The sequence below is a fragment of the Bradyrhizobium sp. LMTR 3 genome (assembly GCF_001693485.1).
GTDB lineage: Bacteria > Pseudomonadota > Alphaproteobacteria > Rhizobiales > Xanthobacteraceae > Bradyrhizobium.
The window spans coordinates 281637-337795 of sequence record NZ_MAXC01000049.1 but is presented as its reverse complement, the minus strand read 5'-3'; the positions used below and the strand labels follow the sequence as shown (position 1 = coordinate 337795).

General features: G+C 59.9%; 57 protein-coding genes and 2 pseudogenes (2 of these 59 cut by a window edge). 26 read left to right on the top strand and 33 right to left on the bottom strand.

The genetic code is table 11. The features are described 5' to 3' along the window. Positions 1–886: the 5' portion of a helix-turn-helix transcriptional regulator gene (locus tag LMTR3_RS39900; RefSeq protein ID WP_065748528.1), read on the bottom strand. It extends 761 nt beyond the left edge of the window; 886 of the gene's 1647 nt are visible here — the first part of the coding sequence; it begins with the start codon at positions 884–886; its stop codon lies beyond the left edge, outside the window. A gap of 622 nt (positions 887–1508) precedes the next feature. Here LMTR3_RS39900 and opgC point away from each other — a divergent pair. Then, positions 1509–1688 (top strand): annotated as a pseudogene (gene opgC, locus LMTR3_RS38055) (OpgC domain-containing protein); the annotation flags it as partial. A gap of 62 nt (positions 1689–1750) precedes the next feature. Here opgC and LMTR3_RS39510 read toward each other — a convergent pair. The 4 genes and pseudogenes from LMTR3_RS39510 to LMTR3_RS29895 form a co-directional block, all read right to left on the bottom strand. Further along, positions 1751–2059 (bottom strand): PRC-barrel domain-containing protein, encoded by a 309-nt coding sequence (locus LMTR3_RS39510; RefSeq protein ID WP_245320045.1) that lies wholly within the window; start codon positions 2057–2059, stop codon positions 1751–1753. Between the two features lie 122 nt (positions 2060–2181). Next, positions 2182–2343, bottom strand: a pseudogene (locus tag LMTR3_RS40400) (PepSY domain-containing protein); the annotation flags it as partial. Positions 2344–2459: 116 nt separating this feature from the next. Then, a complete protein-coding gene (locus tag LMTR3_RS29900) occupies positions 2460–2837 on the bottom strand; it encodes a BA14K family protein (protein WP_065748527.1) in 378 nt (125 codons plus the stop codon). Positions 2838–3071: 234 nt separating this feature from the next. Then, entirely contained in the window at positions 3072–3611 is a 540-nt protein-coding gene (locus LMTR3_RS29895; protein ID WP_084029888.1) for a PRC-barrel domain-containing protein, read from the bottom strand. A 117-nt stretch (positions 3612–3728) separates the two neighbouring features. On the opposite strand from LMTR3_RS29895, the gene LMTR3_RS29890 reads away from it, so the two are divergent. Continuing rightward, entirely contained in the window at positions 3729–3989 is a 261-nt protein-coding gene (locus tag LMTR3_RS29890) for a hypothetical protein (RefSeq protein ID WP_065748525.1), read from the top strand. Positions 3990–4331: 342 nt separating this feature from the next. Next, positions 4332–4706: a hypothetical protein gene (locus tag LMTR3_RS29885; protein WP_065748524.1), complete on the top strand. Its 375-nt coding sequence runs from the start codon at positions 4332–4334 to the stop codon at positions 4704–4706. Positions 4707–5431: 725 nt separating this feature from the next. Here LMTR3_RS29885 and LMTR3_RS29880 read toward each other — a convergent pair. Both LMTR3_RS29880 and LMTR3_RS29875 read right to left on the bottom strand, forming a co-directional pair. Beyond that, positions 5432–6082: a response regulator transcription factor gene (locus LMTR3_RS29880; protein ID WP_084029909.1), complete on the bottom strand. Its 651-nt coding sequence runs from the start codon at positions 6080–6082 to the stop codon at positions 5432–5434. A gap of 2 nt (positions 6083–6084) precedes the next feature. Beyond that, positions 6085–8121 (bottom strand): ATP-binding protein, encoded by a 2037-nt coding sequence (locus tag LMTR3_RS29875; protein ID WP_245320044.1) that lies wholly within the window; start codon positions 8119–8121, stop codon positions 6085–6087. A gap of 211 nt (positions 8122–8332) precedes the next feature. Here LMTR3_RS29875 and LMTR3_RS29870 point away from each other — a divergent pair, with 211 nt between their 5' ends. Continuing rightward, on the top strand, positions 8333–9208 hold the full coding sequence (locus tag LMTR3_RS29870; RefSeq protein ID WP_245320043.1) for a Crp/Fnr family transcriptional regulator: 876 nt from the start codon (positions 8333–8335) through the stop codon (positions 9206–9208). A 67-nt stretch (positions 9209–9275) separates the two neighbouring features. Next, a complete protein-coding gene (locus tag LMTR3_RS29865) occupies positions 9276–9653 on the top strand; it encodes a hypothetical protein (RefSeq protein WP_065748521.1) in 378 nt (125 codons plus the stop codon). 1147 nt (positions 9654–10800) lie between these two features. On the opposite strand, the gene LMTR3_RS29860 is transcribed toward LMTR3_RS29865, so the two are convergent. The 7 genes from LMTR3_RS29860 to LMTR3_RS39895 form a co-directional block, all read right to left on the bottom strand. Further along, positions 10801–11238 carry a hypothetical protein gene (locus LMTR3_RS29860; protein WP_084029887.1) on the bottom strand — a complete coding sequence of 146 codons (438 nt, stop codon included), beginning with the start codon at positions 11236–11238 and terminating at the stop codon, positions 10801–10803. Between the two features lie 15 nt (positions 11239–11253). Next, positions 11254–12189, bottom strand: a complete 936-nt coding sequence (locus LMTR3_RS29855) for a DUF2950 domain-containing protein (RefSeq protein WP_065748520.1) — start codon at positions 12187–12189, stop codon at positions 11254–11256. Then, the gene (locus LMTR3_RS29850; RefSeq protein WP_065748643.1) at positions 12186–13844 is read right to left on the bottom strand and encodes a DUF3300 domain-containing protein; all 1659 of its coding nucleotides are present in this window, start codon (positions 13842–13844) and stop codon (positions 12186–12188) included. The genes LMTR3_RS29855 and LMTR3_RS29850 overlap by 4 nt, the downstream gene beginning before the upstream one ends. Before the next feature lie 223 nt (positions 13845–14067). Further along, positions 14068–14352: a hypothetical protein gene (locus tag LMTR3_RS29840; protein WP_065748518.1), complete on the bottom strand. Its 285-nt coding sequence runs from the start codon at positions 14350–14352 to the stop codon at positions 14068–14070. After that, entirely contained in the window at positions 14349–15149 is an 801-nt protein-coding gene (locus tag LMTR3_RS29835; RefSeq protein WP_084029886.1) for a DUF2092 domain-containing protein, read from the bottom strand. The genes LMTR3_RS29840 and LMTR3_RS29835 overlap by 4 nt, the downstream gene beginning before the upstream one ends. Before the next feature lie 82 nt (positions 15150–15231). Continuing rightward, positions 15232–15648 (bottom strand): hypothetical protein, encoded by a 417-nt coding sequence (locus LMTR3_RS29830; protein WP_065748642.1) that lies wholly within the window; start codon positions 15646–15648, stop codon positions 15232–15234. 41 nt (positions 15649–15689) lie between these two features. Continuing rightward, complete coding sequence (locus LMTR3_RS39895) at positions 15690–15812, bottom strand: hypothetical protein (protein ID WP_283809332.1); 123 nt, start codon at positions 15810–15812, stop codon at positions 15690–15692. 161 nt (positions 15813–15973) lie between these two features. Between LMTR3_RS39895 and LMTR3_RS29825 the strand changes: the two genes are divergently transcribed. Both LMTR3_RS29825 and ppk2 read left to right on the top strand, forming a co-directional pair. Beyond that, positions 15974–16426, top strand: a complete 453-nt coding sequence (locus LMTR3_RS29825; RefSeq protein WP_065748516.1) for a hypothetical protein — start codon at positions 15974–15976, stop codon at positions 16424–16426. Between the two features lie 40 nt (positions 16427–16466). Beyond that, positions 16467–17267, top strand: a complete 801-nt coding sequence (gene ppk2, locus LMTR3_RS29820; RefSeq protein WP_065748515.1) for a polyphosphate kinase 2 — start codon at positions 16467–16469, stop codon at positions 17265–17267. Between the two features lie 43 nt (positions 17268–17310). Here the strand turns inward: ppk2 and LMTR3_RS29815 are convergent, their stop codons facing one another. Together LMTR3_RS29815 and LMTR3_RS29810 are read right to left on the bottom strand one after the other, a co-directional pair. Beyond that, positions 17311–17751, bottom strand: coding sequence for a hypothetical protein (locus LMTR3_RS29815; RefSeq protein WP_065748514.1), 441 nt, complete (start codon positions 17749–17751; stop codon positions 17311–17313). 175 nt (positions 17752–17926) lie between these two features. Continuing rightward, the gene (locus LMTR3_RS29810) at positions 17927–19600 is read right to left on the bottom strand and encodes a SulP family inorganic anion transporter (RefSeq protein ID WP_065748513.1); all 1674 of its coding nucleotides are present in this window, start codon (positions 19598–19600) and stop codon (positions 17927–17929) included. A 132-nt stretch (positions 19601–19732) separates the two neighbouring features. On the opposite strand from LMTR3_RS29810, the gene LMTR3_RS29805 reads away from it, so the two are divergent. Then, a complete protein-coding gene (locus LMTR3_RS29805; RefSeq protein WP_065748641.1) occupies positions 19733–20608 on the top strand; it encodes an alpha/beta hydrolase family protein in 876 nt (291 codons plus the stop codon). 30 nt (positions 20609–20638) lie between these two features. Beyond that, positions 20639–21190 (top strand): invasion associated locus B family protein, encoded by a 552-nt coding sequence (locus LMTR3_RS29800; protein WP_245320042.1) that lies wholly within the window; start codon positions 20639–20641, stop codon positions 21188–21190. Between the two features lie 21 nt (positions 21191–21211). Here the strand turns inward: LMTR3_RS29800 and LMTR3_RS29795 are convergent, their stop codons facing one another. From LMTR3_RS29795 to LMTR3_RS29785, 3 genes are all read right to left on the bottom strand, one after another. After that, on the bottom strand, positions 21212–21646 hold the full coding sequence (locus LMTR3_RS29795; protein WP_349643827.1) for a response regulator transcription factor: 435 nt from the start codon (positions 21644–21646) through the stop codon (positions 21212–21214). Positions 21647–21828: 182 nt separating this feature from the next. Then, a complete protein-coding gene (locus LMTR3_RS29790; RefSeq protein WP_065748511.1) occupies positions 21829–22440 on the bottom strand; it encodes a response regulator transcription factor in 612 nt (203 codons plus the stop codon). A 9-nt stretch (positions 22441–22449) separates the two neighbouring features. Beyond that, a complete protein-coding gene (locus LMTR3_RS29785; protein ID WP_176722022.1) occupies positions 22450–24261 on the bottom strand; it encodes a sensor histidine kinase in 1812 nt (603 codons plus the stop codon). Positions 24262–24545: 284 nt separating this feature from the next. Here LMTR3_RS29785 and LMTR3_RS29775 point away from each other — a divergent pair, with 284 nt between their 5' ends. Further along, positions 24546–25229: a helix-turn-helix domain-containing protein gene (locus tag LMTR3_RS29775; protein ID WP_065748508.1), complete on the top strand. Its 684-nt coding sequence runs from the start codon at positions 24546–24548 to the stop codon at positions 25227–25229. Here the strand turns inward: LMTR3_RS29775 and LMTR3_RS29770 are convergent. After that, a complete protein-coding gene (locus LMTR3_RS29770) occupies positions 25207–25671 on the bottom strand; it encodes a potassium channel family protein (protein ID WP_065748507.1) in 465 nt (154 codons plus the stop codon). The two genes, LMTR3_RS29775 and LMTR3_RS29770, sit on opposite strands and share 23 nt — an antisense overlap. Continuing rightward, on the bottom strand, positions 25671–26795 hold the full coding sequence (locus LMTR3_RS29765) for an AI-2E family transporter (RefSeq protein ID WP_245320041.1): 1125 nt from the start codon (positions 26793–26795) through the stop codon (positions 25671–25673). The genes LMTR3_RS29770 and LMTR3_RS29765 overlap by 1 nt, the downstream gene beginning before the upstream one ends. A gap of 323 nt (positions 26796–27118) precedes the next feature. Here LMTR3_RS29765 and cax point away from each other — a divergent pair, with 323 nt between their 5' ends. From cax to LMTR3_RS29745, 4 genes are all read left to right on the top strand, one after another. After that, the gene (gene cax / locus LMTR3_RS29760; RefSeq protein WP_065748506.1) at positions 27119–28222 is read left to right on the top strand and encodes a calcium/proton exchanger; all 1104 of its coding nucleotides are present in this window, start codon (positions 27119–27121) and stop codon (positions 28220–28222) included. A gap of 163 nt (positions 28223–28385) precedes the next feature. Further along, the gene (locus tag LMTR3_RS29755) at positions 28386–29033 is read left to right on the top strand and encodes a CoA transferase subunit A (protein ID WP_065748505.1); all 648 of its coding nucleotides are present in this window, start codon (positions 28386–28388) and stop codon (positions 29031–29033) included. 6 nt (positions 29034–29039) lie between these two features. Beyond that, positions 29040–29690 carry a 3-oxoacid CoA-transferase subunit B gene (locus LMTR3_RS29750; RefSeq protein ID WP_065748504.1) on the top strand — a complete coding sequence of 217 codons (651 nt, stop codon included), beginning with the start codon at positions 29040–29042 and terminating at the stop codon, positions 29688–29690. 22 nt (positions 29691–29712) lie between these two features. Beyond that, on the top strand, positions 29713–30171 hold the full coding sequence (locus LMTR3_RS29745; RefSeq protein WP_065748503.1) for a MaoC family dehydratase: 459 nt from the start codon (positions 29713–29715) through the stop codon (positions 30169–30171). 8 nt (positions 30172–30179) lie between these two features. On the opposite strand, the gene fabI is transcribed toward LMTR3_RS29745, so the two are convergent. The 3 genes from fabI to LMTR3_RS29730 are packed head-to-tail and all read right to left on the bottom strand — an operon-like array spanning position 30180 to position 33156. Further along, complete coding sequence (gene fabI, locus LMTR3_RS29740) at positions 30180–30971, bottom strand: enoyl-ACP reductase FabI (RefSeq protein WP_065748502.1); 792 nt, start codon at positions 30969–30971, stop codon at positions 30180–30182. Then, on the bottom strand, positions 30968–32182 hold the full coding sequence (locus tag LMTR3_RS29735; protein ID WP_065748501.1) for an acetate/propionate family kinase: 1215 nt from the start codon (positions 32180–32182) through the stop codon (positions 30968–30970). The genes fabI and LMTR3_RS29735 overlap by 4 nt, the downstream gene beginning before the upstream one ends. Positions 32183–32187: 5 nt before the next feature. Continuing rightward, a complete protein-coding gene (locus LMTR3_RS29730; RefSeq protein ID WP_065748500.1) occupies positions 32188–33156 on the bottom strand; it encodes a phosphate acetyltransferase in 969 nt (322 codons plus the stop codon). A gap of 359 nt (positions 33157–33515) precedes the next feature. On the opposite strand from LMTR3_RS29730, the gene pflB reads away from it, so the two are divergent. From pflB to LMTR3_RS29710, 4 genes are read left to right on the top strand one after another with little or no spacing between them, the layout of a single operon-like run. Further along, entirely contained in the window at positions 33516–35783 is a 2268-nt protein-coding gene (gene pflB, locus LMTR3_RS29725; RefSeq protein ID WP_065748499.1) for a formate C-acetyltransferase, read from the top strand. Positions 35784–35796: 13 nt separating this feature from the next. Then, the gene (gene pflA, locus LMTR3_RS29720) at positions 35797–36624 is read left to right on the top strand and encodes a pyruvate formate-lyase-activating protein (protein WP_065748498.1); all 828 of its coding nucleotides are present in this window, start codon (positions 35797–35799) and stop codon (positions 36622–36624) included. A 27-nt stretch (positions 36625–36651) separates the two neighbouring features. Continuing rightward, positions 36652–38253: an aspartate:alanine exchanger family transporter gene (locus tag LMTR3_RS29715; RefSeq protein WP_065748497.1), complete on the top strand. Its 1602-nt coding sequence runs from the start codon at positions 36652–36654 to the stop codon at positions 38251–38253. Between the two features lie 31 nt (positions 38254–38284). Then, positions 38285–39151, top strand: a complete 867-nt coding sequence (locus LMTR3_RS29710) for a formate/nitrite transporter family protein (protein WP_065748496.1) — start codon at positions 38285–38287, stop codon at positions 39149–39151. A gap of 34 nt (positions 39152–39185) precedes the next feature. Here the strand turns inward: LMTR3_RS29710 and LMTR3_RS29705 are convergent, their stop codons facing one another. Further along, the gene (locus tag LMTR3_RS29705) at positions 39186–41396 is read right to left on the bottom strand and encodes a DUF3141 domain-containing protein (protein ID WP_065748495.1); all 2211 of its coding nucleotides are present in this window, start codon (positions 41394–41396) and stop codon (positions 39186–39188) included. Between the two features lie 221 nt (positions 41397–41617). On the opposite strand from LMTR3_RS29705, the gene LMTR3_RS29700 reads away from it, so the two are divergent. After that, complete coding sequence (locus tag LMTR3_RS29700; protein WP_065748494.1) at positions 41618–42139, top strand: GNAT family N-acetyltransferase; 522 nt, start codon at positions 41618–41620, stop codon at positions 42137–42139. A 50-nt stretch (positions 42140–42189) separates the two neighbouring features. Here LMTR3_RS29700 and LMTR3_RS29695 read toward each other — a convergent pair whose 3' ends face one another. Both LMTR3_RS29695 and LMTR3_RS29690 read right to left on the bottom strand, forming a co-directional pair. Further along, positions 42190–42465 carry a hypothetical protein gene (locus tag LMTR3_RS29695; RefSeq protein ID WP_065748493.1) on the bottom strand — a complete coding sequence of 92 codons (276 nt, stop codon included), beginning with the start codon at positions 42463–42465 and terminating at the stop codon, positions 42190–42192. A gap of 53 nt (positions 42466–42518) precedes the next feature. Next, on the bottom strand, positions 42519–43031 hold the full coding sequence (locus tag LMTR3_RS29690) for a DUF1269 domain-containing protein (protein ID WP_065748492.1): 513 nt from the start codon (positions 43029–43031) through the stop codon (positions 42519–42521). A gap of 227 nt (positions 43032–43258) precedes the next feature. Between LMTR3_RS29690 and LMTR3_RS36900 the strand changes: the two genes are divergently transcribed. After that, positions 43259–43618, top strand: coding sequence for a hypothetical protein (locus LMTR3_RS36900; RefSeq protein WP_084029883.1), 360 nt, complete (start codon positions 43259–43261; stop codon positions 43616–43618). A gap of 287 nt (positions 43619–43905) precedes the next feature. Here the strand turns inward: LMTR3_RS36900 and LMTR3_RS29675 are convergent, their stop codons facing one another. The 5 genes from LMTR3_RS29675 to LMTR3_RS29660 form a co-directional block, all read right to left on the bottom strand. After that, positions 43906–44886 (bottom strand): CobW family GTP-binding protein, encoded by a 981-nt coding sequence (locus LMTR3_RS29675; RefSeq protein ID WP_065748489.1) that lies wholly within the window; start codon positions 44884–44886, stop codon positions 43906–43908. Between the two features lie 11 nt (positions 44887–44897). Next, positions 44898–46121, bottom strand: a complete 1224-nt coding sequence (locus LMTR3_RS29670; protein WP_065748488.1) for a CobW family GTP-binding protein — start codon at positions 46119–46121, stop codon at positions 44898–44900. Positions 46122–46259: 138 nt separating this feature from the next. After that, positions 46260–47048, bottom strand: a complete 789-nt coding sequence (locus tag LMTR3_RS40110) for a PepSY domain-containing protein (protein ID WP_349643826.1) — start codon at positions 47046–47048, stop codon at positions 46260–46262. Beyond that, a complete protein-coding gene (locus LMTR3_RS40105) occupies positions 47049–47687 on the bottom strand; it encodes a hypothetical protein (protein WP_349643825.1) in 639 nt (212 codons plus the stop codon). A 13-nt stretch (positions 47688–47700) separates the two neighbouring features. Further along, positions 47701–49806, bottom strand: coding sequence for a TonB-dependent receptor (locus tag LMTR3_RS29660; protein WP_245320039.1), 2106 nt, complete (start codon positions 49804–49806; stop codon positions 47701–47703). Positions 49807–50304: 498 nt separating this feature from the next. On the opposite strand from LMTR3_RS29660, the gene LMTR3_RS29655 reads away from it, so the two are divergent. The 3 genes from LMTR3_RS29655 to LMTR3_RS29645 are packed head-to-tail and all read left to right on the top strand — an operon-like array spanning position 50305 to position 53892. Further along, complete coding sequence (locus LMTR3_RS29655; protein ID WP_065748487.1) at positions 50305–51009, top strand: ABC transporter ATP-binding protein; 705 nt, start codon at positions 50305–50307, stop codon at positions 51007–51009. 1 nt (position 51010) lies between these two features. After that, complete coding sequence (locus LMTR3_RS29650; protein ID WP_065748486.1) at positions 51011–52408, top strand: ABC transporter permease subunit; 1398 nt, start codon at positions 51011–51013, stop codon at positions 52406–52408. Positions 52409–52416: 8 nt separating this feature from the next. Continuing rightward, complete coding sequence (locus tag LMTR3_RS29645) at positions 52417–53892, top strand: DUF3526 domain-containing protein (RefSeq protein WP_084029882.1); 1476 nt, start codon at positions 52417–52419, stop codon at positions 53890–53892. A 70-nt stretch (positions 53893–53962) separates the two neighbouring features. Here the strand turns inward: LMTR3_RS29645 and LMTR3_RS29640 are convergent, their stop codons facing one another. Continuing rightward, positions 53963–54469 carry a Fur family transcriptional regulator gene (locus LMTR3_RS29640; protein ID WP_065748484.1) on the bottom strand — a complete coding sequence of 169 codons (507 nt, stop codon included), beginning with the start codon at positions 54467–54469 and terminating at the stop codon, positions 53963–53965. Positions 54470–54547: 78 nt separating this feature from the next. Between LMTR3_RS29640 and LMTR3_RS29635 the strand changes: the two genes are divergently transcribed. The 3 genes from LMTR3_RS29635 to aztD all read left to right on the top strand — a co-directional run. Next, a complete protein-coding gene (locus LMTR3_RS29635) occupies positions 54548–54742 on the top strand; it encodes a hypothetical protein (protein WP_065748483.1) in 195 nt (64 codons plus the stop codon). A 143-nt stretch (positions 54743–54885) separates the two neighbouring features. Continuing rightward, a complete protein-coding gene (gene aztC / locus LMTR3_RS29630; RefSeq protein ID WP_065748482.1) occupies positions 54886–55824 on the top strand; it encodes a zinc ABC transporter substrate-binding protein AztC in 939 nt (312 codons plus the stop codon). Between the two features lie 51 nt (positions 55825–55875). Beyond that, positions 55876–56159, top strand: the 5' end (the start) of a protein-coding gene (gene aztD / locus LMTR3_RS29625) for a zinc metallochaperone AztD (protein ID WP_065748481.1). Its footprint extends 925 nt past the window's final position; only the first 284 of its 1209 coding nucleotides appear in the window; the start codon lies at positions 55876–55878; its stop codon lies off the right edge, out of view.

Genomic DNA, 56159 nt, shown 5'->3' with positions numbered 1-56159 from the left:
CGAAGTCGCCACGCAGCCGGCAGAGTTCGCCGCACTGATAATAGGCGCGGCCGACCACGGCCTCAGAACGATTAGCCAGATGTCGGCATGCGTTCCGCGCTTCCTCCAAAGCACCGGACCAGTCGCCTTCAAGCTGCATGATTTCCGACCGATGAACGAGGCACTGACCGCGAAAGGGCACGAGGTCAGGTTGCGCAGCACACCAGTCATTCAACTGCTTCGTCCATTCACGGGCGCGCGCAAGGTCGAAGATGCGCTGGCAGGTCAAGACAACGGCACAATAGATGATCCCAACCAGAAGCGGAGAGACATCACCAGCCGAAACGCCGACCATCGCCTCATCGAGGAGCGCGCCCCCCTCGGTGGGTCGTCGCAATCCGATCATGGCTTGGCCTTTGCCCAGTAGCGCCAGAGCCAACAGATCGTTGTCGCCAAAACGGTTGGCCAATGCGAGGGCGTCATCGGATGCCGCGCAGGCCGCTTCGCCATCGCCTGCGAGCATCGCCATAAGGCCATCGAGGACTAGTACGTAGCCCCGTTCGACACAGTCACGGCCGTGATCATTGAGAAGCCGCTTGGCGCGCGACAACCAGCCGGTCCCGTGCGCCGGCTCCCCAGCGAGAAGATGAAACAAACTGAGCCAGAACGCACCGCGAGCGGCTTGGTCGAGAGCATGCCGCTCGACGCAGAGATGATACAGTCGGGTCCAAGCGGCCACTGCCTCAGCGTCACGACCCACCAGATAGGAAGCAGTCGCCAAACGCTCCAGATCTTCGGCCTCGAGCGGCGATATCCGATCCGATGCTGCCAGTTCAGCTAGCGCGCCGGTCCATTGTTGAAGATCGAATGCAGCTCGGACTCGATTAATCCTGTCGGACGAAGCCATGGTTCACTCTAGCACAGTCCGACTACCGCTGGAGCCCCCGCCCTGGGATTTCATCGGCCACCAAGAGGGTCGCCTAGGACGTCCATTTAACTCTTCGTTTGAGCAGGATGATCATTGATCTTATCGCCGACGTGAAGATCCTTTGGGACATCGGCCGATGCTATTGGTCTCGCAGACGAGATCACCCACGTCGGTTATCATGTGCAACGGCCTGTCGTACGGCTTCGAACTGGTATGACCCTTCCTGGCAAATGATTTCACTAGCAGACATCATGCAGATGTTGCGCAGTTGCGCTTCACAATCAAGAGAATACGGCTCCAGCGCCTTCAGCTGGAGCCGTCATTGGTCCTGAAATGATTCTGCCGGCCACTTTTTTTGTCGCGCCGAGAAGCCTTATTCAACGATGTGATTCTGGCTTTGTCATCCGGGACGACGCCTCCTGCGTACGCTATGGTACCATCTTTGTGGGACCGCCGGCCCCCACCGTTAGCTCATAGCCGCGGACATGCCGATACGCGAAACGTGACCAACGCAAGCCTCGCGCACATTCCCGCAAACAGGCATGCGATTTGATTCATGTCGAACGAGCAGTTCGACTCAGGCCGTCATGAGCGCCACGGTATTTTCTTTACGAACTATCGCAATGTTCGTCTCGATCTGTTTCGAGGTGCGGCACATTGGGCACTCTTTCTGGACCACGCTCCTCAGAATGTGACGCAATGGGTTACAATCCGAAACTAGGGATCCAGCGATGCCGCGGACCTGTTCGTTTTCATTTCCGACTATACGACTTCAAATGTTTTGCATCATGGTATTGGACTGAAGCGGCCAGAGCCGCTCAAGTCCGTCGCACAGGAGAGAGTTTAGCTGCTGGGATACTTGAACTCCGCGCGGCCTTCAACATGATCGGCGTTTGCATCCATCGTGGCACGCCATCGGTTGTTGGAACGGTCAAATGTCAGATCGATCGACGATGGTCGAACCGCGACGTAATGATCGCCGATGCCCAGGAACCCGCCAACCGAGAGAATGTAGCCGTCGATTCCATTTTCGTTGAAGGCGATATCCTTGATCGTTCCGATGCTCTGGTTCGCGCCATTGCGGACTTCGACGCCAACGAGTTTCGAACTGAGCTCGGCCTCCTTTGGCACGGCGGTGAATGCGCCACCCACGCCGCTCGAGGATCCGTGGAGGACGTCCGCTCGTTTGCACCCGTTGTGACCATCTCGCCGGCCGACTGCGGGCCGATGAACATCGTCACAGGATGTCCTGACCTGTCACGGGCCTGAACCACGATGGAGCCGGTTGTCACTTTCACATCGGTAAATCCCGCCTGTTCGAGGCTTGTCAACACTTGCTGCCTTGAACTGGTTTGCTCGACTGCCTTCTTCGACGCGTCGTTTACTCCGGCAAACGCCGCCGACGAAACGGCTGCGAGGGTCGCAGCAACGAAAATAGCGTCTTTTGTTCATGGGGATCTTCTCCAGGTGTTCCGACTGTGTGGTGCGGCGCCGCCTTTTGTTGAGCCGAAGGAACCGGCGGCGCCGCTGACGCGCTCTTGAGGGCGCGTATTTACGGGCAAGGATGCCGTAGACCGTCGTAGCCGAGGTACGTTCCGGAGCGCGGATCGTAGGACTTGAAACGCTGCGAGCAGTAGGCGTCATTCTCGAGCGCCTGCGCGCGGCTATTGGCGATTGCGCCCCCAATGATGGCGCCCGCGGCCAGTCCGCCAACGGCGGGACCCCAACCATAGTGCCGGCGATAGCCGTGCCGCCAACCGTGATGACCATGGTGCCAGCGGTTACCCCGCCATCCGACATTCACGACATTTCCGGCGTCCGCATGGACTGTCCCCGCTGTGATCATCGGTGCTGCCACGGCCGATCCGGCAAATGGCACCGAAGCGCAGATGACAACGGCCGCGATACGCAAATTGCGTTCAAAGCTCATTCAAGTCTCCTTCTTCTCTACGGTGCACTTGTCAATCCACAGATGACGGCACAGTTGCAAAGATAGGTGGTACGATGCCGCACATATGGCCCAATAGTTCATCCGCGGTCGGGTACGGCATGGCGCACGCTGCATTTCATTGCAGACTCTCCGCCTGAAGACAGCCGGATGCAGCAGCCGGAGGCACCACGATGGATGGTTGAAGTGCGCTGCCGCGCTGCGCTCGATAAACAATCAGAAGTCCAAGGCTTGCCGGGTGCCGGGCGGAGTGTCTGAAACCGAGCGCCGAGAGCCCTCCGCCGCGGGAAATTCGAACGGCTCTGATTTCCTGAGAGTCTCCCTCGTCACGTCAACCAATGCCCGGTCGAGCTTGCCACCTCGCTTTAATAGCAGGATGGACCTCGAGGTCACCGCAATGTTGCGATTTCCCATGCCAAGGAATCCGCCGACGTTAATGACGAAGCCTTTCACGATCTGACTGCTCCCTAGCATAACGTCCACGATCAGGCCGATCTTTTCGTTGCGCAGGTTATATACCTCCAATCCCACAACATCTGAGATTCGAAGGTCTGTCGTACCGGGGATATAGGCTCTGAAACGCAACGTGCCTGGCGGGACGAATGAAGTCGGTCCCTGCAAGGCACTGCTTGGCACGCCATCCGTGCCGGCCGCCGCTGCGTACCAATTCTCCATCGGAGGCCTTGCATGGGAGGGAGCCGTCAAGATTGCGACCGTGACGATAATGGTGATTGCTATCATATCAATGGCTGACATCGGCTCTCTCCTGCATACGTCAACGCGAGCGGCGGCTCGACAAAAAACTTCGCGGAAGGACTGCAGTTCACGGAGCTGATCGGAAGTCGGTACGGTAAGAGACCAAAGGAGCAATTCATGATCTTAGTGCGTACACTGGTGGACTTTCGCTTACCCTTTGGCGATTTCCTCGACTTCTTCCTTCCTTTGGTCATCGTCAACTCAATTCGCTATCAACAGCGGGATATTCGGATCGGCAAGAACTTGACGGGAGACGCTGCTCTGAAACCATTGACGAAGTCCAACTCCGCGTCCAGCCGACGCACCTCGGCGGCTATCGCGTCCGCCGTCATGAAGCCATCACTTGCAACGCGATCGAGGTCTGCTTCGATCCCATGATGTCTAAAGGCCGATCAATCGAGCCTGCTCGATCAACGAGAGCAACGGTCTCGCCATCACCGATGATTCCATAATCTTCAATTCGGCAGCGCATGTCGTCAATCCGAGTTACACTCGAACAGAGGGGCAAACTGATCGGGGTCGGACGGACGTTCCGTTCTCCCAATGGCTTGGTACAGAAGCGAACGTTGAAAGTTGTCAGCCGCGTTCCCGCTTTTGAAACCCAGCCATCCGCGCTGCGTTGCCATATCGCATTCCTGCAGCCGTAACATCACAACCACGATTGTCCGTGTACGGACTGGAGCAGGACAAGAGGCATTCCAAGCGAAGGAGGACATCTCCATGCAAGACCTCGGTATCAATTGGCGTATCGTGAAGCCCAGCTTATGGGCGGGAGCAGGTGGTATGGCCCTCGGTGCGCTTTTGCTCACATATCTGTTCGGCTTTATGAGCCCGTCGACCGCTGAAAAGCTGGCGGCCCGGAAGAGCGACAAGGCTGTAGTCGCGGCTCTGGCACCTGGCTGCGCGGAGGAGTTCCGTTCACTGCCCGATGCGGATGATCGGATGGCTAAGCTGGTCGCGAATCGCGACAGCTACCTGGCTCGAGAAGCTTTTCCGAAGGAGCTGATTACTCTTCCTGGCAAAAGCTACGTGGATTACAGCTTGGTAAGGGCGTGCACCGCTCTATTGGTCAAACCAAAACAGACCGAATCGTAATTCTAGACCCTAAGGCCGCTCCGCGTGGGGGCGGCCTTTTTGGCTCGCTCCGTGTGCAGAGCGATGCGCCGCCTTTGATGCCGTCGAACGAAATAACTAGTTAGAGCTATTCTTCTACGCGCCCCTGGTCGGCTTTATTTGCCGGCCGCCATCCCGGTAGTCCGGTCGCCCGATAGCAGATGTTTCTAATGAACGGCCTATGTGTGCGACCGCCATTGCCATTGAAAGAAACGTTCATGAAGACAACCTGCGTTACCGTGGCAGAGAAACGCAGAATTTGGATGGCGGCCGCAATGGCTGTCTGTGCCCTTGGGCGGAAAAATAGCGGGAGATAGACTGTTGGATGTGTCTAATCTCGTCGTTGGCACCTGACTGTTGTTGTCCCCGTGGATTGTGGGGTATGGCGCCGGTTCGCCAACCATTCCAACTCAAAGCGCTGGCGTGGCCGGAACAGCAATCGCTATCCTTTCAATTGCAGATCCAATTGCCTTCGAGGTCTGGGAAGTGTGGCTTATCCTCTTCGCGGCGTGAGGCGGGTTGCTATCGCCTTGGATTCTCGGCTTTTGCAGCCACGAACGCGATGGTTGTCCATCTCGCAGCTGGCGCGATTTCCGCAGCCCTGGCGGTCGCGAGGTTAATACGATTGCAACGCTTACGCGCGTAGCGATCGTTGTTTGCGAGGCAAACGAGTATCGCGTCAATGGAGACGAATCAGATGATCTTGATCACAGGTCGTCGAGCCACCGATGCGCAACTCCATAGCGAACAATGTCGGCGCGCGTTCGAAGACCCGTCTTTTCGAGAGCCCGGGCCTTGTGAGTTTCCACCGTCTTCACACTGATATCGAGGCGGCCCGCGATCTCCTTGTTGCTCAAGCCCCGTGAAATCAGCTGCAAAACTTCGGTTTCCCGCTGGCTGAGTTCAACTAGCTGAGAGCTACCCGTGGCATGATCGGCTGGAGCAGAAGGAATGACCGTTTCGGCAATCGCAGGGTCTAAATATACGCCTCCCCCCGCGATCGCCCGGATGGCTCGCACGAGTTCGTCGGCCGCTGATCGCTTCAGCAGATATCCCTTGGCACCGGCCTTCAGCATCGGCCGGACATAGGCGCGATCCTCGTGAACCGTCAACGCGAGAATCTTGACCTCGGTAAAGTCAACGGCGATCATTTCTGCAAGCTTGAGCCCGTTGATTTCGGGCAGGGAAATATCAAGCACGGCGATATCAGGTCCGGTTTCCCGAAGGATTCTCAGGACGCCTGGGCCTGTCGTCGCTTCGCCAACAACTGTGATGTCCTGCATCCCATCGAGCAACGCTTTCATGCCGGCAAGCACCACGGGATGGTCATCAGCAAGCACGACTCTTATTGACACCACCTTCAAAGCTCCATTGCTGCGCCCAATGGCACGGATATGAATAGCGTAGTTCCAGTTTCCGGCTCCGACTCAATGACGAGAGTGCCGCCGATCAAGCTCAGCCGCTCGCGCATTCCTGAAAGCCCAAGCCTGCCAAGCGTTCGCTTCTCAGATTCGATTGGCGCGGGTATTTCGGAGGGAAATCCTACTCCATCGTCCTCGATTACGACGCGCAGTTCACTTAAACGCTGGTCGATTACCAAGCTGACACTTTGAGCCTTTGCGTGCTTCAGGACGTTCGTCAATGCCTCTTGGATCGCCCGATAGATAGCGATCTCAACGTCCGACGGAAGCGGAGTGCTGTTGCCTCGAAAATGAAGATCGGTCTGTATGTGAAACCGGCTGCTCCATTCCGAGCAGAGCGCCCTTAGAGCATCCTGTAATCCCAGATCATCAAGGGCAGTGGGGCGCAAATCCGCTGCTACCCGGTGTATATCACGGCCAATTCCGTTGGCGAGCGTCTGCAGCCAGTGGATCCGGTCTACGCGACTGTCACTCGCGTCACGATTGATGGTATGTTCGAGGTTCTTGAGCCCAAGCATCAGACCAGTAACGCTTTGCCCGATCTGGTCGTGAAGCTCGCGAGCAATCCGACGCCGTTCATTTTCCTCGGCAACGGAAAGACGCCGCAATAACTGCACGCGCTCTATCTCTGCTTGCTTCGCGGCATCGATATCCATCACCACCCCGAACACAATGTCCTGCATCAGCGGGTTCGCCTGAGACGGACGACCGGTCGCCCGCCGCCAGCGAATGGCGCCATCGACGTCTCGCGTCCGGAATTCTATGGCCGTGGGTCGTTCGCGAACGCTTCCTTTGAGAGCCTCGGCCACAAATTGCCGGTCGGCAGGATGAATCCCCTCCAGAAACAAGTCAGCGGGATAGATGCGGTCCTGTTGTTCCGAAGGATGCGGCGGCAGATTGAGCAATATCTGCGCGCGATGAGAGACAAGTACATCGCCATTGTTCAAGTTCCAGTTAAAAACGCCAAGATCTGCGGCTTCGACCGCAAGCATCCTCCGTTCTTCACTCAGACCCAGCGCGATGGCCGCTTTCGCTTCCTGCTCGTGGCGCCGTTGCGCGATATCGAGCCCCGTCAGCCAGACCAAAGCAATGGCGAGAGCAAGACTGACCGCGCCGCCACCGGCCATCAAGAACGCCGATCTCCGAACCGGCGCATTCAACGACTCAGTTGGTATTCCCAGATGAACGGACCAACCTCCGGTTCCTGGAAGCGACCGGTAGATCGTATCGACTTCCACGCCTTCGAGCGTGCGGCCGACATAGGCTCCCTCAGGGGCTCGTTTGATTGCCTCACGGACGGATTCGCTGGCCGGCCGCCCAAGTTCAAACTGCTCCTTGATCGTGCGCGCGACTATATTTCCCTTGGCATCGGCAACGACGCCAACCCATCCTTTCGGGGCGCCCGCGTTCCGAAGAATCTGGCTCACGGCATCAGGAACCAGCGCCACCGTCAGAACAAAATTTATACTGCCATCCCGTTCGACGGGTGCGCGCAGAGCGATCAGACGCTTCCCGGAGATGGGCCCCAGAGGCCCGATACCCCCGATTGCAGCCTTGTGCGTCTGCAGAACCTTGTTGAAGTTCTCCCTATCGGCTGTCGCCCCCAATTCGGCTCCCATTGGCCTAAGAAGATTGAGCACTTGACGACCCTCGGTATCAACGAGCTCGATCGTTTCCCACAGTGGACGAGCATCCTTGAGGCGTTTTGCCTCACGATAGAACATCTGCAAATCGGGCTGGTCCAAAGCTGCCGAAGCAGCCAGCGTTTCCGCCACCTCGATCTGTGTGCCAAGTTCGGAAGTTACGCGGGTCGCAACGCGATCGAGCGTTTCAAACGCTGCAAGTCGCGCCGCGTTGCGGTCCTGCCGCGCGTTCAGGAAAGCAACCCATCCCGCAAAGACAAGCAGCGGAATAGCACCAGCCATCACGAGCAAGATCAGCGATCGGCGCGCCATCCGTGAAGTTGTTTGTGTCATGGCGAATAGTGCACCTGGCATCCCCGCGTGTTTCGAACAAGCCTCACCTCAGCTTCATCGGCCATTAAAATGCAGCTTTGGCTGTCGGAAAAAGCCGTCGATCCCGTCAGGGATTCCCCGACATGCCGTGGCGATGACCCGACTACCTTCCCGGACCTTTCGGGACCAGATTCAGCGTCTAAGCCGCATTACGCTCGGCCAGGAGGAGATCATGCTTTCAGAATATCAAATGATGGCGGACATATCGAATCGGCCCATGACGGGCAGCCAAGGGCTGGACGACACGGCATGGCATCCTTCGAATGGGCTCCTTGGCCAGCTTTCCAACGATTGCCACGAAGCAGTACTTGCACGTGCGACGCGCGTTCCGATTGCAAGGCGGCAGGCCTTGCTTGAGCGAAACGTCCGGCTGCGTTTTGCCTATTTCATCGAGAGTGGCGCCGCATCTCTGTTCGCCAAAGCGGGAGCGGATCGTACCCAGGTGGAAATCAGAACGTTGGGAGCTGGCGATTTTGTAGGAATTCCCCTCGTTCTTGGAGGAGCAATATCGCCACATCGATGTACCGTTCAAGTCGCGGGCGATGCTCTTCGGATCAACGCCGACGATCTCGTGCCCCTCATCGAGGACCTCCCGGAACTACGCAAACTCCTGCTGACCTATGTTCACTCTGCTCTGATACACAGCTCCCAGTTAGTCGCGTGTAACACGAGGCATACGCTGCGTGAACGACTCGCACGATGGCTGCTCGTGGCCAGCGACAGGCTTCAGTCAAATGATATTGCCTTGACCCACGACGTCCTGGGCCGGGCCATTGCTGTGCGACGCGCAGGAGTGACGACAGAAATGGGACGGATGGAACAGGCGGGTCTGATCCGGCGGCATCGAGGCAGGGTTTCAATCATCGACCGCCCGGGCTTGGAGAACACGTCATGCAGTTGTTATCGCGTGCTGCGCGTCTCTGCAAAAGCGTGGCGACACAACCCGATATCATCCGGCTCACCAAGCGTTGGCCGCATTGCTTGTGAGGCAACCTCAGAACCAATCACGCGGCTTGAGACACTGGAGCGTACAGCCTTACAACCATAATTTTCTCCGGAGGTAATCGACAGGAGAGGAAATCTGTCAGGAGATCCTGAACCGGAAGGAGAACCCCATGGAGAGGATCGAAGTTAATTGGCAGGCGGTGAAGGTCAGCTTGTGGGCCGGCGCATCGGGAATGGTCGTTGGCGCCTACCTATTGGTGCAGGCGTTTGGATTTCTCAGTCCATCGAAAGCTGAAAGGCTGGCGTCCGAGGAAAGCGATCGCGCAGTTGTGGCGGCGCTTGCGCCAGGCTGCGCCGAGGATTTTCGTTCCTTGCCGGACGTCAAAGTGCGATTGGGTGCGCTCGTCGCTAGTAGGGGCAGCTATCGTGCCAAAGATGCTTTTCCACCAGAATTGGTGACCCGGCCTGGCAAGACATATGTCGACCATGATCTCGTCAGAGCATGCAGGAATCTGCTGTTGAAGAATCAGACGGCCGATCTGAAATAATGCTCCGCGCCTCTCAAAGATATTTCCTAAAACGAGCGTGCCGTAGCCATGGCGTGCAGGGGCTCATGCGACGAGCCGGCTTCTATCTAATAGCGATCGGAGCATCACTTGGTGCAGGATCAGCCCAAAGTGAGGATCAACCTGTGTCTCACAGATGCGCTGATCAAGTTGGCCATATTTGACCGCCGATTGCCTTCGACGAGCTGACAACTCAGAGCCGATCACCACGGCCCGTACGGTGTCGATGGCAAACAGCGATGAAGTGACCACATCCGAACTCGACGACCGCCAACCTCGTATCGTCGGACATGCGGTGCTTGAAGACGATGCCCTCTGCATAGATGTCCAACGGCAGTGCAAAGAGAGAATTGCCTAACGCGGCTTTGACGATCCGCTGCCATCTGCCGGTGTCTCGCCAAGCGCAAAAATGGCTCTGGACAGTCGATTACTTGAGACGCCTGATTCCGAGAAGCCCAGGAACTATTTAGGTGCTAGGCTTGTCCGTATAGATAGATCGGCGAGGCTTGTGAGCAGCTTGCCTACTCTCGCAGCTTACATTGGACGATGCCCCTGCCGCTTCTCGTTCGAACCACAAATCTCGTGATCATCCATCCAGCGCTACGAGGTGCCACGGGTTACCTCGCTGTGCTCTCGCGCTAGATATTTCTAGATTTTCTTTGATCTCTCCGTGCACACATCGGGCACACGCCGCCTTCTAACCAATTGAAAGACTTGAACTCTCGCTCCAATCCATCATCGGCGCAACGGAGAATTTCCATTCCATCTCAATTGCTTAACCGCAATACCGGTTCAATGCAACTTGATGTTTTTAACCCTGCCCATCCGCGGAGCATGTCCACCCTAACTAAAATATCGAAAACAACCCCATGCAAAGTAGGCATCGCGGTTGCAAGGCCGCTTCGGGCGACGCGAAGACGTTTGATATGTCGCGTAAATCAACATCATCGCCGCAATGCTCGGTTTCGCTTGAGTGCCGGGGTTCGAATTGGTGGAGTGTTACCTCCCTTCCCAACACCCCATCGGAGCTGCGATACCTTCTGCAGTCTTCCGCATGAAGACGTTCACAGCGCGAGCAAATGCTATTTCGCTCCTGCGCCCGGAATGCCGAACGCGCCGTCCATGGCATCTACCTGAGTGAAATCGTGATACGGCTCAGGTTCGCGGCAAACTCCAGGCCTGCTTTCGGGCCTTTCAGATCGAGCACAATCCCTTTTTCATTTCTCAGACTGACGCCGCCCGCGCCGCCCACTAACGCTCCGCCCGCTCCGACCGCACTGTAGGTGCCGGCGAAGTCCCTGACGTCGCGTATGCCGGAGGCCCATCCTTCCAGGCGGCTGGCCGTTGCGCCCACGGTGATGCCGAGACTCTGGCCGGTTGCCGTGAAGTGGTAGTTGCGGCCGCGATAGGAGAGTACGCCGCGTCCACCGCCCACGCCAGCGACCAATCCAGCCTTCACGAAATTGACGCGCACGTAGCCTGGTGCCTGCGCGACCGACGGCGGTGGCAGAAGCAGAACAAACGCAAACTGCGCGATCGCGACACAACGAAGCATGGGCGTCAACATCCACTCGCTCCACCTTCAGGGATTGCCCACGTCGACTTTCTTCCAGGTCTGGTCGGGGTCAAACAGGAACGTGCGCTTTGCGCTCATCGAGGTGCGTTGGCCGAGATCCTTCTGATAAACGGTGCCCGCGTGGTTGACCAGGAATGTCATGACGCCCGAATTGCCGTATTCCGCAGGATAAGCGATGAGCGCAAATCCGCCGATCATCTTGTTCTTGACTACATAGTTCAGTGCGCCGCCGGGCGCGTTGGGACCCTGTCCCTTCAATATCCGATAGTAGTAGCCATGATAGGGCGCGCCGCCCTCGGTCCCGGCCTTGTAGCCTTCGGCCGAGGCCTGCGCGGCGAGTTCGCCGAGCGGGCTTGGATCGCGATCGTCACGCCAGAACAGACCGTCCTTCTTGCCCGGACTGCTGGCGATGCGTTGGGCGTAGACGCCTGCGCCTTCACCGCGGTCCTTGTCCGCATATTCGTTCTGGGCGTCGACGAAAGCGAGACAGGTTTGAATCGCATCGGCTTCATTGCGACCGATGCGGCGATAGAGGATCTCGAGGCGACCCGCGGCTGCATCAAACTCCCAGCCATCCCTGCTGTTGACCAGCGGGATCGGGAACGGAAAATCGTCCGTGCCCAGGATCAATGTCGCTTTCTTGTTTTCCTCCGACTTGATGGAATGTTTGGCTTCATACGCCTTCAGGAAACTCGCGCGTGTTTCCGCATCTGCGACATCGTCTCCGGATGCGATGATCTCCTCGGCTTCTCTGCCAAGAACCCTGAGCATGGCCCTCTTGGAGCCGGTCTTGACGGCTGCGACCAGCGCTGCGGCGGCTTCTTCTGGAGTCGGAAAGGCCTGCTGTGCATGCGCAGGCGACATCAAGAGAGCCAGCGCGATTGCGGCGGCGACACAAGCTGCAGCAGCGCGGTCCAACCGGAACGGCCCGATCGTGATCATCGCGATACCTCCGATTGTGCAGGAATGTTTGCGCCCGAAGCGAGCCACTCACTGTAAGTGCGCAGCTTCAATCCGAGCTTGTCGTAGTAGACGCGCAGATAGCCGTCGCTGCCGCGCATCACTGCCTCCGGCATCACGCGCTCGACTTCCTGGGCCATCACACCGACATAGGCCTTGGTGCTGCCGAGGTAGCTGAAACGATAGTAGCCGAGGCCATTGGCGAGATAACCGAGTTGAACGATGCTGTGCTTCAGGGCGATGTCGGAGCGTCGTCCGCCACCGCGAAAACCGCCGCCGCCGCCAAAGCCGCCGCCACCTCTCATGGCGGCTCCGCCGCCAAAGCCGCCCCCGCCTCGTCCCGCAAAGCTCGGACCGCCGCCACGTGGGCCCATGCTCGCCATGCTTGCCCGGCCGCGAGCGGATTGCGCAGCGGCAGCCCTGCCCGACGATACATTCATTGCCCCGCCGCGGCCGCTTCCACGATCCCCGCGCGCGGCGCTGCCGCCGCCGCGATTGGCAACCTTGGCGCGATCTCCGCCGCGGGCCTTGGCGCGATCGCCACCACCTTTGGCACGATCCGCCGCGCCCGGCCGGTTGCCGCCACGATCTCCTACGCGATCGCCGCCGCGGTCGCCTGCCCGATCGCCGATGCGATCACCTGCACGATCGCCAGCGCGATCGGCACCACCGGGGCGATCCTGTCCAGGACGAAGCACCTGCTGCCCGTCGCGCCCGCGGAAATCCATTCGGTTCGAGGCGCCGGCCTTCAGATTGTTGTTGCCGAAACGCTGCTGAACGTTGGCGTTGCTGTAACGCACGCCCTGCCGATGCGCCGGGTTATGCTGCCAATTGTTCCCGACATTGGTGACCCTGTTGAAATGATTGACGTAGAGGTTGCGATTGCCCCAGTTGCAGCCGCCACCCCAGTAATTTCCCCAGCGGGCGATAGCCCAGCCGGCGCCAAAGGCGAGGCCTGTCGCGATCACGCCCGCCCCGATGTAAGGTGGATATCCGAAGTAATACGGCGGATACTCTGCATAGGGCCACGCTCCGTAGACCGTCGCCGGATCGTAGTACGGCACATAGAGTGTTTCCGGATCGGCCGACTCGATGACGACGACCTGCTTGTTTTCCTGCGTCTGGACGCTGACTTTCTGCTGCTTGGTGGTGACAAGCTTCTTATTGTCATAGGCCTTGGTGCGCAGCCGCTGGATCGCGTCCATCACATCGGGCTGTTGCGCAAGCACCGCATCGCCCAAACTCTTGGTCCAATCGATTTTGTCGCTCATCATCGCAAGCACGTCTGCGGTGCTGGCAAGCGCCTTGACGCTTTCGTCCCAGGCCTGCTTGTCGACCTCCTTCTTCAGCGCATCGCCCTTCAGCGTCTTGTTCGCCTTCACCCAGCGATCCGCCTGCACGACTTCCAGCGGATAGGTCGACGCCGGCAGCACGTTGGCAAGCAGCTCATCCGGATAAAGCGCGACCGGTGCGACCAGAGCCTCAAGTTGCTCGGGCTTCAACAAAGTTTGTTCGGCTTGCGGCTGTACAGGCGTCTGGCTCGGTGCAGGCGGACTAGCGGGTATTTGCGCCGGTGCGGTGACGGGAACAGTCAATAGCAGTGTAAGCACCAGCAGCATCTTGTCGCAACGAAACATCGTGGCCTCCATTCCTGACCTTGGATGGAAGCCTCGGACCGTGCGCCGGTCGGAGGTTTGACAAAGATCAAAGGAATCCCGCTCAACTCGCGCGGCACGCCCTTCTGCTGCACCGCAAGAGCGATCCGGCGGTCGTGGATCAGGTTTTCCAGCCGGTGCAGCACGATTCAACGTGCGAGGAAACTGCGGCGAACCGCGGCTCGACGGCAGCGAATTACCGTTTCTAACAGCGCGTGACGACCCGGCCGTAGGCGTCGACGGCCTGGACGCAGCCCGACCCGTAATAGGCTCCGGCAGCGGCCGCGCCCGCGCCAACAGCGACAGCACGGCGCGTCGTGCGGCGTGCCACGCCGGCGTAGCTCATCGGCGTCAACGGACGGCCGATGCGCGCCTCGGCAGAGGACATCAGGCCCGTATCGATGGTCGTCTCTCCGTTCCAGAACAAGCCGCCGGCGAGCGCGACAGCAGCGGCAACGGGTACGATCAGCTTGCGTGGCAAGACGGTCATTTCTTTGCTCCTGCGGGTGTGCCGGGGGGAATCTCGTCGAATTCGACCATGGCTGTGGAATCGAGCGCGACCTTAGTCGCATCGGCCGGCGGCTTGAATGTGAAGTCCGCTTCGGCAATGGCGTCCGTTTTCCAGTCCCTGATCCTCAACGTGTATTGCGGAGCGCCGGTGACGGTCTTGCTGGTAATCACATATTTGCGCGGCACAGGCTTTGCGCCGGTCTCGATCCAGATCTGCCAATCGGTATCAGGTCCGCGAAAGGCCAGATGCTCGCACTCGACACCATCCACCACGCCCTGGCCGATATGGCTGCCCTGGATCACATTGGCCATCAGCTCGTCGTATGAATTGGACAGCAGAAGGTCCGCGCCGGGCAAGCCAGCGCTCGAATGGCCGTGCAGCGTGTCAATCATCTTGTCGGTACCGCCGGCAACATCGGCCTGCACATAGGCTTTCGCGTTGTTGCCGTAGAGTGAAACTGTCTTGCCATCGTAGACCAGTTCGACATCCGCATAGCCGCCGGTACGGCGGACACGCAGCTTGTCGGGCCGGTTCATCTTCATCTCGCCGGAGCTGGTGAACTGGATCTTCTGCAGTTCTGGCGTGACCACCTCGACATCGCTGTCGAACTTCGCCGAGAGCGACTTCTGGCCCGCCAGATAATCGGACATCGCTTTCAATACCTTGGCGGGATCGTCGGCGCGTGCTTTCTCGCTTGCTGCGACCGATAGAATGGCGATAGCGGCGGTTGCTGCCGAAACTCGGATCATGGTCCGAAGATGTGATCCCTGGGTCATTTTGTGCTCCTCCCTGAATGCGCGCCATTGAGCGCGCATCCGTGGGGACCACCTTTGACATAAATCAAGCTGCTCTTATCGGCTAAGACACGGGACAGCGCGCATACTTGATTTCCATGCCTGATATGCCCGGGAACATCCGGATCACGGTGTTGGCATCAACTTCCCTGAGACTGAATTGCACATTCTGCAGCATGATATCGGAAGCACAGGCCGCGAGCAGATTGATGTTCGCGCCTTCGTTCTTCTTCGCCTTGATTCGGCAGCGTGCGTACTTGCCGGTGATCTGGTCGCCTTCGATGATGAAACCGCCGCCATAAACGTCCGACATGTCGGCAAAGGTCACCTGCGTGCCCCTTCGAACGAAGACCTTGGCGCAGTTCTCGGCATCGCTCACCCAGGCGCCGTTGAGGTCGAAAGCTACGGCAGGGCCAGGCATGAAGAAGCACGCGCCTGCGAGCAATGCCGAAAGCGCTGCATTTGTGTACGTCGATTTCATCGCTTTCTCCTCAATGCCCGCTCCAGGCAAATACAGATTGCCTACCCACATAACGGTCGCCACGAGAAAACTCCCATCACCGCCATCAGGGTGCCTGAGCCGTCGGCGCCGGGAATGAAGAACGGCAGATGATGGGGAGCTGCCGGATGCATCTGGCCGCTCAAGGCTGTCCTCCCTCTCGCACGGGCGGGTGCGCCGCAGTCACATCCGGCACAGTGCGGCCCCTGCCCTGACGATGCTTGATCTGGATCAAGAGGTGCCGCGCCACCGCGGCCCTAACGTTAGAGGGCAAGAAGCGGCACACGGTCATTCAGGAGAGGCTTCCATGCCCAAAATCGACGACCTGATCCCCAACGCGAAGGAAATCCAGAAACAAGCTGCCATGAAAGAGGCCCAGAAGGCTGAGGAGCATGCCAAGCGCCTGGCGGCGGCCGAAGCCGAGAAGCGAGCTCTGATTGACAAGCTCAGCCAGCCATCCGGCCTGTCCGAGGATGAGAAGGTGCAGCTCGCCTCTACCGTGATCCAGCGCGCGGTGCGCAATGGCCTGACCGAAGTGCAGGTCTACCGCTTCCCGAACTCGCTGTGCACCGACCGTGGCCGCGCCATCAACCAGATGGAAGCAGGGTGGGAAAAGACGCTCACCGGAATTCCAAAGGAAATCTACCAGCTCTGGAGCGATTATCTGCAGCCCCGCGGCTACCGGATCAGCTATCAGATCATCGATTTTCCGGGCGGCATGCCGGGCGACATCGCTATCACGATACGCTGGGACGGCTAGCCGTTCCGCGCCCGATCGCAGTCGAACGGAGGATCATAGCATGGCCAGGGACGACGCTCCGCCGAAGATGAAGCGGAAGGCGTACGAAAAGGAGCTGCGCAAACTGCAGGTGGAGCTCTGCCGTTTGCAGGAATGGGTGAAGACGCAAAAACTGAAGGTGATCATCCTGTTCGAGGGTCGCGACGCCGCCGGCAAGGGCGGCACCATCAAGGCCCTTACCGAAAAGGTGAGCCCGCGGGTGTTCCGTGTGTGCGCCCTACCCACCCCTTCCGACCGGCAGAAGAGCCAGCTCTTCTTGCAGCGCTATGTCGAGCAGTTCCCCGCCGGCGGCGAGATCGTGATCTTCGACCGTAGCTGGTACAATCGCGCCGGCGTCGAGTATGTGATGGGGTTTTGCAGTCCGGAGGAGCACAAGCGCTTTCTGGAATTGTGTCCTCAAGTCGAGAAGTTCGCCGTTGACGGCGGCATCATCCTGATCAAGCTGTGGCTCGAGGTCGGCATGGAAGAGCAGGAAGTACGCTTCCAGGCCCGCATCGAGGACCCGTTGCGGCAGTGGAAGCTCAGCCCCATGGACACCGAGTCGTTCGGGCGATGGTACGACTACTCGCGGGCGCGCGACATGATGTTCAAGGCGACCGACACCAAGCAAGCGCCTTGGCGGCTGATCCGCTCCAACGACAAGCGGCGCGCGCGCCTCAACGTCATATCGCACATCCTCACGACAATTCCGTACAAGAAGATAAAGCGCGATAAGGTCGAGCTGCCGAAGCGGTCCAATAAAGGACGCTACAACGACCAGTCGAGCCTGCGCGGGATGAAGTTCGTCGAGGACCGCTACTAGGCGGCAGGCGGGGAGCCGCGCAAGACGGCTCCCGCCACGCTACTCATTGCATCGCGATTGTAACGCCGCCCACGGCGGCAGAGGCTTCCACGCCAACCCTTGGTCCACTGAGCTGCAGGATCACCCCCTTGGCATTCTGCAACTGCACGCCGCCGGCGCCCGCTGCGAGCGCACCGCCTGCTCCGCCAACCGCATAGCTGCCGGCCAGATCGCCGGGGCTGCGTAGGTTCAACGCCCTTCCGACGAGCTTGCTGGTCGAAGCACCGACCGTGAAGCCGACGCTCATGCCTGACACCGTGAAGGGATACCTTTTGCCGCGGAAGGTCAGCACACCTTGCCCGCCGCCGACGCCGACGATAAATCCGCCCTTGGTGAAAACGACGCTCACCTGGCCGACTTCAGCCACAGCCGGCGCCGTAAGGCATGCCGAAACCAAAACTCCGAGCACAGCCGCCAGCATCATTCGTATCCGATATTTCTTCATAACGTTTCCTCTTCGGGCTTCAAGCCTGGACCACAACGGGCCGTTGCAGAACTGATCGATGCGATGATGCTCGTGCCGGCCATGGTGGCGAACATTGATCCAAGTCAACAAATGTCGACCCCGAGAGCGATGCCGCACGTTCAGCGCGTTTCGCGCACGGCGCAGCGCAGCAAGGTCAGCCGTCCCCGAGATCACCGAGCAAGCTGTCCATCCGTCGGGTCCAATTGGCGCTGTCGGTTTTTTCCGCCAGCCCGTCTGCTTGCAAGACATCGCGGACCTGTCCGCGGGCGCCGACGATCTGGAACGCGATGCCGCGAGCGGACAGTTCGCCATGAAGGTCGTGCAGCATTTTGGCGCCCGCGAGATCAATGAAGGGTGAAGACGAGAGGCCGCAGACCACCAACTTGGTATCTGGTGCGGCGTGGACTCTCGCCAGCGCCGTCTCCAGGACGGTTTCGGCGTTGATGTAAAGCAGCGACGCTTCGGGGCGGAACGCGATGATGCCGGCGAGCGGCTCGACATCCGGATTCCGGGCGCTATCGGCGTAACGCCCGGTCCCCGGTAGCCGGCCGAGGAATGCCACGTTGGGCTGCGAGGCGCGTGCCAGGAGAAGGAAGATCGAAGCGAGCGCGGCGAGCAATATGCCCTGCAGGATGCCGAGCAGCAGCACCGAAACCAGCGCGATCGCCGCAGCATAGAAATCGATGCGGCTGATCCGCCACATGCGGACGAGTGCTGCGACATCGACGAGCTTGTAGACCGCGGTGAAAACGATCGCTGCCAGCACCGCCTTGGGAAGGTTCGTCAGCAGTCCGGTAAGAAAGAGCAGGCAGATCGCCAGCGTGGCCGAACAGATGACCAACGCAAGCGGCGTGCGGGCTCCTGCCTGATCGTTGACCGCGGACTGCGATAATCCGCCCGCGACTGGATAACCATGCCCCAGCGACACCGCGAGGTTTGCGGCGCCCAAGCCCAAAAACTCCTGCCGCACATCGAGGGGATAGCCATGTTTGGCCGCAAAGCTTCGCGCGGCCGAGACGCCCTCCACATAGGCCAATAGTAGGATGCCTGCGGCGAGCGGAAACAACTCGTCAAACTCCAGCAGGCCGAAGGTCGGCATGGCGAGACCAGGCAGTCCCTTCGGTATCTCTCCGGTTACTGCAACGCCCAGCGCCGGCAGCCCAAGGATTGTCGCCATGAGGATGGACAGGATCACGACAGCGAGCCCGACGGGTCTTCCCGGCAAGAACCGAGCGCCCAGCAGCAGCAGCACGATCGCTACAAGACCGATTGCCAGTACGATCAGGTGCATATCGCCGAGCTGCCCGGCCAGCTTGACAGCGCGGTCGAAGAAGTGACGCCCGCCGCCGGCAACGCCGAACAGGCTCGGCAACTGGGTCATGATGATGGTGAGGCCTGCCCCGGCCTTGAAGCCTACGAGAATGCTGTCGCTGACGAGGCGCACCAACATGCTGAGCCTGAACAGCCATGCGATGAAGCAGAGCAACGCGACCGCAATGGCGGCGAGGCTCGCGATCTGCGCATAGCGCACGCCATCGCCGGCGGCGAGCGGCCCAACAGTTGCGGCGATCATTAGCGAGATCGCAGAGGTCGGACCGACCGCCAGTTGTCTGGAGGAGCCAAGCAGCGCATAGCCGATGCCGCCGAGCATGTAGCCGTAGACCCCGACCTGCGGCGGCAGGCCGGCAAGCGCCGCATAAGCCAGAGAGACCGGGATTGCATAGGCTGCGAGCGTGACGCCTGCGATGATGTCGGGACGCAGCCAAGAGGAACGATAGCCAGTGAGCCACTCGGCGGGCGGAAAAAATCCTGGCCAGCTCGATTTCATGCCCGCCCCGGTTCGAAAATCTCGTCTACCGGCAACGTGCTGCTGATCGTGCTGGGTCCGTTGATCCAGATCAAGGTTTCATCGCGCTGGCAGCAAAGACTCGTGTGCAGATCTCTGGCCGGAGCGCAAAGCATGCACTGCCGTGTGTGGAGGTTCCTCATCATCGCGGCGGCTGTGGCGAGGGCCTCGCTCGCGGCAGCGGCCGATGATCCACCGCGGCTACAGGAAGAGGTGTGGGCCTTACCCCTTCCCACGCCGACCATCGCCTATGTCGTGCGCCCGGTCGGCGACGGCCCCTTCCCGCTCGCCATCATGAACCACGGCGTCTCGCTTGATCCAGTTCAGCGCGGTTTCTTCCCGCTGGTTGAATTCCGCGACGCCGCGATGTGGTTCGCGCGCCGCGGCTATATGGTGGTAGCGCCCTCAGGCCCCGGCTATGGCGCGGCCGCCATCGACGTGCCGGAAGCAGGCCTGTTCACCGCGTTCTTCTCCAAGATCGGCAAATGCAGCAATCCGAACTTTCGCGATGCCGGGCTTGCAGCGGCCCAGCTCAATCTCTGGATCATCGAATACATGAGCACGCTAAAGCGGATCGCGCCCGACCATGTCATCGTGATCGGCCAATCCGCCGGCGGCTGGGGTTCGATCGCGCTGTCGAGCGTCAATCCGCCGCCTGTTAAGGCGATCATCGTTTTTGCGGCCGGGCGCGGCGGCCGCGTCGACGGCAAGCCGAATGACAATTGCGGCCCCGACAACCTGGTCGAGGCAACCGGCGTCTTCGGCCGCACCTCCCGCGTACCGATGCTTTGGCTCTATATCGAGAACGACACCTTTTTCGGCCCCGAACTGTCGAAGCGGATGCACGCGGCATTTACCGGTGCAGGCGGCAATGCCGAATATCACCTCTTTCCGCCACATGGCAGCGACGGTCATTTCTTCATCGGCGCGGCGGATGCCGTTCCGATCTGGTCGCCGCTCGTCAGCGCCTTCCTGGACAAGCACAAGTGAGGGACAATGCAGCATTCACTGGTGACTGGCATGCTCCTCGGTATTGCTCTTGCCTTCCCGGCGGCTGACCGGGCAATGGCGCAACAGGCCGCCAAACCTGCCGCTGACGAATTCGCCGTGCGCGGCCAGCGCGAAGCCCGCGCCATCAAGTATGGTGACTGGGAGAAAGTCTGCTTCAAGCCGGGCGGCGCGAAGATGGTCTGCCGTACGACGATCGCTGGCCATTTCGAAACGGGCCAGATCGCAGTGCGCGTCTACATTGTGGAGCGCGAAGGTGACGACACCGCAAGATTACAAGCGTTCCTGCCCGTCGGGCTCTACATACCGGCAGGTGCCAAACTCACGGTCGACAAAGGCATGGCGCACAAAATTCCCTACACCTGGTGCCTGACCAACACCTGCATTGCCGGCGACGTCGCCAAGCAGGAGCTGCTCCGCGAATTGGAGAGCGGCAGCAATCTCGCCGTTGAGGTCGTCGATACCAACATGCTCGCAGTCACGACAACACTGCCGCTCAATCAGTTCGCCGCGGCGCGCAAAGGAGCGCCGACAAAGGTCTTCGAACAGAGCATCGACGAGTGAGGGAGAAGGCCGGCGGCAGGTCTATGCGAGACCGGCGGCTGCCTTTTTGATCGGCTCGATCAGCGACTGCGCCAGGAACGGCTTTGTCAGATAGGCGACACAGCCGGAAGCCATCGCAGCCATACGCGTCGCATCACTGTCGTTCCCGGTGATGTAGATCACAGGCAGGGACACGCCTGCTTCCGCCAGGCGGTGGCGCAGTTCGATGCCCGATCCGTCGGCGAGATTGATATCGAGCACGAGGCAACAGGCCTGCGCGAAATCGTCGTGGTCCTGCAAGGACTTTGCCGTTTCGAACGGCACGGCGTCAAAACCGTGCTGTTTGAGCAGCCGGCGCACGCCCTTCAGCATGGATGGGTCGTCGTCAACGACAAAAACGACTTTGCGCTGGTCCAAGGTGCTTGCTTTCAGTTCATTCCAACAGTTCGTCGGGACAACAGCCGGGATGACCGCCAACCCTCAAGATGGACTTCGGTTCCGAAAGAATCCTCGTGGGTCCGCCTGCGGTCCGCGAGGTCACCCCAACCGATACGTCACCAAAGGCTACGCTCCGCAAAGGGCTCTCATATTGTCCTTTCGGACACCGCATCATAGCTGCAGTACCTCAGTACACAACCTTTAGGTGCGATCGGGATCCACTAGCTGAGCAGGCCAAGCCGCTCCGCCATCGTGACGAGTTCGGCCAGAGATTGCACCTTCATCTTCTCCATCACCTGATGGCGATGCGCCTTGATGGTGCGCTCCGTCGTTCCCAGTTCATGCGCGATCTGCTTATTGAGCTTGCCACGCACGACGAGACCGAACACCTGCCGCTCACGCGCCGTCAGTGCGGCCAGCAGCGCCCGCATCTCCTCCAGCCTGTGCTGCTCACCCCGCACGGCGGCGTGCCGGGCCATCGCCCGCTCGATGGCGCCAAGCAACTCTTCCGATTCGACTGGCTTGGTGAGGAAATCCTCCGCGCCAGCTTTGATGGTCCGCACGGTCGTCGGCGTGTCGGGATGCCCTGTCAGGAATACGATCGGCAGGGTTGAGCCGAGCGCGTTGAGGCGCCCCTGCAACTCCGGCCCGCTCAAGCCGGGTATCCGCACGTCAAGCAGGATGCAACAAAGCTCGTTCTCATCGGGAGGAGAATCGAGCAATTGCTGCGCCGACGGATAGGTCGCAACCTGATAACCAGCAAGGGTCAGCCGGCGCTCGATCGCTGTGCGGAAGGATGCATCATCGTCGACGACATGAACGCAGCCCGGCATACCCCCCTCCTATGCGACCAGCGGCAAGGTGAAATGAAATGCCGCACCGCCGCCGCTCTGGTTCTCGGCCCAGATCTGCCCCTTGTGGGCAAGAATGATGGTGCGCGCAATGGAAAGACCGATTCCCATGCCCTTTTCCTTGGTGGTGAAGAAAGGATCGAACACCTGGGCGAGCTTGTCAGCCGGAATTCCGGGTCCGGAATCGGAAATTGAGATCACGGCCGACGAGCCACCATTTAATTCGGTGCGGCCGATCACCGTGCGGCCGTAGGGAATCGTCGCCATCGCATCCATGGAGTTGACGACCAGATTGAGAATGACCTGCTGGAGCTGGATTGGGTCGCCCTTGATGCGCAGCGCACCCGGCGCCGTCTGCAGATATAAAGCGACATTGCGCGCCGATGCCTGGACGGATAAAAACTTGAACGCCTCGCCCATGACCTCGTTGAGATCTATATCCCGCGTCTCGAACGGCGTCCGCTTCAGGAAACCGCGCAAGCGGCGGATCACCTCGCCGGCGCGCTGGTCGTCGCGTTTGATGTCGGCGAGAATTTCCCTGATCTCTCCGAGGTCGGGCTTATCCGATTTCAGGATCAGTTCGGCAGTCTCGGCGTTGGTGAGGATCGATCCCAGCGGCTGATTGAGCTCGTGGGCAATCGACGACGACAATTCGCCGGTCGTTGCCTGCCGGTTAACATGCGCGAGCTCCGACATCCGTTCGTGAGACTCCACTTCGGCATTGCGCCGCAGATGCCGCTCATGCAATAGGAATATGATCAGTCCAGCCTGGATCAGTATCGCAGATGCGACGGCCATGCTCTCCCAGCGATACTGTTCAAGAAAAGTCGGCTCGCGGAAACGAATCTCACTGCCCTCGGGCAGGCTCGACTCGCTGACGTTCCAGCGCTGCATCTGTTTCCAGTTGAAGAGCGGCTTGGACTCTTGTGTAACCGGCGGGACATTCCCTGCCTGCTCACCGTTGAGAATGCGCAACGCAAGTCTGCCCGCCTCTGCGCCGATCTCTTTCGCAATCAGGCTGTATCCGCCGATCGCGCCTGCGGCCAAAAGCGGCTCGGCTCCAACCACGATGGGACGGTTCGCCTTTTCGGCGATCAATCTCATAGCGGTTGCCGCCGGATAGTATGTACCTGCACCATCGGAAAATACGCCGGAATAGACGATGGCGCTCCGCTCCGGCAGTTCGGCAACCCGCTTAAGGATATTCGACATCTTCTGCCCGACCAAATCGATCACCATCAGGCCGGATGTCGCAGTGGGAATCTCCTCACCCCAGTGTCGGAACAGCGACTGCCGATCCCAGCTATCGCCGACCAGGACGATCGTGTCGAGGCCAGGGACCACCGTACGCGCGGTCTTGATCGCATCGGCCAGAGGGTTTTTTATGGCCACGCCGGTGACGTTTGCCAGCCGGCCGAGCTTGGCCAATTGGGTCACCTCCAACATGGCGAAAACAACCGGTACGCCGGGCCATAATTCCTCACGCCAGCGCAATGTGTGGTCGAGCGTGCCGGCGCCGTTTGCCACGATGACGCCGATCGACCGGTCCCGGTATTTTTCCTTGAGGTACCGCTTCAGGCTCTCCTCATAGGCGGCACCACCAAAACGCGTCAGATCGAGATTCTCGCCATAGACGGTGATCTGCCCTTCGGTATCCAGCACTTCCCGCAGCCCCGAAGACAGTTGATAATAGAACGGCCCACGCAAATTCGACTGGTCGAGCACAAGGACGGAATGCGGCCGGCCGTCCTGCGCCAAAAGGCAAGTCGGCGCCAGCACTGCGAGTAAGCCAACAATAAGCAAGACAATTCTAATCATGACGCGGTACAGCGAGCAATTGTGGACCAAGCTAGCACCAGCTTGCTCGATCGAGAACCTGAAGTTGCTCCCGAAGCGGAGTAGCCCCGGCAGCCATATTGACGCATTTCCCGCTGACCTGTCCCTAGGGACAATGGACCCCGAGGCGCAGATCAAGACAATGTCCCGCCCGGTGAGCGGATTTTGCGCAATGTAACAGCGAAGTCGATTCCAGACTTGCGAAAGATCGAAGCGACCGCCACGACGCCATCGAGCAGGGAAGGTGGCCTATGTTAGCCCGATCAAGCACCGTATCCGCTGATTTTCCTGGCATTTTCACCGACTCCAAGCCGCGCAGCAGTGCACCGATCAGAATTTTCCTGAATGAATTCAGCTATAAAAAGGGGACGGAAATCTTCGGCGAGAAGGAGCCGGCCGACTACGTCTACCAGGTGGTGACCGGCGCGGTGCGGAGCTACAAGCTGCTCTCCGATGGACGACGCCAGATCGGCGCCTTCCATCTCGCCGGCGATATTTTCGGTCTGGAGATTGGGTCCGATCACCGCTTCACCGCAGAAGCAATTGTCGACACAACCGTCCGACTGATGAAGCGGCGGAGCCTTGAACTCGTTGCCGAGAGCGATGTGACGGTTGCGCGCAATCTGCTCAACATGACCACGAGTAACTTGCGGCACGCCGAGGACCACATGCTGCTGCTCGGACGCAAGACGTCGCTCGAACGCGTCGCCGCGTTCTTGATCGAAATGGACCGGCGGTCGACGGCTGCCGGCGTCCTCGCCCTGCCGATGTGCCGGCGCGATATCGCGGACTATCTCGGGCTGACGCTGGAAACGGTGTCGCGCGCGCTGTCACGCCTGCACGATCTCGACATTCTCGGCTTCGTCGGCAACACGCAGCGCCAGATCGTACTGCGTGACCGCGAGAAACTGGCTAGCTTCGATCTGCAGAACTGAACGGCGTCCCGGGAGCAGCAATTGAATCGAGATGCGCCAGAGTCTTCATCAGCACCTCGAACAACACCGCGGTCGACCAGCCGAACATCAGGATACCAGTCATCGCAGCCATCGGGCCAAGGAGCTGCCACGCCTTGACCGGCGTGACGTCGCCATAGCCGAGCGTCGTATAGTTGACGAAAGCGAAGTAGAGCAGATCGCTGCCCTCTGGAGCCGCACCGACCAAGGCGTAGGAAAACGCCCAGGCAGTTACCTCGAGGCCATGCGCGAACGTCAGCACCACGACCGTGGCAACCATGACGGTCATTAGGTGCAGTCGGGGCGTCGGAGTATGTTTCAAGCCGACGGCGCGGCCGACACTGATGGCGCCAATAGTCGCCATGGCATGGATCATGATGTTGATCATGCTGACGAGGAATCCGACCAGGAGCTGACCTGCCATCACGCTGTCCCACTGCTCTGCGTCGCAGTCGTTTTCGCGACCGGGTCTCCTTCGGGCACCATCCTCACCTCGTCCTCGCGCACCCATGCTGTCAGCAATTCCCAAGCCACCGCCAGGATGATCGGCCCAATGAAGAGGCCGACAATGCCGTGCGCCAACGTGCCGCCGATGACGCCGAAGAAGATGACAAGCAATGGCGTAGTCAGACCGCGCCCCATTACGATCGGCTTCAATACGTTGTCGGCGAGGGAGGCCGGCAGCAGGCACGCCGTGATCAGGAGTGCCGCGGCAAAGGAGCTGGTTGCCCAGACCCAGATGAGAACCGGGATCACGATGATGGCGGATCCGATCTGAAGGATTCCGAACATCATCACCGCAAAGGCCAGCAATCCCGCCCGAGGGAAGTCGGCAAACTTCAGGATGATTCCGATCACCAGCCCCTGCGCGACAGCAATGCCGATTACGCCCTGTGCTACCGAGCGGATGGTTGCGCCCGCCAGCACCAGAAAATTCTCGCTTCGTTCGGCCACCACGCGGGACAGGAAACGCTGGCTGGCGGCCACCAGCCGGGGCCCTGCCGGAAGCAGAAAGCCGGTCAGCGTGACCGCGACAAGGAACTTGAGAGTGCCGACCCCGGCGCCGCCAGCGAGGCCAAGCATTGTGCCGGCCAGTGGCTTCAAATGCGGAGCAAACTCGCCCAACGCCGAGCGCAGATTGGTAGAGGCCTGGTCCCACACGGCATAGAGTTGCGCGCCGATGATCGGCCAGTCCTTGACGCCTGCGGGCGGCGACGGAATGGCGAGCGTGCCGGCACCCAGTTGCGCCGCAAAGCCGCGAAGTCCTTCCACGGCGCCGAGGCCAAGCCACGTCGCAGGACCGATGACGATGCCGAGATTGATGAGGGTCAGCAAGGTCGCGGCAAGTTTCGGGCGATCGCCCAGCAGACCAGAGAGCCAACGAAAGACCGGGTAAAGCGCCACCGCCAGAACCACGCTCCAGGCGAGGATCGGAATGAAGGGGCGCATCACGACGAATGACCAGTAGATCAGGAGCGCTAGAAGCGCGAGCCGGACCGCGAGCTGGATTTCATCCTCTCCCGCTAGGAGCTGTCGAATGGGTCGCACGCGGCCCCCCTTGATGTCTGCCGACAGCAAGAATTCTGCGGCTGGCTCCAGACCGGCTTGATTCAGATCAAGGCCAACAATCGCGGTCTTTTGGTCCCCCTGGTCGCAATCGCACAGCGCTCGGCCGCCACTGCCTAGCCCGCGCAATAACCCGGGTCGCGGCTCAACTCCCCGGCTGCCGCCGTTTCTCCAAATCGTTTGATGCATATCAATGGGGTTGGTGGCCTCGTCATCCAGCCTGCCCTGGTTGAACTCATCAACGAAGGGTCCCTTCAGACCGTGACAGGCCTTACCGCGTTGTCGGCGACGGGAGTTGGCAAACCATGAACCCTCTGCTCAGGGAACTCCGGCATAGCCCCCTGCTCTGGATGCTCGTTGTCGTACCGATCGTACTGGTGGTGGAGACTGTCACACCGTCCGCCCACACCGTCCTGTTTGTGCTCTCCGTCCTTGCCATCGTTCCACTTGCAGCACTCCTTAGCCACGCAACCGAGAGCGTCGCTGCCAGAACAGGAGATGCAATAGGCGGCTTGCTCAATGCAACGCTCGGCAATCTGACCGAGCTGATCATCGCCGTCGCCGCCCTTCGCGCCGGAGAATACATGCTGGTCAAGGCATCGATCGCAGGCGCCATTGTAACCAACTCACTGTTCATGTTGGGAGCATCTTTCCTGCTGGGCGGGCTCCGCCATCACGTTCAAGACTACAACCGGGCCGGCGGAAGGCTCTATTCCGCACTGCTATTGATGGCAACCATCGCCCTCCTGGCTCCGGCAGCAGTTGCCGAGCTCGATCTGGCGCGCGGAGAGACGATGGCGCAGCGGCTCAGCGTGGGTCTTGCTGTGCTGCTGATCTCTGCCTATGGACTTGGGCTACTGTTCTCGCTCAAGACGCACAAGGAGCTGTTCGGAAGCGACGATCATAGCAAGGCGAGCCAAGTCGAGTGGCCGCTTGGGCTGGCAGTTGGCACGCTTATTGGCGTCACCGTGCTGGTCGCCTTGGTCAGCGAGATATTCGTAGGTTCGGTGCAGAAAGCAGGAGAGACCCTGGGTTTGAGTCCGGCGTTCGTCGGATTCATCATCGTTGCAATTGTAGGCGCCGCCGCTGAAATGGCCGTTGCATTCTCAGCAGCGCGCAAAAACCGTCTCGACATGAGCGTGGGAATAGCGCTGGGGAGCGCGTCTCAAATAGCTTTGTTCGTTGCGCCGGTTCTCGTGCTTCTGAGCTACCTGGTCGGTCCCAAGCCAATGGATCTGCAATTTTGGCCGGGCGCCGTGACTATGGTGATGATCGCGACCGTGACGGCGTGCTTCATTACCAATAGCGGGCGCTCGGCATGGTTTATCGGCGCTTTGCTGGTGTTCATATACGTCATATTTGCGATGACGCTGTACATGGTTCCGCCCGGCTCGCACGCTGCAATTTGAAGAACGACCTGCGCTCCGGCAACCCGCGTCAAGGCCATGTCCGAGCGATCCGATGCGCTGTTCGGTGTGCAATCGCGAGCCTTGATGCAGATCAAGGTCCCGGCCGGCGGCGCGGCGACATTCTCCGGAAACCGCACCTCCGATCGCTAGCCGGAGTCCGAACATGAAGTCCGTTTCCGCCGAAGAAGCAGTAGCGATGATCCCCAACGGCGCGAGCATCATGGTTGGCGGCTTTATGGGCGTCGGTACGCCGGAACGCCTGCTCGATGAGCTGGTGCGGCAGAAGAAAACCGGCATTGCCCTGATCAGCAATGACGCGGCTGTCCCCGGCAAGGGTGTCGGCAAGCTGTTCGAAGGCGGACAGGTGTCGAGGATGATCGGCACCCATATCGGGCTGAACCCGAAGGCGCAGCAGCAGATGCTGGCCAACGAGATCACGGTGGATCTGATTCCGCAGGGCACCTTCGTCGAGCGCATCCGGGCCGGCGGTTGCGGCCTCGGTGGCGTGCTGACGCCGACCGGGGTTGGCACCCTTGTCGAGCAGGGCAAGCAGAAGATCGAGGTCAACGGCAAGACGTTTTTGCTCGAGACCGCGCTGCGCGCCGATTTCGCGCTGGTACACGCCTTTCTGTCCGATTATGTCGGCAATCTCTCCTATGCGCTGACCGCGCGCAACTTCAATCCCGTGATGGCGATGGCCGCCGATACCGTCATCGTCACGGCCGAGCACATCGTGCCGGTCGGCGTTATCGCACCTGATCATGTCGTCACGCCCGGCCCCTTGGTCGACTACCTCGTTGCGAACGGGTGACCACCCATGGATGCACAAACCATCATCGCCCGGCGCGTGGCGCAGGAGCTTCGCCCCGGCAACCTCGTCAACCTCGGGATCGGCATTCCAACCCTGGTTGCCAACCATGTGCCCGAAGGGCTGAAAGTCTTCTTCCAGTCCGAGAACGGGCTGATCGGAACCGGACCGATACCCGAGCAGGGCATGGCACATCCGCTCCTGACCGACGCCGGCGGCAAGCCGATCAGCGCCCTGCCCGGCGCGGCGACGTTCGACAGCGCGATGTCGTTCGGCCTGATCCGCGGCGGTCACGTCGACATCACGGTGCTGGGGGGCTTGCAGGTCGATGCCGGCGGTCATCTCGCCAACTGGATGATCCCGGGCAAGATGGTACCGGGCATGGGCGGCGCGATGGATCTCGTGAGCGGCGCCAGGCGCGTCATCATCGCTATGCAGCACGCCGCCAAGGGCAAGTCGAAGATTGTTGGCAAATGCAGCCTGCCCCTGACATCGGCACGTCCCGTTGACATGGTCGTAACCGACATCGCCGTCATCGCCTTTCCCGGCGGCAAGGCAACGCTCATGGAAACGGCGCCCGGCCTGACGATCGCCGAGGTGCTAGCGGTGACGGAAGCCGAACTCGCCATTCCGGACATGGTGCCGGAAATGAAGCTGTGAAGCGCCAAAGCGGATCGAAGCCATGCGAATATTCAACGGGTTCGAAGAACTGAAGGCGGCCGTCGGCACGGAAGTCGGCACCAGCGAATGGATTGAGGTGACGCAGGACCGCATCAACAAGTTTGCGGAAGCGACCTGCGACGAGCAGTGGATCCATGTTGACCAGGAACGCGCCAAGACGGAGATGCCAGGCGGCAAGACCATCGCGCACGGCCTGCTCTCGCTCAGCCTGACGCCGATGTTCATCCGCTCGGTGATGGGCCTCAGGGGACTGAAGAACACCTTGAACTACGGCGCCGACCGCATCCGATATCTCTCGCCGGTCCCGGTAGGCTCGAAACTGCGTGGACGCATCAGCATTGCCGAGGCCGAGGACGTGCCGCCCAATGGCTTGCGGGTGCATTACCGCGTGGTGATAGAGATCGAGGGCGGCCCGCGCCCAGCCTGCGTTGCCGAGGTGATTGGATTGCACTACCGCTAGGCGACGCCTCAATCGATGATGTGGTAGCCGCCGTCGATGTAGAGCACGCTGCCCGTGATCAGCTTGGCGCCATCGAGCGCAAGGAAAGCGGTCGCCTTCCCGACGTCGTCGATACTGACCAGGCTGCGCGTCGGCGCCTGCGACTGCGCCTTGTCCATCAGTTCATCAAACTCCGGGATACCCGATGCCGCGCGGGTCGCCAGCGGTCCCGGCGAAATGGCATGGACGCGAATGCCCTTGGGGCCGAGCTCGGCCGCGATGTAGCGCACCGCAGCTTCAAGGGCGGCTTTGGCAACCCCCATCACGTTGTAATTCTTCACCACCATCTGACTGCCGTAATATGTCATGGTGAATATCGTGCCGCCGTTCTTCATCAGCGGTTCCGCCAAATGCGCCATCCGCATGAACGACCAGCACGAGACCTCCATGGTTTTCTGGAATCCTTCGCGATCGACATCCACCACCCTGCCATGCAGCGCACCCTTGGGCGAGAAGGCAATGGAGTGAAGCAGGAAGTCGAGCTGCCCCCACTCCTTCTCGATCTGCTCGAATACCTTCTCGGTCTCACCCTCGACCATGACGTCTAGCGGCATGAAGATCGGCGATTCCAGCGCCTTGGCCAGCGGCTCGACGTGTTTCTTGGCCTTCTCGTTCAGATAGGTAACCGCAAGGTCGGCACCCAGCGCACGAAACGCCTTGGCGCAGCCCCACGCGATGGATTGGTCGTTGGCGATACCGACGACCAACCCCTTCTTGCCTTTCAGCGCGACCTTGGTCTCGGGAAAAACCGGGATGTTCATGACACTCTCTCGCGTTTCTGATTTGGCGATTGCCGGTTCATGAGCAGCGCCAGCGTGTGCTGCGCAATCATCAGCTCTTCGTCTGTTGGCACGACATAAACTGGAATGCGGCTGTCGGAGTGCGATATCCTGGTGGCGTGGCGGGCATTCTCGTGCGCATCGAGAACGACGCCGAGCCACCCCAGTTTCTCTGCGATGCGCGCACGGATGGAGACCGAGTTCTCGCCGATCCCGGCTGTAAACACAAAGCCGTCGACCCCCTGCAGGGCGGCCGCCAACATGCCCGCATTGAGACCGATCCGGTAGACGAAATAATCGATCGCAAATGCTGCCCGCGGATCCCCGCTGGTCTCTAGCTCCCGCATGTCGTTGCTGACACCCGACAGGCCCTTCAAGCCGCAATCCCGGTACAGAAAGTTCTGCACATTCGACGCCGACATACCTTTTTCCGCGATCAGGTAGAGCACGACGCCAGGGTCGAGCTGGCCGGGCCGTGTTCCCATCGCAAGCCCGTCGAGCGCCGTGAAGCCCATCGTGCTCTCGACGCTCTTGCCGCCTCTCATCGCGCACATCGAGGCGCCGCTGCCAAGATGGGCCACGATCACCCGTCCGCCAGCGATGTCGGGTGCGACCTCCGGCAGGCGCTTTGCAATGTACTCGTAAGACAGGCCGTGGAAGCCGTAGCGCCTGACGCCTTCGGAATGAAGCTGGTGCGGTATCGCGTAATGATCCGCGAGCGCATCATGGTCGCGGTGGAACGCGGTATCGAAACAGGCGACCTGCGGCAGCGCCGGAAAGTTGTTCAGCAGTGTCCTGATCGGTGCAAGGTTATGCGGTTGGTGCAGCGGCGCCAGCGAGACGTAACGCTCGAGCCGCGACACCACGGCATGATCGATCAGCACCGGCTGCGCATGATCTGGCCCGCCATGGACGACGCGATGACCAACCGCAATCGGGTTGATATTGAGTTCATCGCGCAGCCAGGCACCTGCGACCGCCATTGCGGCTGGGACGTCGGCAACCGCTTCGATCGGATAGGCCCGATCGGCCAGCGGATCACCGGTAGGGCCGCTGGCCCGCAATCGCGGCCGGCTGCCAATGCCGTCCATCTGCCCCTTGACCTGCCGACGCAAGGCGCCCTCGCCTTCTACCGCGAAGATCTGGAACTTCACGCTGGAGGAGCCGGCATTGACGACGAGGATCGTATCCATGGCGGTCACGCTGCTGCAATTGGCGCCTTGCGCCGTCGGGCATCGGCTTGGAGGGCCGCCACGGCGGCGGAAGCCATGCGCGACCGCGCGGAATCCGCCCGTGACGTCAGCACGACCGGCACGCGCGCACCCAGCACGATGCCGGCGCCATCAGCCTTGGCGAAATAGGCGAGGTTTTTCGCCAGCATATTGCCGGATTCGAGGTCGGGCACGACCAGTATCTGCGCTCGGCCAGCCACTTCCGACTTGATGCCCTTGATCCGCGCCGCCTCCATATCGATGGCATTGTCAAAGGCGAGTGGCCCGTCGAGCAACGCCCCCGTGATCTGCTTGCGGTCTGCCATCTTGCAGAGCGCCGCAGCCTCGATGGTGGACGGAATCTTCGAGGTGACAGTCTCGACCGCTGACAGGATAGCGACCCGTGGGGTCGTGCCGAAGCCGGCCTGGTTGAAGAGATCGACGACGTTCTGGATGATGTCCCGCTTGGCGTCGAGGTCTGGGAAGATATTAATCGCCGCGTCCGTTACGAACACGGTATCTGTGTAGGCCGGCACATCCATGATGAATACGTGGCTGATCCGCCGCTCAGTGCGCAGCCCGCCCACCTTTGCGGTGACAGCGCGCATGATCTCGTCGGTATGAAGGCTGCCCTTCATCAGCACCTCACCCCTGCCTTCATGGATCAGCTCGACGCCTCGGGTGGCCGCAGCGGCCTCCGTTGGCGGCGTATCGACGAGCTCGTAGCCCGAGATGTTCAGGTCGTGCCTGGCAGCGACGTCTTTGATCTTGGCCGCGGGACCAACGAGAATCGCCTTTATGATTCCGGCTTCCGCCGACTCGATCGCCCCACGCAGCGAACTTTCGTCGCAGGGGTGCACAACGATGGTTGAAACCGAAGGGACGCTTTTCGCCGCCGCAATCAGGCGGTCATACTTTGATCCCGTCCCACTCGCTGCTGCTGGCATGGCACTCATTGGCGCGCTCCGATCTCACGAAATTCGACGTCCCGCAGAATGGTTGAAGAGAAACTCCTAGTTTGACCTGCGGCGTTCAACCAGTCTCGGCTATTGATCGAAGCGCGTGCTGAGGGTGACGTTGATCTAGGTCAACGAATGCGTCTCTCCCGGCACGCCACCGCGAAGTGACGAGCAAAGCCCGAAGTCTCCCAAAGCTTCCGCTGGCGCGAGACCAAGGCCGGCGGAGCTTGACATAGATCAAGAGGAGCGTCGGTTCGGTGTCTCTACCTTGAGCCAACAGCCTGGCGCGCCCGATGCACCGTTTCAGGTCGGTTGCAGGCCAGGTCAACAATATCGTTTGGCCAGGGAGACACGCTATGAAGGGCAGCGCAGCGCTCAAGCAGGACGCGAAGGCGGATAGCTGGAGGGGGTTCCAACCGGGCGACTGGTCCTCCACGATCAACGTACGCGACTTCATCGTCCGAAACGTCACATCCTATAGCGGTGACGAAAAATTCCTGGCGGGCCCTACCCAGCGCACCAAGGCGGTATGGGCCAAGATGCAGCCCTATTTTGCTGAAGAACGAAAAAAGGGCGTCCTCGCCGTCGATGCGCAGAATCCGTCAACCATGCTGGCGCACCAGGCAGGATACATCGACCGCGATAACGAGATCATTGTCGGCCTTCAGACCGACCAGCCCTTCAAGCGGGCAATCTTTCCGTTCGGCGGATTGCGCATGGTGGAAACAGGCCTCAAGGCGGCCGGGTTCGAGCCCGATGCAAAAGTGCACGAAGCCTTCACCAAGTACCGCAAATCGCACAATGACGGTGTATTCGACGCTTATACGTCCGAAATCATGAACTGCCGCAGGTCCGGCATCATCACCGGACTTCCCGACGCTTATGGCCGTGGTCGCATCATCGGCGACTATCGCCGCGTCGCACTCTACGGAACCGACCGCCTGCTCGAGGCCAAGCGCCAGGAGCGGGCCCAGATCGACGATATGTGGCCGACGGACGAAGTGATCCGCCAGCGCGAAGAGCTCGCGGAGCAAATGCGGGCGCTGCAGGATCTTGCGTCGATGGCGAAGCTCTACGGCTACGACATCACCCAGCCCGCAACGAATGCGGCGGAGGCGTTCCAGTGGACCTACTTCGCCTACCTTGGTGCGATCAAGGAAGCCAATGGCGCGGCCATGTCGATCGGGCGCATCTCGAGCTTCCTCGACATCTACATCGAGCGTGACCTGAAGGAAGGCGCCCTTGACGAGGCGGGCGCACAGGAGCTGTGGGACCAGCTAGTGCAGAAGCTGCGCATCGTGCGCTTCCTCCGTACGCCGGACTACGATGCGCTGTTCAGCGGCGACCCCTACTGGGCAACCGAATGCGTCGGCGGCATGGATCTCGACGGGCGAGCGTTGGTAACGAAGAGCAGCTACCGCATGCTCCATACCCTCTACAATCTCGGACCGGCACCTGAGCCGAACATCACGGTGCTGTGGTCCAACCATATGCCGCCGGCCTTCAAGCGCTTCTGCGTCAAGGTCAGCAAGGATACCTCGTCCCTGCAATACGAAAACGACGATCTGATGCGTCCGTACTGGGGCGACGATTATGCGATCGCCTGCTGCGTTTCGGCGATGCGGCTCGGCAAGCAGATGCAGTTCTTCGGAGCGCGGGTGAATTTCGCAAAGGCCCTGCTCTACGCCATCAATGGCGGCCGCGACGAGGTCTCCGGCGATCAGGTCGCGCCCCGGACCATGCCGGTAACCGGCGACTTCCTCGACTATGACGACGTCATGGCGAAGTTCGACACCACCATGGAGTGGCTCGCCAAGACCTATGTGCATGCCATGAACTGCATCCATTACATGCACGACAAGTACTTCTACGAACGCCTAGAGATGGCGCTCCATGATCGCGACATACTCCGCACGATGGCCTTCGGCATCGCCGGACTTTCGGTGGTGGCCGACAGTCTCAGCGCGATCAAATACGGCAAGATCCGCGTAACCCGCGACGCCACTGGGCTGGTTGTCGATTATCAGAACGAGGGCAACGCCTCGACGCCGCAATTCGGCAACAACGACGACAGGGTTGATCAGATCGCATCCGAGCTTGTAACGCGGTTCATGGCAAAGATCCGCAAGCATCCAACCTACAGGAATGCGACGCATACGCAGAGTGTTCTTACCATCACCTCCAACGTCGTCTACGGCAAGGCGACCGGCAATACGCCGGATGGCCGCCGCGAGGGCGAGCCGTTCGGCCCCGGTGCCAATCCGATGCATGGCCGCGACAGCCACGGCTGGCTCGCGTCATGTCTCTCGGTGGCAAAGCTTCCCTACAAGGATTCTCTCGATGGCATCAGCTACACCGTGTCGGTCGCCCCACAGAAAGCACATCTTTCCGAAGCCCAACTGATCGATGAGGCAACCAAAGCCTTCGACGTCTATTTCGGGCGCGGCGGCTTCCACATGAACCTGAATGTGATCGACAGGGAGACCTTGGAAGACGCGATCAAGAATCCGGACAAATATCCGCAGCTCACGATCCGCGTGTCCGGCTATGCCGTCAATTTCGTTCGACTGACACCGGAGCAGCAGAGAGATGTGATCAGCCGTACCTTCCACGGCCAGATCTGAGCCGGGGGCAGCGATGTCGACCCCGCAGGCACTCGAATCGGGAAGCCGTCACGACCTGCGTACGGGCGCTTCGCCCGACGCGCCCGATGAGGACAAGTTCAAGGACGAGGAAGGCGCATTCGGCTACTGCCATTCCTACGAGACGTCCTCGCGCTACGACGGTCCGGGCCTGCGTGTCGTGCTGTTCGTCTCCGGCTGCCTGCTCCGCTGCACCTATTGCCATAACCCGGACACGTGGCACCTCAAGGACGGAACCTACGTTTCGGCCGAACAGGTGCTGCGTCGCCTGGGCGACTTCGCTCCATCGCTGCGCAGCCTTGGAGGCGGACTGACCATATCGGGCGGCGAAGCGATGGTTCAGCTCGCCTTCGTCAAGCGTATCTTCGCAGGCGCCAAGGCAATGGGCCTGCATACGGCCATCGAAACATCCGGTTTCCTCGGCGATCGCGCCGACGATGCCTTTCTGAATACCATCGACCTCGTGCTGCTCGACATCAAAAGCTCCGATCCCGACACCTATCGCAGGGTGACGGGGCGGGACATCGCGCCGACGCTGCGCTTTGCCCAGCGGCTTGCGTCGATTGGCAAGCCCGTTTGGGTGCGCTTCACCCTTGTGCCCGGCGCCACCGACCACCCGGAAAACGTCGCAGGCATCGCTCGCTTCGTCGCTCCCATGAGGAACGTCGAATGGGTCGAGGTGCAGCCCTTCCATCAGATGGGTTCGTTCAAATGGAAGGCGATGGGACTCGACTACAAGCACCACGATACTCCACCTCCCTCTCGCGAGTTGGTGAGCAGGGTTATCGGCCAGTTTCGCGATGCGGGCTGCAACGCCCGGTAACAGATCTGGATTGCTCCGGAGAGAACAATGTTGGACTTAGCCCGCGATATCATAGGAAGCCAGCCGATCCTGACGGCATTTCTCGCCATCGGCGTGGGCTATCTGGTAGGACAGATCAGCATCGGCGGCTTCTCGCTCGGTGTGGGCGCTGTGCTCTTTGTGGGTCTGGCCATCGGAGCGTTCGCGCCCAAGGCGCAGATCATTGGTCCGATCGGGCTGACCGGCCTAATCATGTTCCTCTACGGCATCGGCATTCTCTACGGCCGGCAATTCTTTGAGGGTATGGTCGGCGCCGGACAGAAATACAATCTTCTGGCGCTCATCGGCTGCCTCGCAGGGTTAGGCGTCGCACTCGCGCTTGGGCAGGCGTTCGGCATCAAGCTTGGGCACACGCTTGGCATCTACGCGGGATCGATGACCAGCACCGCGACCCTGCAGGCGGCGCTTGATGTCACCAAGACGAAGGATCCCTCTATTGGTTACTCGATTGCATATCCGTTTGGCGTCATCGGCCCGATCCTTTGCATCTATTTCATGACACGCATGGTGCAGCCGAAATTCCCCGCCAAAGCCCAGCGCTTTCACATGGGCGAGATTTCCATTGGTGCCAGTTTTGCCGGACGCACGCTCGACGAATTGAACAAGGAAGTCCTAAGTAGCGTCCAGGTTACGATGGTTCGCAAGGCAGGACAGAATATCGTTCCGACAGGCGATACCATTCTGACCGCCGGCGACGCTGTCTTGGTCGTCGCCGACAGCCAGGAGGCTATTGCGAATGCGGCAGCGACACTCGGCAAGCTCGAGCCGGGTCGATTGGCAAGCGACCGGGCCGACCTCGATTACATTCGCGTCTTTGTCGGCAAGGCCAGCGTAGTGGGTATCCCGCTTTCAAGTCTGCCGCTGCCGTCAGGCTTCCCGACGCACCTCTTGCATGTACGGCGCTACGACGCGGACCTTGTGCCGTCGCCTGACCTGATGCTGGAATTCGGCGACAGGGTCGGCGTGCTGCTGCCTCCGGATCGTAAGGAGGAAATCCGCAAACATTTCGGCGACACGGTCAAGGCCACTGCCGAGTTCAGTTATGTTTCCCTTGGACTCGGTATGGTGACGGGAGTCCTCCTTGGCCTGATCCCAATCCCGATCCCCGGGGTCGGCATCGTAACCTTGGGAATCGGCGGCGGACCGCTGATCGTGGCTCTCATCCTCGGCAAGCTGCGTCGCACCGGGCCCATGCTCTGGACCATGCCATTGCCGGCGAACATCGTCCTCAGAAACTTCGGCCTTGCGATGTTCCTTGCCACCGTGGGTGTCAATGCGGGTCAGCCCTTTGTCCGGACCGTCGCCGAATCCGGCTTCACGATGCTGTTCATCGGTGCCGCCGTCCTCCTTACCACGGTGGCGATCGTGCTGCTGGTCGGTCACTACCTCATGCGCATCCCGTATGATGACCTCGTCGGCGTCGCGTCTGGTGCAACGGGCAATCCCGCCATTCTCGTCTATTCGACCAAGATGGCGCCGACCGAGCGGCCCGACATCGGCTACGCCATGATCTTTCCGTCGATGACGTTGGTAAAGGTGATCGCCGTGCAGATCGTCGGACTTCTTGCTGTTGGCAGCGCGGGCGGATGAGGGCGTAGTCGCGCGATCAGGGAAATCCACGATGACCAAACCGGCGCCCGCGCCACAAGGGCCGATCTTCAACCTGCAGGCCTACAGCCCTGCGGAGATCGAGGAGGCCGTGGAAAAGGTTGGCGTGAAGAAGGCCAATCTGCCCTTTCTGGCCTCCTTCATGCTGGCAATCGTGGCCGGCGGCGGCATCGGATTCGGCGCGCTTTACTACTCCATCGTGGCCAGTGACCCGACTTTGAGCTTCGCTACGGTGCGCGTCGTCGGTGGGCTGGTTTTCACCCTCGGATTGACTCTCGTCCTTATCGGAGGGGCCGAGTTGTTTACGGGCAACAACCTGATCGTGATGGCATGGGCCAGCGGCAAGGTTTCCACGCGTACGATGCTCCGCAACTGGGCCATCGTCTACTCCGGCAACTTCGTTGGAGCGCTTGGGCTCATTGTCCTGGTCTTCTATTCCCATCATCTCGACATGAATGATGGCCGCGTCGGCGTATCGGTATTGAACACGGCGGCAGGAAAGATCCGTCCGGATGTGATCGCGTTGTTCTTCAAGGGCATTCTGTGCAACGTGCTCGTGTGCGCGGCAGTCTGGCTTGCCTATGCAGGCCGATCGGTCACCGACAAGATGGTTGCTGTCATACTGCCGATCTCTGCGTTCATAGCGGCCGGCTTCGAGCATTGCGTGGCCAACATGTACTTCCTGCCGTTGGCGTGGCTGTTGGTCCAAACGGGTCATATTCCTGAGAACTACGATGCATCGCTCATTACCGTCTCCGGCATATTCCACAATCTTGTGCCGGTAACGCTGGGCAATATCGCGGGTGGCGCCGGCTTCGTCGGCGCCGTCTACTGGGCGATCTATCGGGCAACGTTCGGCGAATCCCGCTTAAACAAGTAGAGCTAGAGTCCTGCAGGCCGCTGCCGCAAGCGACCTATGATGCCTTCTTCCCAAACGACCTGACGTTCGCGGTGTCTGCTGCATCGAGCCCGAACAGTTCGGCCACCTGCTTCAGCCGCTTTGCCACTTCGCCGGATATTTCCGCACTGGCCGAGAGCACTTCCTGAATGGCAGCGAACACCTTGCGTCGTTCACCCTTGTTCTCGGGCAGGAGCTTTGGGATTGCGGCAAGCGCGGCTTCCCGGTCGAGCAGCAGCATGAAGAACTGCTCGCGCACCAGCATCTTGAACTCGGCCAGCGTCATACGCGCCGACTCGTCCGCCTGGCGCAGCCGCCGCAGTGCCTCGAGGCTTCGCTCGTCCACCATGCCGCGGGCCGACCCGACATAGAGCAGCGCCCGGATACCGGCCTCCCTCAATCCGCCAGCTCCAATCTTCGACTTCAGCTCCGCGATGCGTGCCTCCAGCAGCGCACGGTGCTTCGGGTCCATCTCGCGTCGGGACGAAGGCGTTGACTGCGGATCGACTCCCATCGCGGCCTGCAAGACCGGGGAGCCATAGATGGTCAGGAACATCGCTTCGCTAAGCGCCTCCTGCGAGTCGCGCCATTGGTCGAGCGAGCGGACGATCTGCTTCGATACCTTTTCCTGGAAAGCCAGGAAGGGATTGTCCTCGGCGACCGGCTTCCGGTCCCCGCGTGCCTTCTCTGCCGCGACCTCCACGGTCTTCATCCAGGGGTTCTGGCTGCTGAATGCCTCGTATTGCACCCGCAGCGGATGCCAGTTGCGCATCAGCTCCGCCATCCGCGGCGTCACCATCGATCTGATCCAGGGCTGAACATACTTCTGATAAGCCGCGAGATTCCTTTCCGAGACGCGCTTGGCTGTCTCGAAGCGGCGCTCGTCCTCCGGCGAATTGCCGCCCATGGCACGGATATTATCCAGCGTCCTCGCCTCGCAGCGCATCACCCACTGCCCTACCGCGAACTCATCATTGAGAGTTTCAGGGCCCCTAGCCTCAAAGGTCGCCTCATAGAGGCCGGGCGGCAGCACGTCGATCAGGTCGATGTTGCTGGAGAACTCGGCATGCTCCTTTTTGGCCACTCCGCCGGAGACGAAAATGCCGAGATGGCCGATCGTCTCATGCACCGTATAGACGATGGTCTGCCCGTACGCCCTGATATCGTCGACGTCGGCGTAGAGTTCGAGGATCCAGTGCAGCGCCTGTTGCGGCGGGGTGATGTTGTCGCCCTTTGAGCAGAACACCACGATCGGCGAACGGATGTTGCGCAGATCGACCGCGGTGCCATCGGACACCTTGACCCGACCGGCCGCGAGATTGTTGCCGATGAAGAGTTCATCGACGATGAATTGAATCTCCTCCGCGTTGAGGTTGACGTGTCCGCCCCACCAGCGCTCGAATTCGAGATAGCGATCAGCCTCGGTATCGACCTTGGAGTACACGTTGTACTGCTTGGTCCACAGGGTATTGGACGGATTTTGGCTCTCGAAATTCTGTACCAGCCAGGCGCCGTCAAATTTGCCGCCTCCTAGATCGCTGGACAATGCGGTCAGCCAACTCCCGCCGAGCAGGCCGCCCGAATAGCGCATCGGATATTTGCCGTGCACGCCGGCCCAATAGGCGAGCGGCGCGCCCGCGATGATCAGGGGGCCGAACAGTTGGGGCCGCAGCGAAGCGAGGATCATGACCGCCCAACCCGCCTGGCAGTTGCCGATCACGCACGGCTTGCCGTCGGCCTCCGGATGCCGCTCGATCACTTTCTCGATAAAGATCGCCTCAGCGCGTGCGATACGCTCGATGGTCTGGCCCGGCATGGGCTCGGGCAGGAACCCGATGAAGTAACAGGGATGGCCCGCCTTCATCGCGACCCCGATCTCACTGTCGGCCTTGAAACCCCCAATGCCCGGGCCGTGCCCGGCGCGGGGATCGACCACGACGAATGGCCGGCGTTTCAAATCGATCTCCACGCCCTTCGGCGGGATGATGCGCACCAGCGCGTAGTTGACGGGATGCTCGAGCTTGCGGCCGTCGATGACGAGTTCCGCAGCATAGCTCAAGACATGTGGCGCAGTCTGCGCCACGTGCTCGCGGTACTGGTCACCGCGCTGGCGCATGATGTCGAGGAACAGCACGCTGCGTTGCCCGGCATCGACCATGTACTCTACGGCCGAAGCGACCAGACCTGACATCGGCCCGCCCGGCAGAATTGCATTGTCCGTCGGCATGTTTTGACCTCACTTGTCGCGAAGTTCAGTCAAGCGACCTCGCCAGATCGAAACGTTGATTTAGGTCAACGTTCGAAGTCGCTTCGCCAACGCCGCGTCGGTACGGCCGGTGTGCGCACCTGCGCGATAATCTTGATCCAGATCAAGGGACAGCAAGCCGGTCCTGCCTTGATCGGCCCTGCGCATGCAGACCGCACTCGCTCTCCGAGCCAAGAGGCCCAATGACCGAGACTGCCAACTACGCTACGTGCGAACTTCTCAGCGACGGCAGTCGGATCGAGGTCCGTGCGCTCCAGCCTGAGGATGAGGCTGACATGCTCGCTGCTGTCGGAAAGACCAGCGCCCAATCGCTACAGCGTCGCTTCTTTGTCATGAAACGCCACTTCTCGGACAAGGAGCGTGTCTTTTTCATGGACATCGATTTCAGAAATCACGTTGCGATTGTCGCCCTCGCGGACGACGCCGGCCGGAAGGTCATCGTCGGCGGCGGCCGATACATTGTGTTCGAGCCCGGACGAGCCGAGATGGCGTTTGTCGTCATCGATACATGGCAAGGCCGCGGCGTCGGTTCTCTCCTGATGCGTCATCTCATCATGATCGCGAGCGCAGCCGGTTTGAATGAATTGACGGCGGAGGTCCTGCCGGAGAACGGGGCGATGTTAAAGGTGTTCGGGAAGTTCGGTTTTCGTCCTGCCGCGCACCGGGATCCTCAGACGATCCACCTGGTCCTGAAGCTGGGCTAGCAGCCGCCGACGCGGGAACGGCGGTGCAGGTCCGGCGCACCGTTGCGGGCCTACCGTAGGCCCAACGGCGAGCGCCGGTAGCCATTGTTTCGAGCCTCATTTCTGCACACGAAGCTGCCCGTAAGTCCCAACGCGTAACGCTTCTGACCCTTGGTGTAGTAGCGCTCGCGTCCGAAATCGAGCCAGACGACCGCATCGCCGGGACAGTGACGCTGCGCCTGCGCCTCATAGCGGAACGGCGTCAGAGCCTGCGCCATCACGCCATGCGGCACACACAAATTGAGGACAAACAATGCAGCGGAACAGCTATAGAAGCCCGATCGCATGTCTGGCCTGCTTCGGTCTGTTACCGTTCATCACCTGGCGATAAGCAATTCGCTCATGAAGTTTGAGAGGGAACAGCCGCCTGGACGCCAGCAAGCGCCGCCTGCAACGCTGCTTCCTTGGTGTGATCGAGTGACGTCTTCAGCACCGTGCCCCCCTCACCCTTGAGCCCCTCGAGCACCTTGTCCGCGGTGACTTTCCGCACCAGCACGAACAGCGCAGCGGTTCCGGGTTGTATGGCGGCGGCAGTTTCCTTCATCCATTTGTCGTCGATGCCCACATCGGTCAAATAGCCGCCCAGCGTACCGGACGCCGCGCCGAGGGCGGCGCCGGCCAATGGGGCCAAAAAGATCAGGCCGATGAGGGTGCCCCAGAAGGTGCCCGAAACGGCCCCGGCGGCAGTGGTATTGATCAATTGATTCAGCTTGATGCGTCCCTCGGTATCCTTCACCGCAATCACCGCATCGCCCAACTCGATCAGATACTCCTTCTGCATGGCCAGCAGTTTCTGACGAACTTCTTCTGCCTTCGCTTCCGTGGGAAATGCGATTACGACAAGATCACTCATTTGCATCCCTCCTCCGTCACAGGGCGCCTGCCGGCCCATTCACCTCGTAAGTCAATTCTTCGCTGAACGTTGCTGTTGATCTAGATCAACAGAAGCCGGCGCCGGATCTGGCGCACTGATAATCAGTTCTGTGCAGCCAGGAATTTTTCAGGCGATATATCAATTCTGCTCGTTGTCGGCGCCGAGGTTGCCTAAGCGCCGAGCGCGTTTTCCGCTCGGGGTTTGCCGTGGCCGAAACAACCAAACTTTCCGTCGAGAAGGCACTGGAAAAGCTGCGCGGCGCCGACGCACCGAGACACAGGAAGGCGCGACTTGCTGAGGAAGCTGATCCGCTTGATGATGAGATAAAGCGCATGAGCGCGCGCCCGCTCGGATTTGCGGATACGACTACTACTCTCTGCGGCCGCCATGCGCCGCCTAACGCAGTATTCGCTAAAGAGATTTGGCGACCGCTGGCGGGAGCAGCGATGTCGCCGCGCGTTTTAGGTACGCGGCCTCAGGTCAAACGCTGCTTTCAGTTCATCGAGAGTGACGTCGGGAATCGATTTGTGGATTCTTGCAATTGTTGGCTTTTCCCCGTCCCTTAAGATCGCGACGACGGTTTCCACGTCGGGACATCCTGGCTCTCGACAGGTCAACTCGCTAACCGAGACAGTTACGTCGTCCGATAAGCCCAACAGCTTCTGCGTTTGCAGCTTTAATTCCTGAACTGCCTGAGGATAGCCGGTTCTTTGGACCCGCCGCCTCATAGGTAAGGCAATCTTTGGCATGCTTTTGGCGTCCGAATGGATTTGCGAGGGCTGTCAGCCTCAGCATGGCAACGGACAAACTCCGCTGCCGTGTTTGCGGCCCGGTGCATCACCCGGGCCTTCAATCAGTGACTTGAGCCCTGACACTGCTCAAAGCCTGCCTTCAAGACGTCCTCCGGCAAGTCGCGCCCGATGAAGACCAGACGGCTTGTTCTGGGCTCATCGGGTTTCCAGGGACGTTGATGGTCTCCTTCGAGTAACATGTGCACTCCCTGAATAACAAAGCGATCGGGATCGTCCTGGAATTGGATAATCCCCTTCAGCCGCAGAATATCGGTCCCGAACTGACGAACGGTCTCCTGCATCCAGGGGAAGAATTTCTCGGGAATGAGAGGTGTCTGCGTCGTCAATGACAGGCTCTTTACATGACTGTCGTGCTCATGGTCGTGAGCTTCACTGAGAAAGCCAGGCTCGAATTCAAGAACCCTGTTGAGATCGAACGCATTCCGATCCAGGACTTTTTCGAGGTCAAGCGCGCAACGTTCGGTGCGATGGATCATCGCATAGGGATTAATTGAACGAATCCTTGCCTCGACGAGCTTAAGGTCCGCCTCCGAGACCAGATCGGTCTTGTTGAGCAAGACGACGTCGGCGAATGCGATCTGCTCTTGCGCTTCGTGCGCCTGGTCGATCTCTCCGAGGAGGTGCTTTGCGTCGATGACCGTGACGATGGCATCAAGTTTCGTGTTGCGACGAACGTCGTCATCTACAAGAAAGGTTTGCGCCACGGGCGCCGGATCGGCAAGCCCGGTGGTCTCCACGATGATCCCATCAAACTTGCCGCGCCGCTTCATGAGTCCTTCGAGAATCCTGATGAGATCACCTCTCACCGTGCAGCAGATGCACCCGTTGTTCATTTCGAATATTTCTTCGTCCGCATTGACGATCAGATCATTGTCAATTCCGACCTCGCCAAACTCGTTCACAATCACCGCATAACGCTTACCGTGGGTCTCGGTCAGGATACGGTTCAGCAAAGTCGTCTTCCCTGCGCCCAAGTACCCGGTGAGGACGGTGACCGGCGTTTGTGAAATCACATTGTTCATGCTTGGCCCTTTCAGCGTTGAGGTCTCGTTGCGTTCTGAATCACAGGCGGGGGTTCAAACTGGGCGGTGGCGCGCTCGTGAAGCAACAGCGATAACCCTGCGACAAGCGCAAAGCCGAGAACGCTCAGAGCTGCGACCGTCAGCACCAATTGCGCCTTTGCGCGCGCTGAAATGCCCGTTATCGCCGTGAACAGATTCTTGACGACCGCTTCATCAAGGCCGTGAGCGATGACGACCATTCGCGTGCGACGATCGTCCGAGGGCCAGGCCGGAAGCCGGTACTGTTGAATCGCATGCTGAACGCCGTGCACGACAAGCGGCCGCTCCGGATCGTCCTCCAGCCCAACGAGCCCCTTCAGACGGAGCAATTGCGGACCGCCCACGGCCTTGAGCAGTTCAATGAATGTGGCGAGATTTCGCGGCGATACCGGCCGGCTTTCGAGCAATGCCAGACTCTGGATGCCAGCCGCCGCATGGCGGCTCGCGCCTGTGGCATCGTTGTGAGTTTGCCCTTGCTGGGCCAACGCCACCTCCAAGGCCAACCACCCCTCGACATCGGCCCCCTGTTCGGAGGGAACGTAGCGACGCGGAGCAAAGACCGCAGCGAGATCGAAGTCGTTCCCGTGACGGTCCACGATGGCCGCGGCAGCGTTGATCTGCCGGATCTTCGGCAGCAGGCCGGAGAGACCGGGAGCCGCTGCTTCTGCGCCAAGGTCCGTCTTGGTCAGCACCACACTATCCGCAAACGCCACCTGCTTCATGCATTCGAAGTGGCGTTCCATCGTCTCTTCGATCATGGTCACGTCGATTGCGCAAACAACGCCGGACAGTCGAAAGCATCTTGCCACGACGTGGTCCCGATACCCGACCGCCGGAAGACTGCCCGGTGTAATCTGATTGATGATTGGTGCGGGATCGGCAAGCCCGGTGGTCTCAACGATCACGCGCTTGAATGACGGGACAGCCCTGCTCTCCAAAGCGTCGTAAAGTTCGAACAGGGAAGACCTGATGTCGCTGCCAGCGGTGCAGCAGAGGCAGCCTGTCGTTGTCACCATCAGTTCGCGCTTGTTCACGCGTACAAGATCATGGTCGATGGATATATCGCCAAACTCGTTGATGATGACGGCGGTGTCCGCAAAGGCCTCGCTCGCCAAGAGCTCATTGAGCAGCGTGGATTTCCCCGAGCCCAGGAACCCCGTGAGGATCGTCACCGGAATCGGTTGGTCTATCTTCATTGCCACGCAATCAAATCATCCCCGATACGTAATGTTATAACGTTACATTTTGGCACATGCAACAGCCCTCGAGAGCCCATCACGATTGATTGTGGTCGCTGCCTTTGCAGCGCATGGGCAGGGCCACTTCGAATGCAGTCAGCGAAATTCGAGTCTCAGTCGCCGCCAGGCGATCACGATTCCGGTGATGCTGAACGCTGCTCCAAACGCACATAGAACAACAATGATCGCGCTCCGCAAGCTGGGGCGCGTCATCAAGGCAGGGAAATCGAAGGTATGCAGCGCGCGGTACAGCCAGCGATAGGTACGACGCTGCGCATCAAGCTTTTCCAGGTTGGCGCCGCTAGCACCATCGACTTGGTACCAAACGTCCCCGCATATGGACCGATATACGGGAGCCGGTGCAACTTCAGATGCAGGGAAGTAGTGGTCATCTGGCGCGACAGCCGAAGTGCTCGAGCAGCTACCGACAGCGTGCGAGATGACGACATTGATCTGATCGGCTTGCAGGAACGGGAAAGCAGGTGCAGTAGGCGCTGGAACGACGACGGAAAGCTGCTGCGCGTCAACGCCCGTTCGATAACGTTGATGGATGCGGCCGCCGAAAGCGAACCACTCGATTTCACGGGTAGCCGATGAAAGCGATGCGGGCACTGTCGCGGTCAGTTCGCCCCATGCCGGCGTCCCGGCGATCCGGTCCGCCTCCGATCGGGTAAGCGCGCCGGTGGAAAAGAGACGGCCATGGTCCATCGATAGCCATCCGCTAACAATCCACGTCATCACGAACGCAGCGCACGCCAATCCGAGCCAGTGATGCCACGCATGCCATTTTCGGAAGGGAGATACAATACGGTCTCGCACGCGCCTGAGACGAAAGAGGCCTACCATGAGGCCTGACAATGCCGCGATGACGGCAGCAAGGGACAACTACCAGACCGTGACGTTCCAGGCCATCCAGTCTTTGCGCAGCGTGGTCGGATAGATCCAATGCGCGACGCTTCCGACGTAGTTCCATGCGCGTTCACTGCGCGTCGTATCTCTCACGATCTCGCCGGTGCGTGTCGAGACGTACAGCTCGGTTCCCGCAACATCGTTCAGAGCAATACGATAGAGAGGTCGGTGTCCGTCGAGGCCGTTCGGGACCGTCCATTGATCATACTCCGCCAGTTCCTCGAAAGTGGCCGCAGCAGGATTCAAGCTGCGCACGCGCGCATGCTCGGACGCGATTGCCAGTGCCACTTGCTCGGAGCCGATATCGGCCGCGCGCAAATCGTCAGCATGCAGGGCTTTCATGCCGGTGGAAGTCGACACCAGGTACACGGGACCGTCGCTGCGCTGCCACAGACGCACCCGCGTGACACCTTTGAGCGTGCTCGCCGCGACAGCCTCGGCGGGACTGTGCCTCACCTTGGAAACGTCGAAGACGGATAATCCTCCGAAGCGCTCAGCTTCGGTGAGCGCCGGAAATGGCACAAAGTGCATCACGATACCAGATGCAAACCACATCACGAACAGCAGACACAGCGGGATGCTCAGCCAGCGATGGATAAGGACCAGGACCCGCAACGGCGAACCACCATCAGAATTTGAAGGATGCCGCGATCTCGTAGGTGCGCGGTGCCCCGAGGAATATCTGATCTGGATAGAATGGATCGCTCCATGCCGCGTACTTCGCATCGGTGAAGTTACGTACCCGGAAGGTGACACGCGTGCTGTCGACGGTCGGAAACATCGCCGACTTCGGAATGTCGATGAAAGCAAAGGCATCCGCTGTCGTGTAGGCAAGAAGGGTCACTGTGTTGGCATCGGTGCTGTACCGGTTACCGACATGGCGGACCGAAACCCCCAGTTCGACAGGCAGCCAGCCCGGATTGGCGAAGCGATAGGACGCGCCACCGTTCACCACGACCGCGGGTATGTTCGGCGGCGCGTTGCCGGAGAACGATCCGCCGGAGAACTCGTAGTCGGCATAGCGCGCGTGGACATAGGCGATGTTGCCCCACAGCTTGAGCTCCGGAATTGGCCGTGCCGCCGCGGCGAACTCCACCCCCTGTGACTTGACCTTTCCGGCGAGATTGAGGGTTTGACCGGCCTGCGCCGAGTACACATTGCTGCGCTCGATGTCGAAAGCCGAGAAAGTCCATTCGGCGCGGCCATTCCACAGCAGATTTTTCACGCCTGTCTCGTAGCTGCGAGCCGACGTCAAGGTTGGCGGCTGCGTCGGGCTCAGCAGGAAAGTGCTGCCGGCCGACAGGTCGCTCGCCGTCGCGTATTGGCTATAGAACGTCATTCCCGGAATGGCTTCCCAGGTGTAGCCGATACGACCTGTCACCGGCTGAAAGCTTACCGAATAAGGAAATCCGACCTTGCTCACGCCGCTGACATTGGTCGATGTTCGATCGAGCTCGAAAGGATTGTAGCGAAGACCGCCAATCAGAGCGAAGTTCTCCGTGATCTTCAACCGGTCTTCGAGATTGATCGCGAAACTGTCGATGGTTGCGGTCTGTCGTTGCGTCGTCAGCAGTCCGTAGTAGCCGCGAAAGGGATCGACCAGCATGACCTGATCGGAGGGAAAGTTAGCCGCGCCAGGTCGCGAAAAATCCAGATGATAGAATTCGAGCGCCGTGACCAGGCGGTTTTCCATGCCGAATAGGTGCGAATTCCACGTGAGATCCGTATTGTTGCCGAGCAGGTTCTGGTTGTGATGGACGTAGAACCGTTCACGATCGACCAGGTTGCTGGCGTTGAACGCGCTCACCTCGTTGTTGTACCAATCACGGCTTGCATTGTCGTTATAGATCTGACTTCTCAGGGTGACGTTGTTCGTCAGGTTCCACTCGAAGCCCCCGCGTATCCATGACTCCTTGATCGTCTTGTGATTGTCGAGCACGTTGTAGTTCGTCGTTAGCGTCCGGCTGTCGATCGTGACGGCGCCGAGATTGGTGCCGTTATAGTCCGATACTTTCGTCCCGGATACGATGCCCGTGGTCGCGAACGGCCCGCTGAACGCGACTGGGACAAGCGGCGTGCCTTCGTACACGCGCGCCTTGTAGTCCTTGTACTCAGTCGCGACGAAAACCTTGAACGCGTTCGTCAAGCGATAGTCGAGCTGCCCGGACACGTGCAGGTTCTTTGTATTCGTGTCGTCGATGAAGCCGTTCTGCACGGACCGGCTGATGTCGAACCGATAGTCGAGGCCCCGGATATTGGTGCTTCCTCCCGAACCATAGCCGCCTCGGATACTGCCGAACGAATCGAAACCGATAAAGGCTTCGTTGGTGATCGGACCGGTATGAGGCGCCTTGGTGACGTAGTTGATGGCGCCGCCGACCGCACCTTGCCCCGACATCAGGGACGATGGGCCCTTGAGAAATTCGACCCTATCGAGGTTGAACGTCTCCATGGTCAGCGCCGTATTGCCCGTCGCGCCGATATTGACGCCATTGTAGGTCACGTTGACCTGGTCGCCCTGGAAACCGCGCATGGAGAACGACACGTCGTTCGGCGCGTCGCCGGCGGTCACGCCGGTTGCGCCTTTCGCCGTATCGATCGTGGTGTGGTAGCCTTGCTCCCGGATCGTTTCCGCTCCAACGACCTCGACGGTTGCGGGAATCTCCCGCGGGGTCAGCCCCAGCCGGCTCGCGCCGGGCGTAACCACATTTGTGTTGAGCGGCGTCGCCGGCACCTGCTGTTGCCCTTGCGAATGCAGTGACGCCTCAGCAATGGTTGAGGGCCGCGGATTTCTGTTTGTCCGGGAGGTACGGCCTCTTTGCGAATTCGACAGCGTCGCCGCTCTCGCCGTTGGTCGCCGCTGCGGCGCGTCAACGGTTACAGGCGGCAACGAGCTCGCCGGCTGGTTGGGTGATGTCGAAGGCGCCTGAGCTTGCGCGTCAGCCAAGCCAAACGGCGGAACGTCTGCCGCTATCAAAAGAATTGATAGAGAAACCGAACACAACACGTAACGCACGCTTGCCCCCACCCCGCGAACCGCCTTGTGCCCCACGTCAAGGCTTCACAAGAGCTATGTAATGTTATAACGTTACATACGTCAAGGCAACCAACGAGGCCTCGTCATGCGATCGCAGAGCGTGAACAGCCGAATTCACTACTCCTATTGCTGGCGTGCCGCGTACGGCACCTTCGATGAGCGGCCGACGTGGTCAGTGGAGGTGTATGAGAATCCATGCTCGATGCGATTGAAGTGACGAAGCAGTTTGGCGCCAAGCGCGCTCTGGATAATGTCTCGCTCAGCGTCCTGCCTGGCGAGATCTATTGCCTCTTGGGGGCGAACGGCGCAGGCAAGACGACGCTGGTCAATCTGTTCCTGAATTTTCTCCAGCCGACATCCGGCACTCTGCAAATCGGCAAGCTCGACGTCGTGCGTCAGCCGCTGGAGACGAAGCGGCTCCTTGCATATATCCCCGAACAGGTCACGCTCTATGGCGTGCTCTCAGGTCTGGAAAACCTGGCATTCTTCTCTTCACTCGCAATCGGAGAGCATTTGCCGCGGCAGCGGTTGCTTGAACTGCTCGAGGCGGCAGGTCTCCCTCGTCAAGCAGCCGATGACAGGGTCGCGACCTACTCGAAAGGCATGCGTCAGAAGGTGGGAATTGCCATCGCGCTGGCCAAGAATGCCAAAGCCCTCTTGCTCGACGAGCCCACCTCAGGACTTGACCCGTCCGCAGCCAACGAGTTCTCGGAGCTTCTCGTCAAGGCCAGCAACGACGGCGTGACCGTCTTGACGACAACACACGATCTCTTCCACGCGAAGCAGACCGGGACCCGCATCGGCATCATGAAGCAGGGGCGGCTCGTGGAAGAACTCAGGAGCGAGGAGGTCAGCCATGCCGATCTTGAAGCGCTCTACCTCAAGCACATGAAGAGTTGACGTGTTCGCGATCATCGCCGCCAAAGATCTTCGCGTGCTGACCCGCGACGGGCGTCTGCTCTGGGCCGGAGGGCTGGTCGTCATGCTCATGCTGGTGGCTCTGGCGGCCGGGTGGAATCGGCAGGTTCAGCTGAATAGCGAGCGGTCGGCAGGCCAAGCCCTCGACTATGACGCCTGGCTTCACCAACGCCATCGGCACCCGCACGATGCGGCGGAACAGGGCATGCACGTGTTCAAGCCTGAACCGTCGCTTGCCGTCTTCGATCCCGGCATTGGGCCGTTTGTTGGGTCGACCGTCTGGCTGCAGGCGCATCGCCAGAGCGAAGTCAAGTTCCGGCCGGCCCAGGATGCAACCGGTTTGCAGCGGTTCGGCGAGTTATCGCCAGCATGGCTTCTTCAGGTTTTGCTTCCACTACTCATTATCGTCATCGGCTTCAACTCTGTGAGCGACGAGCGCGAACGCGGAACGTTGCGCCAGCTTATCAGCCTGGGCGCGACCGCGCGGAGCCTTCTTTTCGGCAAAGCGGCGGCGCTTGCGAGCTGCGTCGGCATTCTGATTGCTCCAGTCGGCCTTGCGATTGCAGTACTCATCGTTGCTCGCCTGCCCGCTGGAGAGCGCGTGGACGTGGTCTATCGGATCGCGTGGCTCGCGGCGGGATACGGCCTCTATCTCGGCTTTTTCGTGTTTCTGACCTTGGCGGTATCAGCCCTCGCGCGTTCATCGCGGGCCGCCCTGGTCCTGCTCCTGGGCTTCTGGGTCGCAACAATGCTGATTGCTCCGCGCACCGCCTCCGAAGCGACGAATTTGCTCTATCCCACGCCGTCCCGGCTCGACTTTGACGATCAACTCGCGCACGACATGGCAGACGCTGGCCGCAAGGCTTGGTCCACCCATTTCGGTGCGCGAACGCAGTGGGATCCATCGGTTCCGCTCAGCAAGTGGGGCGCGGCGCTGAAAGTTGATGACGAGGCGGGTTACGGCGCACTTGATGAAAACTTCGGCAGGCTTTGGGACACATTCGAGCGTCAACAGCTCGCGCAAGTGTGGATCGGCCTTGTTGCCCCGGTCGTTGCACTCCGCGGCTACTCCATGGGCCTGGCGGGAACGGACTTTTCCCAACATCGCGACTTCTCAACCGCGGCCGAAGCCCAACGGCGGAAGATTCAGAACATTGTCAGCGAGGACTTGATCGAACACGCCGATCGCTTGGGTAATGCGCATTTCACTTACAAGGCTGGCCCCGAACTGTGGGCAAGCGTGCCGCAATTCAAGTATGAACTTCCGTCTGTGTCGTTTGCCTTGGCGCACCATTGGGCGAGCCTTGCGCTGCTCGCCGTGATGTTCTGCCTCTCCGTCGCGCTCGCGCAGTATGCGCTCACCCGTCCGCTGATGCGCTAGGCAGTCGAATGAAGACAATGCAGCCTCGCCCGCTCTCCACCTTGTCGCTGATCGTACTGCACGAGGCCCGCATCCTTGTCCGCGATCGCACGCTGCTGTTGGTGTGTTGCGTTCTGACTCTCATGGTGGGTTACGGACTATTTGTGGGACTGGCGCAAGCAACGCTCCGCGACCGCATGGTCGCTCAAGTTCTCAAACACGAACAGGAGACCCAAACGGCAAATAGCGGGACGCTCCAATCCGTTCTCGCCGGTCAAACCGCGCTGATACCGTTCTCCAATCCCGCGAACCCCGCTGCCATGGCCGGCACCTTGTCCGGGCGTTACGCCACAATGCCCAACGCACCGCTCGCGGCACTGGCGATCGGTCAGTCGGACATGATGCCCAATTATTACCGCATCACCTATTTGAGCAAAGTTCAGTTCATGTACGACACGGAAATCGAAAATCCCTGGAATCTGCTCAGCGGGCACTTCGATCTCGCTTTCGTTATCGTATTCGTACTGCCTCTGCTGGTTACGACGCTCGGATATAACCTGCTGTCGGCAGAGCGCGAACATGGCACCTTGCGCATGCTTTGTTCGCAACCGCTTTCCATCGCAACGTTGATGACCGGGAAAGTCGTCGTGCGCATGCTTGCGCTGCTGGCGATCGTTATTCCCGTGCCGCTCGTGGTCCTGCTTTTGATCCGTCCCGAAGCCCGCGGCGCGGAGCAACTGGTCTTGATGCTGTCGTGGTCGGCGCTGGTGGCGGCGTATTGCTTGTTCTGGTTCGCGGTCGCGGCCCTGGTCAACACCGTTGGCCGCTCATCTTCGACCAATGCGTTGATCATGATGGCACTCTGGACGATTTTTGTGCTCATCTTGCCGGTGACAATGAACCTTGCCGTGGGATTGGTTAGCCCGGCCCCTTCCCGCACCGAATTGGCCAGCCGCACGCGCGTCGCAACCGCCGAATCATTGCGCGAATACGAGGACCTCTATAGCGCGGATTATCGCTATGCCTCCGATCCGGAAGCACTGCTGGTGAAGAACGAACGTATCGAAGTGCCTTCGCGTATGCGTGCATTTTTTCTGGCCAAGCAAAAAGTCGACGAACAAATCGAGCCGCTTTTGAAACGTTTTGATCAGCAATTGCTGCAACAGCAAAAACTTGTCGACAGGCTGAGCTTGCTATCGCCTGCGATGCTCGTCAATGAAGCGCTGACCTCTATCGCCGGCACCGATTCACGCCGTTTCCTCGCCTTCAAGGATCAGACAGAGGCTTTTCACAAGAGATGGCGGCAGTATTTCTCTCCCAGAATCCAGGAGAGCCGCGCCATGACCGTGCGTGACCTGTCATCATTGCCCCGGTGGCATTGGGTTGAGATGCCGGCAAGTGAAATCAGGTGGAGCATCTGGTGGCGGGCCATGTTGATGCTGGCGCTCGCGTCCGTGCTTGGCGGCCTCGCACTTGCGCGCTCGTCCCGCGGATCGATCGAATAACTTTCTAAAGCGTTTCCCTCCAGACAGCTCCGGCAGGCAACGGAGAATGTGAGTCGCGCGAGCGATGGAGTTAGCGTTCAGGCGTACCCGCGCATTCCGCGCACTCGCCCTCCACCTCGATCATCGGATGCCGGGGCCTGAAGCCGGTTGTTTTCGCTGCGCCCCGCAAGCCGCGCGCCACCAGTTCGGAGGCCGCCTCCTGAACCGCGCCACATTGCGCGCAGACCATGAAGACGACCGTTTCGCCTTCTCCGTGCAGATGATCGCAGGCGAAATAGGCCGAGCGGGATGCCAGCCGATGGACGCACCCTGCCTCCTGCAGGAATTCCAGCGCACGGTAGACCTGCACGGCCTTGAGCTTTCGCGCATCGCTCACTTTCTCTGCGATCTCGTAGGCGCTCATCGGTTTGCCGGACGCCGCAAGCAAGGCAAGCACGCTTTGGCGCATCGGCGTGAACGGCACGCCTTTCGATACCGCGTACGAGCGGGCGCGAGACTCAACTGCGTCGCCATTGAGGCGGTGACCATGCGTCTCTTCGTGGGCGCAAGTTCCGCGCGGGCCTGGATTGCGATGCATTCCATCTCACCTTGACGGTCTCATATGTAACAGTATAACAAGCATTGTACTGTTACAACATTACACTCAGGATCGTTCATGACCAAGGCCAAGATGGGAAAGGACGCCCTCCTCCCCGTCTCCGTTCCGTCCGGATTCCTCGGTGGCGGAAAGAGGGCCATGGGCGAGATCATTTTTGGGACTGACTTCAGATCCAAGCGCCGCGAGCGAATTTACGACGCAGGCAAGGTCTGGTCCGGAGAACATACGATCCTGGATTACACAGAGATCTAGGGCGATTGCGCTGCGGAATTGATCTTCCTCCCTTTTTTGCAATTTTTGTGTTATGTTATAACATTACATGATGGCGCCACAGCAGTCGGACCCCGCCAAGCGCCCTTCCATCGAACACCTGGAACAACGAGATACGCCAGCTCATGCTCACCAAGTTAAGAACGGTCGTGCTTGCGGGACTCGTCTCGCTATCACCGCTTGCTGCTGGCGCCGCATCGGCCAAGAAGCTCAATGTGGTCGCCAGCTTCTCGATTATCGGTGACTTTGCACGCCATGTCGGCGGAGACCGTATCGATCTCAGGTCGCTCGTCGGGGCAAACGGCGATCCTCATACTTACGAACCCAGGCCCGCAGACGTCCGAACTATTGCCGCCGCCGATATCGTCCTCGTCAACGGCCTTCAGTTCGAAGGCTTCTTGAGACGCCTTATCGAAGCGAGCCGAACAAAGGCGCCTGTTGTCGAGCTTACGAAAGGAATCCAGCCGCTCAGGAGCACGGAGCAAGCGCACAACCACGCGCAGTCTGGCCATCACCATCATCACGGCGACTACGATCCCCATGCGTGGCAAGCGGTTCCGAATGCCCGGGTCTACGTAAAGAATATCGCAGACGCGTTCTGCTCGATCGATCCGCCCGGCTGCAAGACGTATGAGACAAATGCCAAAGCCTATGATGCGACGCTCCGCGTGCTCGATGACGAGATCAGAGCGACTATCGCACCCATCCTGCCACACAAGCGCGTTGTCATCACAGCGCATGAGGCATTCGGCTACTTCGCTCACGAATACGGTTTGACATTCCTCGCGCCAGAAGGCGTCTCAACAGATACCGAGGCGTCAGCGTCCGACATCGCCAGTCTCATCCGGCAAATCAAGCGGGACAACGTCGCCGCAGTCTTCGTAGAGAACATCACCGATCCCCGTCTCGTACAGCGTATTGCCGCGGAAACAGGGTCGAAGGTGGGCGGAGAACTCTACTCCGATGCTCTGTCCCGACCCGACGGGCCGGCGGCCACCTACGTCGACATGATGAAGCACAACGTCTCGACAATCCGGAAAGCCATCGCGCCTGGTGTCCCCTGATCGAATGCGTCCTGTTCGGAGTGCGAATGCTATCTTGAGAGGAAAGATGCGATGACCCGAGTTCAAACCGGCGGTACCGTTATCCTTCTGACGACGCTCGCCCTCACCTGCGCTGCTTTGGCTGGTGAGAAAACGGCGTGGCGCCTGTTTGTTTCCGATCATTCCGAGTCAATTGTGAATGTCATCGATCTTCTCAAGCACGAGAAGATCGAAGCCTTTGCGACCAAAGCGCCAGCTCGTCTCTACCGCAGCAAGACTGGACGGACGGTACTTGCCGTGCAGAGAGGCGCGGACTTGGTCACGGCGATTGATAGTGGCATATCATTTGAAGATCA

Bases quoted from the DNA above. Each gene is read 5' to 3' on its own strand.
- LMTR3_RS29900 (WP_065748527.1), bottom strand. From the start codon at position 2,837: ATGAGCTTTGAACGCAATTTGCGTATCGCGGCCGTTGTCATCTGCGCT.
- LMTR3_RS29895 (WP_084029888.1), bottom strand. From the start codon at position 3,611: ATGTCAGCCATTGATATGATAGCAATCACCATTATCGTCACGGTCGCA.
- LMTR3_RS29890 (WP_065748525.1), top strand. From the start codon at position 3,729: ATGATCTTAGTGCGTACACTGGTGGACTTTCGCTTACCCTTTGGCGAT.
- LMTR3_RS29885 (WP_065748524.1), top strand. From the start codon at position 4,332: ATGCAAGACCTCGGTATCAATTGGCGTATCGTGAAGCCCAGCTTATGG.
- LMTR3_RS29875 (WP_245320044.1), bottom strand. From the start codon at position 8,121: ATGACACAAACAACTTCACGGATGGCGCGCCGATCGCTGATCTTGCTC.
- LMTR3_RS29870 (WP_245320043.1), top strand. From the start codon at position 8,333: ATGCTTTCAGAATATCAAATGATGGCGGACATATCGAATCGGCCCATG.
- LMTR3_RS29865 (WP_065748521.1), top strand. From the start codon at position 9,276: ATGGAGAGGATCGAAGTTAATTGGCAGGCGGTGAAGGTCAGCTTGTGG.
- LMTR3_RS29860 (WP_084029887.1), bottom strand. From the start codon at position 11,238: ATGTTGACGCCCATGCTTCGTTGTGTCGCGATCGCGCAGTTTGCGTTT.
- LMTR3_RS29855 (WP_065748520.1), bottom strand. From the start codon at position 12,189: ATGATCACGATCGGGCCGTTCCGGTTGGACCGCGCTGCTGCAGCTTGT.
- LMTR3_RS29850 (WP_065748643.1), bottom strand. From the start codon at position 13,844: ATGTTTCGTTGCGACAAGATGCTGCTGGTGCTTACACTGCTATTGACT.
- LMTR3_RS29840 (WP_065748518.1), bottom strand. From the start codon at position 14,352: ATGACCGTCTTGCCACGCAAGCTGATCGTACCCGTTGCCGCTGCTGTC.
- LMTR3_RS29835 (WP_084029886.1), bottom strand. From the start codon at position 15,149: ATGACCCAGGGATCACATCTTCGGACCATGATCCGAGTTTCGGCAGCA.
- LMTR3_RS29830 (WP_065748642.1), bottom strand. From the start codon at position 15,648: ATGAAATCGACGTACACAAATGCAGCGCTTTCGGCATTGCTCGCAGGC.
- LMTR3_RS29825 (WP_065748516.1), top strand. From the start codon at position 15,974: ATGCCCAAAATCGACGACCTGATCCCCAACGCGAAGGAAATCCAGAAA.
- ppk2 (WP_065748515.1), top strand. From the start codon at position 16,467: ATGGCCAGGGACGACGCTCCGCCGAAGATGAAGCGGAAGGCGTACGAA.
- LMTR3_RS29815 (WP_065748514.1), bottom strand. From the start codon at position 17,751: ATGAAGAAATATCGGATACGAATGATGCTGGCGGCTGTGCTCGGAGTT.
- LMTR3_RS29810 (WP_065748513.1), bottom strand. From the start codon at position 19,600: ATGAAATCGAGCTGGCCAGGATTTTTTCCGCCCGCCGAGTGGCTCACT.
- LMTR3_RS29805 (WP_065748641.1), top strand. From the start codon at position 19,733: ATGCACTGCCGTGTGTGGAGGTTCCTCATCATCGCGGCGGCTGTGGCG.
- LMTR3_RS29800 (WP_245320042.1), top strand. From the start codon at position 20,639: ATGCTCCTCGGTATTGCTCTTGCCTTCCCGGCGGCTGACCGGGCAATG.
- LMTR3_RS29790 (WP_065748511.1), bottom strand. From the start codon at position 22,440: ATGCCGGGCTGCGTTCATGTCGTCGACGATGATGCATCCTTCCGCACA.
- LMTR3_RS29775 (WP_065748508.1), top strand. From the start codon at position 24,546: ATGTTAGCCCGATCAAGCACCGTATCCGCTGATTTTCCTGGCATTTTC.
- LMTR3_RS29770 (WP_065748507.1), bottom strand. From the start codon at position 25,671: ATGGCAGGTCAGCTCCTGGTCGGATTCCTCGTCAGCATGATCAACATC.
- cax (WP_065748506.1), top strand. From the start codon at position 27,119: ATGAACCCTCTGCTCAGGGAACTCCGGCATAGCCCCCTGCTCTGGATG.
- LMTR3_RS29755 (WP_065748505.1), top strand. From the start codon at position 28,386: ATGAAGTCCGTTTCCGCCGAAGAAGCAGTAGCGATGATCCCCAACGGC.
- LMTR3_RS29750 (WP_065748504.1), top strand. From the start codon at position 29,040: ATGGATGCACAAACCATCATCGCCCGGCGCGTGGCGCAGGAGCTTCGC.
- LMTR3_RS29745 (WP_065748503.1), top strand. From the start codon at position 29,713: ATGCGAATATTCAACGGGTTCGAAGAACTGAAGGCGGCCGTCGGCACG.
- fabI (WP_065748502.1), bottom strand. From the start codon at position 30,971: ATGAACATCCCGGTTTTTCCCGAGACCAAGGTCGCGCTGAAAGGCAAG.
- LMTR3_RS29735 (WP_065748501.1), bottom strand. From the start codon at position 32,182: ATGGATACGATCCTCGTCGTCAATGCCGGCTCCTCCAGCGTGAAGTTC.
- LMTR3_RS29730 (WP_065748500.1), bottom strand. From the start codon at position 33,156: ATGAGTGCCATGCCAGCAGCAGCGAGTGGGACGGGATCAAAGTATGAC.
- pflB (WP_065748499.1), top strand. From the start codon at position 33,516: ATGAAGGGCAGCGCAGCGCTCAAGCAGGACGCGAAGGCGGATAGCTGG.
- pflA (WP_065748498.1), top strand. From the start codon at position 35,797: ATGTCGACCCCGCAGGCACTCGAATCGGGAAGCCGTCACGACCTGCGT.
- LMTR3_RS29715 (WP_065748497.1), top strand. From the start codon at position 36,652: ATGTTGGACTTAGCCCGCGATATCATAGGAAGCCAGCCGATCCTGACG.
- LMTR3_RS29710 (WP_065748496.1), top strand. From the start codon at position 38,285: ATGACCAAACCGGCGCCCGCGCCACAAGGGCCGATCTTCAACCTGCAG.
- LMTR3_RS29705 (WP_065748495.1), bottom strand. From the start codon at position 41,396: ATGCCGACGGACAATGCAATTCTGCCGGGCGGGCCGATGTCAGGTCTG.
- LMTR3_RS29700 (WP_065748494.1), top strand. From the start codon at position 41,618: ATGACCGAGACTGCCAACTACGCTACGTGCGAACTTCTCAGCGACGGC.
- LMTR3_RS29695 (WP_065748493.1), bottom strand. From the start codon at position 42,465: ATGCGATCGGGCTTCTATAGCTGTTCCGCTGCATTGTTTGTCCTCAAT.
- LMTR3_RS29690 (WP_065748492.1), bottom strand. From the start codon at position 43,031: ATGAGTGATCTTGTCGTAATCGCATTTCCCACGGAAGCGAAGGCAGAA.
- LMTR3_RS29675 (WP_065748489.1), bottom strand. From the start codon at position 44,886: ATGAACAATGTGATTTCACAAACGCCGGTCACCGTCCTCACCGGGTAC.
- LMTR3_RS29670 (WP_065748488.1), bottom strand. From the start codon at position 46,121: ATGAAGATAGACCAACCGATTCCGGTGACGATCCTCACGGGGTTCCTG.
- LMTR3_RS29655 (WP_065748487.1), top strand. From the start codon at position 50,305: ATGCTCGATGCGATTGAAGTGACGAAGCAGTTTGGCGCCAAGCGCGCT.
- LMTR3_RS29645 (WP_084029882.1), top strand. From the start codon at position 52,417: ATGAAGACAATGCAGCCTCGCCCGCTCTCCACCTTGTCGCTGATCGTA.
- LMTR3_RS29640 (WP_065748484.1), bottom strand. From the start codon at position 54,469: ATGCATCGCAATCCAGGCCCGCGCGGAACTTGCGCCCACGAAGAGACG.
- LMTR3_RS29635 (WP_065748483.1), top strand. From the start codon at position 54,548: ATGACCAAGGCCAAGATGGGAAAGGACGCCCTCCTCCCCGTCTCCGTT.
- aztC (WP_065748482.1), top strand. From the start codon at position 54,886: ATGCTCACCAAGTTAAGAACGGTCGTGCTTGCGGGACTCGTCTCGCTA.